The organism is Gemmatimonas sp., assembly GCF_046594945.1.
GTDB lineage: Bacteria > Gemmatimonadota > Gemmatimonadetes > Gemmatimonadales > Gemmatimonadaceae > Gemmatimonas.
Window position 1 is genome coordinate 1 of the sequence record NZ_JBKJRB010000026.1, and the last position, 57,026, is coordinate 57,026.

Annotated in this window: 53 protein-coding genes, 2 pseudogenes and 1 riboswitch (1 of these 56 running past the window's edge); of the genes and pseudogenes, 28 read left to right on the forward strand and 27 right to left on the reverse strand. The window is 64.3% G+C overall.

Annotated features, from left to right (window positions below; translation table 11 throughout):
• Positions 1–581 (reverse strand): annotated as a pseudogene (locus ACLL97_RS03290) (hypothetical protein); the annotation flags it as partial.
• 120 nt (positions 582–701) lie between these two features.
• On the opposite strand from ACLL97_RS03290, the gene ACLL97_RS03295 reads away from it, so the two are divergent.
• From ACLL97_RS03295 to ACLL97_RS03335, 9 genes are all read left to right on the forward strand, one after another.
• Positions 702–1,397 carry a peptidylprolyl isomerase gene (locus tag ACLL97_RS03295; protein ID WP_411279051.1) on the forward strand — a complete coding sequence of 232 codons (696 nt, stop codon included), beginning with the start codon at positions 702–704 and terminating at the stop codon, positions 1,395–1,397.
• Between the two features lie 91 nt (positions 1,398–1,488).
• On the forward strand, positions 1,489–3,861 hold the full coding sequence (locus ACLL97_RS03300; RefSeq protein ID WP_411279052.1) for a bifunctional salicylyl-CoA 5-hydroxylase/oxidoreductase: 2,373 nt from the start codon (positions 1,489–1,491) through the stop codon (positions 3,859–3,861).
• Positions 3,858–4,658, forward strand: coding sequence for an SDR family NAD(P)-dependent oxidoreductase (locus ACLL97_RS03305; RefSeq protein WP_411279053.1), 801 nt, complete (start codon positions 3,858–3,860; stop codon positions 4,656–4,658). Before ACLL97_RS03300 ends, ACLL97_RS03305 begins: the two co-directional genes overlap by 4 nt.
• Positions 4,655–5,110, forward strand: a complete 456-nt coding sequence (locus tag ACLL97_RS03310; protein WP_411279054.1) for a MarR family winged helix-turn-helix transcriptional regulator — start codon at positions 4,655–4,657, stop codon at positions 5,108–5,110. The genes ACLL97_RS03305 and ACLL97_RS03310 overlap by 4 nt, the downstream gene beginning before the upstream one ends.
• On the forward strand, positions 5,107–5,949 hold the full coding sequence (locus ACLL97_RS03315) for an enoyl-CoA hydratase family protein (protein WP_411279055.1): 843 nt from the start codon (positions 5,107–5,109) through the stop codon (positions 5,947–5,949). The genes ACLL97_RS03310 and ACLL97_RS03315 overlap by 4 nt, the downstream gene beginning before the upstream one ends.
• Before the next feature lie 2 nt (positions 5,950–5,951).
• Positions 5,952–7,136: an acyl-CoA dehydrogenase family protein gene (locus tag ACLL97_RS03320; RefSeq protein ID WP_411279056.1), complete on the forward strand. Its 1,185-nt coding sequence runs from the start codon at positions 5,952–5,954 to the stop codon at positions 7,134–7,136.
• Positions 7,137–7,226: 90 nt separating this feature from the next.
• Positions 7,227–8,864, forward strand: coding sequence for an AMP-binding protein (locus tag ACLL97_RS03325; RefSeq protein ID WP_411279102.1), 1,638 nt, complete (start codon positions 7,227–7,229; stop codon positions 8,862–8,864).
• On the forward strand, positions 8,864–9,277 hold the full coding sequence (locus ACLL97_RS03330; RefSeq protein ID WP_411279057.1) for a RidA family protein: 414 nt from the start codon (positions 8,864–8,866) through the stop codon (positions 9,275–9,277). The genes ACLL97_RS03325 and ACLL97_RS03330 overlap by 1 nt, the downstream gene beginning before the upstream one ends.
• The gene (locus ACLL97_RS03335; RefSeq protein ID WP_411279058.1) at positions 9,274–10,062 is read left to right on the forward strand and encodes an enoyl-CoA hydratase-related protein; all 789 of its coding nucleotides are present in this window, start codon (positions 9,274–9,276) and stop codon (positions 10,060–10,062) included. The genes ACLL97_RS03330 and ACLL97_RS03335 overlap by 4 nt, the downstream gene beginning before the upstream one ends.
• Here the strand turns inward: ACLL97_RS03335 and ACLL97_RS03340 are convergent.
• The 5 genes from ACLL97_RS03340 to ACLL97_RS03360 all read right to left on the reverse strand — a co-directional run bounded on the left by ACLL97_RS03340 (position 10,052) and on the right by ACLL97_RS03360 (position 13,017).
• Positions 10,052–10,690 carry an outer membrane protein gene (locus tag ACLL97_RS03340; protein ID WP_411279059.1) on the reverse strand — a complete coding sequence of 213 codons (639 nt, stop codon included), beginning with the start codon at positions 10,688–10,690 and terminating at the stop codon, positions 10,052–10,054. The genes ACLL97_RS03335 and ACLL97_RS03340 overlap by 11 nt on opposite strands.
• A 35-nt stretch (positions 10,691–10,725) precedes the next feature.
• Entirely contained in the window at positions 10,726–11,541 is an 816-nt protein-coding gene (locus ACLL97_RS03345) for a hypothetical protein (protein ID WP_411279060.1), read from the reverse strand.
• A gap of 189 nt (positions 11,542–11,730) precedes the next feature.
• The gene (locus ACLL97_RS03350; protein ID WP_411279061.1) at positions 11,731–11,907 is read right to left on the reverse strand and encodes a hypothetical protein; all 177 of its coding nucleotides are present in this window, start codon (positions 11,905–11,907) and stop codon (positions 11,731–11,733) included.
• The gene (locus ACLL97_RS03355; RefSeq protein ID WP_411279062.1) at positions 11,904–12,563 is read right to left on the reverse strand and encodes a VWA domain-containing protein; all 660 of its coding nucleotides are present in this window, start codon (positions 12,561–12,563) and stop codon (positions 11,904–11,906) included. Before ACLL97_RS03355 ends, ACLL97_RS03350 begins: the two co-directional genes overlap by 4 nt.
• Before the next feature lie 52 nt (positions 12,564–12,615).
• The gene (locus ACLL97_RS03360) at positions 12,616–13,017 is read right to left on the reverse strand and encodes an ion channel (protein ID WP_411279063.1); all 402 of its coding nucleotides are present in this window, start codon (positions 13,015–13,017) and stop codon (positions 12,616–12,618) included.
• A gap of 195 nt (positions 13,018–13,212) precedes the next feature.
• On the opposite strand from ACLL97_RS03360, the gene malQ reads away from it, so the two are divergent.
• Positions 13,213–14,697, forward strand: a complete 1,485-nt coding sequence (gene malQ, locus ACLL97_RS03365) for a 4-alpha-glucanotransferase (protein ID WP_411279064.1) — start codon at positions 13,213–13,215, stop codon at positions 14,695–14,697.
• Here malQ and ACLL97_RS03370 read toward each other — a convergent pair.
• Positions 14,694–14,999 (reverse strand): superinfection immunity protein, encoded by a 306-nt coding sequence (locus ACLL97_RS03370; protein WP_411279065.1) that lies wholly within the window; start codon positions 14,997–14,999, stop codon positions 14,694–14,696. The two genes, malQ and ACLL97_RS03370, sit on opposite strands and share 4 nt — an antisense overlap.
• A 17-nt stretch (positions 15,000–15,016) precedes the next feature.
• Between ACLL97_RS03370 and ACLL97_RS03375 the strand changes: the two genes are divergently transcribed.
• A complete protein-coding gene (locus tag ACLL97_RS03375) occupies positions 15,017–15,832 on the forward strand; it encodes a hypothetical protein (RefSeq protein ID WP_411279066.1) in 816 nt (271 codons plus the stop codon).
• A gap of 26 nt (positions 15,833–15,858) precedes the next feature.
• Here ACLL97_RS03375 and ACLL97_RS03380 read toward each other — a convergent pair whose 3' ends face one another.
• A complete protein-coding gene (locus tag ACLL97_RS03380; RefSeq protein WP_411279067.1) occupies positions 15,859–17,121 on the reverse strand; it encodes a hypothetical protein in 1,263 nt (420 codons plus the stop codon).
• Between the two features lie 198 nt (positions 17,122–17,319).
• Between ACLL97_RS03380 and ACLL97_RS03385 the strand changes: the two genes are divergently transcribed.
• The gene (locus tag ACLL97_RS03385) at positions 17,320–18,027 is read left to right on the forward strand and encodes a hypothetical protein (protein WP_411279068.1); all 708 of its coding nucleotides are present in this window, start codon (positions 17,320–17,322) and stop codon (positions 18,025–18,027) included.
• A 152-nt stretch (positions 18,028–18,179) separates the two neighbouring features.
• Here the strand turns inward: ACLL97_RS03385 and ACLL97_RS03390 are convergent, their stop codons facing one another.
• Together ACLL97_RS03390 and ACLL97_RS03395 are read right to left on the reverse strand one after the other, a co-directional pair.
• Entirely contained in the window at positions 18,180–19,589 is a 1,410-nt protein-coding gene (locus ACLL97_RS03390) for a TldD/PmbA family protein (RefSeq protein ID WP_411279069.1), read from the reverse strand.
• Positions 19,586–21,235, reverse strand: a complete 1,650-nt coding sequence (locus tag ACLL97_RS03395; RefSeq protein ID WP_411279070.1) for a TldD/PmbA family protein — start codon at positions 21,233–21,235, stop codon at positions 19,586–19,588. Before ACLL97_RS03395 ends, ACLL97_RS03390 begins: the two co-directional genes overlap by 4 nt.
• Before the next feature lie 960 nt (positions 21,236–22,195).
• On the opposite strand from ACLL97_RS03395, the gene ACLL97_RS03400 reads away from it, so the two are divergent.
• On the forward strand, positions 22,196–22,879 hold the full coding sequence (locus tag ACLL97_RS03400) for a TolB family protein (RefSeq protein WP_411279071.1): 684 nt from the start codon (positions 22,196–22,198) through the stop codon (positions 22,877–22,879).
• A 119-nt stretch (positions 22,880–22,998) separates the two neighbouring features.
• Here the strand turns inward: ACLL97_RS03400 and ACLL97_RS03405 are convergent, their stop codons facing one another.
• The gene (locus tag ACLL97_RS03405) at positions 22,999–25,572 is read right to left on the reverse strand and encodes a protein kinase domain-containing protein (RefSeq protein ID WP_411279072.1); all 2,574 of its coding nucleotides are present in this window, start codon (positions 25,570–25,572) and stop codon (positions 22,999–23,001) included.
• A 165-nt stretch (positions 25,573–25,737) separates the two neighbouring features.
• Here ACLL97_RS03405 and ACLL97_RS03410 point away from each other — a divergent pair, with 165 nt between their 5' ends.
• Positions 25,738–25,944, forward strand: a complete 207-nt coding sequence (locus tag ACLL97_RS03410; protein WP_411279073.1) for an AbrB/MazE/SpoVT family DNA-binding domain-containing protein — start codon at positions 25,738–25,740, stop codon at positions 25,942–25,944.
• Entirely contained in the window at positions 25,941–26,318 is a 378-nt protein-coding gene (locus ACLL97_RS03415) for a type II toxin-antitoxin system VapC family toxin (protein WP_411279074.1), read from the forward strand. The genes ACLL97_RS03410 and ACLL97_RS03415 overlap by 4 nt, the downstream gene beginning before the upstream one ends.
• 18 nt (positions 26,319–26,336) lie before the next feature.
• On the opposite strand, the gene ACLL97_RS03420 is transcribed toward ACLL97_RS03415, so the two are convergent.
• Genes ACLL97_RS03420 through ACLL97_RS03430 form a run of 3 tightly spaced genes read right to left on the reverse strand, consistent with a single transcriptional unit; the run spans position 26,337 to position 27,530 of the window.
• Entirely contained in the window at positions 26,337–26,816 is a 480-nt protein-coding gene (locus ACLL97_RS03420; protein ID WP_411279075.1) for a hypothetical protein, read from the reverse strand.
• Between the two features lie 7 nt (positions 26,817–26,823).
• Positions 26,824–27,339: a hypothetical protein gene (locus ACLL97_RS03425; RefSeq protein WP_411279076.1), complete on the reverse strand. Its 516-nt coding sequence runs from the start codon at positions 27,337–27,339 to the stop codon at positions 26,824–26,826.
• Between the two features lie 26 nt (positions 27,340–27,365).
• Complete coding sequence (locus ACLL97_RS03430) at positions 27,366–27,530, reverse strand: hypothetical protein (RefSeq protein WP_411279077.1); 165 nt, start codon at positions 27,528–27,530, stop codon at positions 27,366–27,368.
• A 155-nt stretch (positions 27,531–27,685) separates the two neighbouring features.
• On the opposite strand from ACLL97_RS03430, the pseudogene ACLL97_RS03435 reads away from it, so the two are divergent.
• The 5 genes and pseudogenes from ACLL97_RS03435 to ACLL97_RS03455 form a co-directional block, all read left to right on the forward strand.
• A pseudogene (locus ACLL97_RS03435) lies at positions 27,686–28,127 on the forward strand (DUF4143 domain-containing protein); the annotation flags it as partial.
• Between the two features lie 87 nt (positions 28,128–28,214).
• Positions 28,215–28,364, forward strand: a complete 150-nt coding sequence (locus ACLL97_RS03440; RefSeq protein WP_411279104.1) for a hypothetical protein — start codon at positions 28,215–28,217, stop codon at positions 28,362–28,364.
• Between the two features lie 1,202 nt (positions 28,365–29,566).
• Complete coding sequence (locus ACLL97_RS03445) at positions 29,567–29,989, forward strand: helix-turn-helix domain-containing protein (RefSeq protein ID WP_411279078.1); 423 nt, start codon at positions 29,567–29,569, stop codon at positions 29,987–29,989.
• Entirely contained in the window at positions 29,986–30,468 is a 483-nt protein-coding gene (locus tag ACLL97_RS03450; RefSeq protein ID WP_411279079.1) for a hypothetical protein, read from the forward strand. The genes ACLL97_RS03445 and ACLL97_RS03450 overlap by 4 nt, the downstream gene beginning before the upstream one ends.
• 237 nt (positions 30,469–30,705) lie before the next feature.
• Positions 30,706–32,172: a M20/M25/M40 family metallo-hydrolase gene (locus ACLL97_RS03455; RefSeq protein ID WP_411279080.1), complete on the forward strand. Its 1,467-nt coding sequence runs from the start codon at positions 30,706–30,708 to the stop codon at positions 32,170–32,172.
• On the opposite strand, the gene ACLL97_RS03460 is transcribed toward ACLL97_RS03455, so the two are convergent.
• Complete coding sequence (locus tag ACLL97_RS03460; RefSeq protein WP_411279081.1) at positions 32,173–32,775, reverse strand: ANTAR domain-containing response regulator; 603 nt, start codon at positions 32,773–32,775, stop codon at positions 32,173–32,175. It abuts the gene before it with no gap.
• A gap of 4 nt (positions 32,776–32,779) precedes the next feature.
• Complete coding sequence (locus ACLL97_RS03465; RefSeq protein ID WP_411279082.1) at positions 32,780–34,807, reverse strand: ATP-binding protein; 2,028 nt, start codon at positions 34,805–34,807, stop codon at positions 32,780–32,782.
• Positions 34,808–35,113: 306 nt separating this feature from the next.
• Between ACLL97_RS03465 and ACLL97_RS03470 the strand changes: the two genes are divergently transcribed.
• A complete protein-coding gene (locus tag ACLL97_RS03470) occupies positions 35,114–36,799 on the forward strand; it encodes a sodium:solute symporter (RefSeq protein ID WP_411279083.1) in 1,686 nt (561 codons plus the stop codon).
• Between the two features lie 156 nt (positions 36,800–36,955).
• On the opposite strand, the gene ACLL97_RS03475 is transcribed toward ACLL97_RS03470, so the two are convergent.
• From ACLL97_RS03475 to ACLL97_RS03485, 3 genes are all read right to left on the reverse strand, one after another.
• The gene (locus ACLL97_RS03475; RefSeq protein WP_411279084.1) at positions 36,956–39,613 is read right to left on the reverse strand and encodes a PIG-L family deacetylase; all 2,658 of its coding nucleotides are present in this window, start codon (positions 39,611–39,613) and stop codon (positions 36,956–36,958) included.
• Between the two features lie 32 nt (positions 39,614–39,645).
• The gene (locus tag ACLL97_RS03480; RefSeq protein ID WP_411279085.1) at positions 39,646–42,438 is read right to left on the reverse strand and encodes a 2-oxoglutarate dehydrogenase E1 component; all 2,793 of its coding nucleotides are present in this window, start codon (positions 42,436–42,438) and stop codon (positions 39,646–39,648) included.
• An 85-nt stretch (positions 42,439–42,523) separates the two neighbouring features.
• Positions 42,524–43,795, reverse strand: a complete 1,272-nt coding sequence (locus ACLL97_RS03485) for a sensor histidine kinase (protein WP_411279086.1) — start codon at positions 43,793–43,795, stop codon at positions 42,524–42,526.
• Between the two features lie 77 nt (positions 43,796–43,872).
• Here ACLL97_RS03485 and ACLL97_RS03490 point away from each other — a divergent pair, with 77 nt between their 5' ends.
• A complete protein-coding gene (locus ACLL97_RS03490; protein ID WP_411279103.1) occupies positions 43,873–44,019 on the forward strand; it encodes a DUF2256 domain-containing protein in 147 nt (48 codons plus the stop codon).
• A gap of 259 nt (positions 44,020–44,278) precedes the next feature.
• On the opposite strand, the gene ACLL97_RS03495 is transcribed toward ACLL97_RS03490, so the two are convergent.
• From ACLL97_RS03495 to ACLL97_RS03510, 4 genes are all read right to left on the reverse strand, one after another.
• Entirely contained in the window at positions 44,279–45,829 is a 1,551-nt protein-coding gene (locus tag ACLL97_RS03495; RefSeq protein WP_411279087.1) for a M20/M25/M40 family metallo-hydrolase, read from the reverse strand.
• A gap of 105 nt (positions 45,830–45,934) precedes the next feature.
• The gene (locus ACLL97_RS03500; RefSeq protein ID WP_411279088.1) at positions 45,935–46,489 is read right to left on the reverse strand and encodes an anti-sigma factor domain-containing protein; all 555 of its coding nucleotides are present in this window, start codon (positions 46,487–46,489) and stop codon (positions 45,935–45,937) included.
• Positions 46,490–46,805: 316 nt separating this feature from the next.
• Positions 46,806–47,411 (reverse strand): RNA polymerase sigma factor, encoded by a 606-nt coding sequence (locus ACLL97_RS03505; RefSeq protein ID WP_411279089.1) that lies wholly within the window; start codon positions 47,409–47,411, stop codon positions 46,806–46,808.
• Between the two features lie 230 nt (positions 47,412–47,641).
• The gene (locus ACLL97_RS03510; RefSeq protein WP_411279090.1) at positions 47,642–48,013 is read right to left on the reverse strand and encodes a DoxX family protein; all 372 of its coding nucleotides are present in this window, start codon (positions 48,011–48,013) and stop codon (positions 47,642–47,644) included.
• 88 nt (positions 48,014–48,101) lie between these two features.
• Here ACLL97_RS03510 and ACLL97_RS03515 point away from each other — a divergent pair, with 88 nt between their 5' ends.
• From ACLL97_RS03515 to ACLL97_RS03525, 3 genes are read left to right on the forward strand one after another with little or no spacing between them, the layout of a single operon-like run.
• Entirely contained in the window at positions 48,102–48,437 is a 336-nt protein-coding gene (locus ACLL97_RS03515) for a DoxX family protein (RefSeq protein ID WP_411279091.1), read from the forward strand.
• A complete protein-coding gene (locus ACLL97_RS03520; RefSeq protein WP_411279092.1) occupies positions 48,434–48,568 on the forward strand; it encodes a hypothetical protein in 135 nt (44 codons plus the stop codon). The genes ACLL97_RS03515 and ACLL97_RS03520 overlap by 4 nt, the downstream gene beginning before the upstream one ends.
• A 45-nt stretch (positions 48,569–48,613) precedes the next feature.
• On the forward strand, positions 48,614–49,495 hold the full coding sequence (locus ACLL97_RS03525) for a fasciclin domain-containing protein (protein WP_411279093.1): 882 nt from the start codon (positions 48,614–48,616) through the stop codon (positions 49,493–49,495).
• A gap of 53 nt (positions 49,496–49,548) precedes the next feature.
• Here the strand turns inward: ACLL97_RS03525 and ACLL97_RS03530 are convergent, their stop codons facing one another.
• Complete coding sequence (locus ACLL97_RS03530) at positions 49,549–51,660, reverse strand: TonB-dependent receptor (protein ID WP_411279094.1); 2,112 nt, start codon at positions 51,658–51,660, stop codon at positions 49,549–49,551.
• A 36-nt stretch (positions 51,661–51,696) separates the two neighbouring features.
• Positions 51,697–51,800: riboswitch (TPP riboswitch) on the reverse strand.
• A gap of 64 nt (positions 51,801–51,864) precedes the next feature.
• On the opposite strand from ACLL97_RS03530, the gene pnuC reads away from it, so the two are divergent.
• Both pnuC and ACLL97_RS03540 read left to right on the forward strand, forming a co-directional pair.
• Positions 51,865–52,470, forward strand: coding sequence for a nicotinamide riboside transporter PnuC (pnuC, locus tag ACLL97_RS03535; protein WP_411279095.1), 606 nt, complete (start codon positions 51,865–51,867; stop codon positions 52,468–52,470).
• 41 nt (positions 52,471–52,511) lie between these two features.
• On the forward strand, positions 52,512–53,006 hold the full coding sequence (locus tag ACLL97_RS03540) for an AAA family ATPase (protein ID WP_411279096.1): 495 nt from the start codon (positions 52,512–52,514) through the stop codon (positions 53,004–53,006).
• Here ACLL97_RS03540 and ACLL97_RS03545 read toward each other — a convergent pair.
• The 3 genes from ACLL97_RS03545 to ACLL97_RS03555 form a co-directional block, all read right to left on the reverse strand.
• Positions 52,987–53,973, reverse strand: a complete 987-nt coding sequence (locus tag ACLL97_RS03545) for a hypothetical protein (RefSeq protein ID WP_411279097.1) — start codon at positions 53,971–53,973, stop codon at positions 52,987–52,989. The two genes, ACLL97_RS03540 and ACLL97_RS03545, sit on opposite strands and share 20 nt — an antisense overlap.
• Positions 53,970–54,956 (reverse strand): hypothetical protein, encoded by a 987-nt coding sequence (locus tag ACLL97_RS03550; protein ID WP_411279098.1) that lies wholly within the window; start codon positions 54,954–54,956, stop codon positions 53,970–53,972. Before ACLL97_RS03550 ends, ACLL97_RS03545 begins: the two co-directional genes overlap by 4 nt.
• 70 nt (positions 54,957–55,026) lie before the next feature.
• The gene (locus tag ACLL97_RS03555) at positions 55,027–55,461 is read right to left on the reverse strand and encodes an EamA family transporter (protein ID WP_411279099.1); all 435 of its coding nucleotides are present in this window, start codon (positions 55,459–55,461) and stop codon (positions 55,027–55,029) included.
• 96 nt (positions 55,462–55,557) lie between these two features.
• On the opposite strand from ACLL97_RS03555, the gene ACLL97_RS03560 reads away from it, so the two are divergent.
• A protein-coding gene (locus tag ACLL97_RS03560; RefSeq protein ID WP_411279100.1) for a methyltransferase domain-containing protein crosses the window boundary here: on the forward strand, positions 55,558–57,026 show its 5' portion. 574 nt of this gene lie beyond the right edge of the window; only the first 1,469 of its 2,043 coding nucleotides appear in the window; its start codon is at positions 55,558–55,560; its stop codon lies beyond the right edge, outside the window.

Below are 57,026 nucleotides of genomic sequence, written 5' to 3' on the forward strand. Positions count from 1 at the left end.
CCCACCAACACCCCCGCCGTCCCCTTCAACGCCACGCCGCGCACCGCGAAGAAGAACGCGGCCACACTCGCGGCGCCCAGCAACCACCCGGCGCGCTCCAATCGCGACCATCCGTGCATCAGCGACCGCGACCCATCGGTAATCAGCACCGCACGCCACCGCGGCCAGTCCCACGCCAGCAACCACAGGTTCGCCAGCAGCATCGGCACGGTGATTATCGGCGTTCCTTTGAATTCGATGGCGATCGTGAGCACCACCACGTTCACGAGAATCGGCAGGAACATTACCGCGCCATAGAACGCGGTGGCAGGAATCAGCAGCAGCACGCCGGCCAGCACCTGCGAGAGGCCGAGAAAGCGCCAATAGCCGCCAGTCTGATACATCGCTTCGAAGAAGGCGCCCACCGACGTGTTCACCCCCAGTGAGGTGAACCGCTCGCCCATCAGCTTCACACTGCCGGTGGGAATGAATGCCACGGCCAGGAGGATGCGGCACATCAGCGTCAAGCGGGCGGCGGCGGGGTGCTGCATCACGCGGGCGTTCAGCGCGTCGATTGGGCGCAGCGTCTCTTCGGTGGGCATGGATCACTGTACGAGCGCGTCCCCCGGAAGGATTCCTTATGGGCGCGCACGACCTCTCCCTGACGCCCCGCCCCCGCGAGCACTACCATCTCCGTCATGTCGTTCTCCCGCACATCTCTCATGCTTCGTCGCATCACCTCCGTCCTCGCCGGCGTTGTCGCCCTTACGGCCTGCCATCGCGCGCCGAAGGTCGCAATGCCAGCCACCGCGCCCACCGCCGCTCGCGCGCTCCTACTCGATCCCGCCAACGCCGAGTTCACACGCCAGGCTCCGCCGGTCTCGCGTCTCCGTTTCGAGACCAGCAAGGGCGTGTTCGTACTCGAACTCCACCGGGACTGGGGGCCGCTCGGCGCCGACCGGCTCTATAACCTCGCCCGGCTCGGCTACTTCACCGACACCCGCTTCCACCGCGTGCGCGCCGCCTACATCGCCCAGTGGGGACTGCACGGCGACTCGTCCGTAAACGCGGCGTGGAAGGGTCGCTATCTCCGCGACGACCCGCCCCGCTCACGGAATACCCGCGGCACCTTCGCTTTTTCGTACGAGGGTCCCGGTCGCGAGAACACGCGCAACACGCAGATCTATGTGAACCTCGCCGATAATCCGCGCAACGACGCTGAACCGTTCACGATCCTCGGCACGGTCGTCGAAGGGATGGCCGTGCTCGACGGCCTGTTCAGCGGCTACGGCGAAGACGCCGGAAGCGGGGTGCGACAGGGCAAGCAGGGTCCGCTCGAGCGCGGCGGCAATGCCTACATGGATCGCGAGTTTCCCAAGCTCGATCGCATTACCCGCGTTACGATCCAGTCGCCTTAATCGATCTCCAGCAACGGTGATCATCAAATTCCTTGATATTTGAAGTAATTGGTCGTACCGTCGGAGCGTGCCCCCTCAGGGAGAGAACGCGATGAACGTGGTAGTCGTCGGTGGTGGACCGGGCGGACTCTATGCCGCGCTGCTGATGAAGCGGCGTGATCCGCGTGCGCAGATTACGGTTATCGAGCGACATCGCCCCGGCGACACGTTCGGCTGGGGCGTCGTGCTGTCCGACCAGACCGTCGCGAATCTCCGTGCCGCCGACCCTGAAAGCGCCAACGAGATCGCCGCCGCGATGCACCGCTGGGACGACATCGCAATTCACTTCGCCCAACGCACCATGCGCTCGGGCGGACACGGCTTCAGCGGCATCGGTCGCAAGAAGCTGCTCTCCGTTCTTCAGCAGCGCTGCCGCACGCTCGGCGTAGTGTTGCGCTTCGAGACCGACCTACCGCCGGCTCATCTCGAAACAGTGATCGCGGTCGAGCAGGCGGATCTCGTGGTCGTAGCCGACGGCATCAACAGTCGTCTGCGCGAACGCTTTGCCAGCACCTACCGTCCCGACATCGACCTGCGTCGCTGCCGATACGTCTGGCTGGGCACCCCCAAGCGCTTCGATGCCTTCACGTTTGCGTTCAAGGAAACGCCGATCGGCTGGTTTCAGGCGCACGCGTATCAGTTCGACGGCGATACCAGCACGTTCATCGTGGAAACGCCGCAGGAAGTCTGGGAGCAGGCGGGAATCGCCGAGATGTCAAACGGCGAGTCGATCGCCTTTTGCGAGTCGTTGTTCGCCGACGTGCTCACCGGCGAGCCGCTCATGAGCAACGTCGCGCACCTGCGGGGCTCGGCGCAGTGGATCCGCTTCCCGCGCGTCACCTGCGCCGAGTGGGTGCACTGGCTCGACACGGCGCGCGGTCGGGTGCCGCTCGTTCTGCTGGGCGACGCGGCCCATACCGCACACTTCAGCATCGGCTCCGGCAGCAAGCTGGCCCTCGAAGACGCCATCGCGCTCGATACGCAGCTGGCGGCGCATCCGGGTGACGTCGCCTCGGCGCTGGCGCGCTATCAGGCCGAGCGGAGTGTGGAAGTGCTCAAGCTACAGAACGCAGCGCGAAATTCTACGGAATGGTTCGAGCATGTAGACCGTTATGCCTCGCTGGCCCCGGAGCAGTTCGCCTACTCGCTGCTCACACGCTCGCAGCGCATTTCGCACGAGAATCTTCGGGTGCGCGACGCGGCGTATGTGGGTGCGTTCGAGCGATGGTTTGCGCAGCAGGCTGGCCTCAGCATCGCCGCCGATGTCCTCGCACCGCCGGCCATCTTCACCCCGTTCACGGTACGCAGTGTCACGCTGCCGAATCGCATCGTCGTGAGCCCGATGGCCCAGTACTCGGCCACCAACGAGGGCATGCCCACCGACTGGCATCTCGTGCATCTTGGCGCGCGGGCCACCGGTGGCGCAGGACTCGTGATGACCGAGATGACGTGCGTGGCGCCCGATGCGCGCATTACTCCCGTGTGCCCGGGCCTCTGGAACGACGACCAGCGCGACATGTGGGCGCGTATTGTGCGCTTCGTGCACGAGCACTCGCAGTCCAAGATCGGGCTACAGCTCGGCCACGCTGGCGCCAAGGGCGCGACCAAAACCATGTGGGACGGCATCGATCAACCGCTCGAGCGTGGTGAATGGCCGCTGATCGCCGCGTCGGAAACCCAGTATCTCAGCGGCGAATCACAAACGGCGCGCGAGATGACGCGCGAGGACATGCGACGTGTGATCGGCGAGTTTGTCCAAGCGGCACAACGTGGCGCCACGGCCGGCTTCGACTGGTTGGAGCTGCACTCCGCGCACGGCTACCTGATGTCCGGCTTTTTGTCGCCGCTCACCAACCGGCGCACCGACGAGTACGGGGGTGATCTCGCCGCGCGTGCGAAATTCCCGCTTGAAGTGTTCGCCGCCGTGCGCGCGGTCTGGCCGGTCAACCGGCCGATCTCCGTGCGCATCTCCGCGCACGATTGGACGAACGGTGGCAATACCGACGACGATGCCGTGGCGATCGCCAAGCTGTTCCGGAACGTCGGTGCGGATATGATCGACGTGTCCGCTGGTCAGGTCGTGAAGAATGAGCGTCCGGTGTATGGCCGCATGTGGCAGACCCCGTTCGCTGATCGCGTTCGGCAGGAAGCAGGCATCGCGACGATCGCCGTGGGTGCGATCACCGACGCCGATCAGGCCAACGGCATCATTGCGTCGGGACGCGCCGATCTGGTGGCGATCGGTCGTCCGCACCTGACCAATCCGGCGTGGACCTTGATGGAGGCAGCGAAGTACGGCTACAACGGCGCGACCTGGCCAGTGCAGTATCTGGCCGGTAAATCGCAGCTCGATCGTCTCATCGAACGCGAGCGTACCATGCGCGCCGCCCTCGAGGGTGCTCCGCCAACCGGAGAGCTCACATGACTCTGCATACGCGTGATTCACTGCCAGTATTGACCGGTCGTCATGCATTGGTGACTGGTGCGAACCGCGGCATCGGGGCGGCGATTGTGCGCACGCTCTCGGCCGCCGGTGCGCGCGTGTCGCTGCTGGTGCGCAACGCCGCACGCGCGGAAGCCGTGGCGGCGACGTTAGCCGGACCGTACGCCGTGGTCGTCGCCGACGTCACCGATCATGAGGCGCTGGTGGATGCCTGCACGGCCGCCGCCAAAGCGCTGGGGCCGATAGACATTCTGGTGAACAACGCTGGCACCGCCGAGTCGGCGCCGTTTCTCAAGACCGAAACGGCCCTCTTCGATCGCATGATCGCGATGCACCTGATGGCACCCGTGTGGGCGTCGCAGGCGGTGCTCCCTTCCATGATCGAACGGAAATTCGGCCACATCGTGAACGTGGCCAGTGTGGCGGGTCTTATGGGTGCACCGTATGTCACGGCCTACACCGCAGCCAAGCATGCGATGGTCGGACTCACCCGTGCGCTCGCGCTGGAAGTTGCGCCGCGCGGCATTTCGGTGAATGCCGTGTGCCCGGCGTACACCGATACGGATCTGGTAAAGGGTGCCGTTGATCGGATTGTGCAGCGCACGGGGCGTTCAGGCAGCGACGCGTTGCACTCCATTCTCTCCGATGCGGGACAAGCACGAATCGTGACATCGGACGAAGTGGCCAGGGCGGTGTTCGCACTGTGCACTGCACCGGCTGGGTCGCCCGTGGGCCAGGCCATCGTGGTCGACGGGCGGGCGCCCGATGGTGAGCTGTGAGCACGACCGATCAGGAGTTACTGCGCCTCTGGCTGCGCTTGTTCACCACCACCACGCTCGTGGAGCGGCAGCTGGACAGCGCCCTCAAGCGCGAATTCAGCTCAACATTGCCGCGCTTCGACTTGCTGGCACAACTCGAGCGCGCTCCCGACGGCTTACGCATGGGCGAACTGTCCGAGCGCATCCTCACCACCGGCGGCAACGTGACGTGGCTCGTGCGCGCGCTCGAGGCCGAGAAGCTCGTGACACGCCGCGTGTCACCGACCGACAAGCGCGCCGCCATCGTGCGGCTCACGGCGGCCGGCAAACGACACTTCGCGTCGATGGCACAGGCGCACGAACGCTGGATCGCCGACATCTTCGCCACGCTGTCTCCCGACGACCGACGCTCCCTGCACGCGCGGCTCGGTGTCGTGAAAGATCGTGTCCGTTCACCGAGGAGTACCTCATGACCAATCCGATGTCGTCAATGCGCCGATCATTCGCGGCTCTCACCCCGCAGCACTTCACGTGGTCCACCGCGCACGACGCCCGTGTGGGCGTGATTACGCTGAACCGTCCGTCGCGAAAGAATCCGCTCACCTTCGAGTCGTACGCCGAACTGCGCGATCTCTTCCGCGATCTCAGCTACGCCTCGGACCTCCGTGCCATCGTGCTGACCGGTGCCGAGCACAATTTCTGCTCGGGTGGCGACGTGTTCGAGATCATCGAACCGCTCACGCGCATGGCCGTACCCGAGCTGCTGGCGTTCACGCGCATGACGGGTGACCTCGTGAAAGCCATGCGCGCCTGTCCGCAGCCAATCATCGCCGCCGTAGACGGCGTGTGCGCCGGCGCCGGCGCAATTCTCGCCATGGCCTCGGATCTGCGCCTCGCCACTCCGCAGGCGCGCACCGCCTTTCTCTTTTCGCGCGTAGGGCTCGCCGGCTGCGACATGGGCGCCTGTGCGCTACTGCCGCGCATCATCGGACAGGGGCGCGCCGCTGAACTGCTGTACACGGGGCGCGCGATGGATGCGGCCGAGGGTGAACGGTGGGGCTTCTACAACGCACTGGTCGAGCGTGACGCGCTGCTGCCCGAAGCCATTGAGCGGGCCGGCGATCTCGCCAACGGCCCCGCGTTCGCCCACAGCATGACCAAGACGATGCTAGCCCAGGAGTGGAACGTCTCGGTCGATCAGGCCATCGAGATGGAAGCGCAGGCGCAGGCGCTATGCATGGGGACGCAGGATTTCCGTCGCGCGTTCGAGGCCTTCGCGGCCAAGCGGTCCCCCGTGTTCGAGGGCAACTGACGATGCACGCGGCAATCGAGCATCTGGCGTGGCCGTTCTTCGACGAGGCGCATCGCGTGCTGGCGAGGTCGGTCACCGAGTGGACGACCGCGCAGGGCGTAGAGCCAACCGTGAACACAGAGACTGAGGTCGACGACGCCTGCCGGGCGTGGGTGCGCCGACTGGGTGCCGGCGGATTTCTGCGCTATTGCGTACCGGCGCCGTGGGGCGGTGCGCTTCCCACGCTTGACTCACGCGCCCTGTGCGTGTTGCGCGAGGCGCTGGCGGCGCACGATGGACTCGCCGACTTCGCGTTCGCGATGCAGGGGTTGGGCTCTGGAGCGATTACGCTGGGTGGCAGCGACGATCTGCGGGCCGAGTGGTTGCCGCGGGTGGCCGACGGTACGGCGATTGCCGCGTTTGCGCTGTCCGAGCCGGACGCCGGCTCCGACGTGGCGGCGATGCGCATGCAGGCCACGAAGACCGAGGCCGGCTGGCAACTCGATGGCGAGAAGACGTGGATCTCCAACGGCGGCATCGCCGACTTCTATTGCGTCTTCGCGCGCAGCGACGCCGAAGCGAACGGCAGCAAGGGCATCAGCGCCTTCTTCGTACGGGCCGACAACCCGGGGCTTCGCATTGCGGAACGCATTCCCGTGATGTCGCCACATCCGCTGGCGCTCCTGTCGTTCGAGCGGTGCGTCGTTCCGCACGACGCGCTCTTGGGTGTCGAAGGCGAGGGATTCTCACTCGCAATGCGTACGCTCGATATCTTTCGCGTATCGGTAGCCGCCGCCGCCACCGGGTTTGCCCGTCGTGCAATGCACGAGGCACTCCGCCAAGCCGAGTCACGCGCGATGTTCGGCGCGACGCTTGGTGCGCAGCCGTTGGCCCAGGCGATTCTGGGCGATATGGCCACCGATCTCGATGCGGCGGCGCTCATGACCTATCGTGCCGCGTGGCATCGCGATACCCAGAGCACCCGCGGCACCGGCGTCGCCGCCATGGCGAAGCTGGCCGGTACGGAACTGGCGCAACAGGTAATTGATCGCGCGCTGCAACTGCACGGTGGCCGCGGCGTACGCGTGGGTGAAGTGGTGGAGCGACTGTATCGCGACGTGCGCGCGCTGCGCATTTACGAAGGGGCGACCGAAGTGCAGCGCCTGCTCGTCGGCCGCGAGACCTTGAAGGCGTATCGTCAGCGCTGAGGAAAGGCCATGACGACGTCGCCATTCGAGCCTTCCCCATCGGCGCCTACGCCGTCGGCGCCTACGCCGTCGGCGCCTACGCCCGTGCTGCTGCATCCCAGTGGCCACGTCGACGGCTTCGCACGGGCCCAGCTGCCGCCGACCGAACAGTGGCCGGTGATCACGCTGGACGGTGTGTACGCGGCGCCGCCTCTCCTGAACGCCGCGGTGGAGCTGCTCGACCGTGCCCTCGAGGAAGGCCACGGCGACCGGGTGGCCATTCTCGTGCCCGACAACAACGGCGGATGGGAAGTGACCACCTACGCGCAGCTGGCGGCCCAGGTGGATGCGTTGGCGCACGTGCTGGTGAGCGACCTCGGACTGGTGTCCGGCAATCGCGTACTCTGCCGTGGATTCAACGGTCGGTTCATGACCGTGGCCTGGCTCGCGACGCTGAAGGCCGGCATGGTGGCCGTGACCACCATGCCGATGCTGCGCGCCGGTGAGTTGCGCCTGGTCATCGAGCGCGCGGAGTGCAACGCCGCGCTGTGCGATGCGCGGCTATTGGAGGATCTCACCAGTGCCGCCGCGAGCACACCGAGTGTGCGCACCGTGCGCTGCTGGGGCGGCGAGGGGACCGACGCCTTGGAGCATGCGATGGCCCGATACACCACGCCATTCGCCGCGGCGACCACCGCCAGCGATGATGTGGCCCTGATTGCCTTCACGTCGGGTACCACGGGCATTCCAAAGGGGTGCCTGCACTTCCATCGCGACGTGATGGCCATGTGCCGTGGCTTCTCGGAGCAGGTGCTCGGTATCACAGCGAGCGATCGCTGTATCGGAACGCCGCCGATTGCCTTCACCTTCGGACTCGGCGGACTGGTCTGCTTTCCGATGGCTGCCCGCGCCAGCGTGGTGCTGTTGGAGCGGGCGTCACCAGAAAGCTTGCTCGATGCGGTCGCGGCCACCGGGGCGACGATCAGTTTCACGGCGCCGACGTTCTACCGCCATATGGCGATCGCGATTCGTGAGCACCCCGGGCGCTTCGACACGGCCTCACTGCGCGTAACCGTCTCCGCCGGCGAAGCGCTCCCCGATGCCACGCGCACGCTCTGGCGCGACGCCACCGGCGTCGAGATGCTCGACGGTATCGGCGCCACGGAGTTGATCCACGTGTTCATCGGCGCGGCCAGCAGCCACTGGAAGCGCGGTGCGATCGGCCGCGCGGTTCCCGGCTACACCGTGGCCGTGCTCGACGACAACCTGCGCGAGGTCCCGACGGGCGAGGTCGGCAAACTCGCCGTGCGCGGCCCCACCGGCTGTCGCTATCTCGCTGATGCGCGCCAGACGACATACGTGCAGGGCGGCTGGAATCTCACCGGCGATGCCTGCACGATGGACGACGACGGCTATGTGTTCTTCAAGGCGCGCACCGATGATCTCATCATCTCGTCCGGCTACAACATCGGTGCGCCGGAAGTGGAGGGCGCGCTGTTGCAGCATGACGCGGTGGCCGAGTGCGCAGTGGTTGGTATTCCCGATGAAGAGCGCGGACAGGTCGTGTCCGCCTTCGTGGTGCTGCGGGCGGGCGTACACGGAAACGCGGCCCTCGCGCATGCCTTGCAGGAGCATGTAAAGGCCACGATCGCGCCGTACAAGTATCCGCGTCAGGTGCAGTTCGTGAGTGCACTACCCAAAACCAACACGGGAAAGCTCCAGCGTTTCCGTCTCAAGGAGAACAGCTGATGCATCGCACACTTCAGCCAACCGGATGGCCTCGTCCGCGCGGATACACCAATGGCATATCAGCGCGGGGTCGGCAGATTCATGTGGCCGGACAAATCGGTTGGAACGCGCAACAGCAGATCGTGAGTGACGACTTCGTGGAGCAGGCGAAGCAGGCGATGCGGAATATCGTCACGGTGTTGGCCTGCGATGGTGCCTCGCCCGAGCATCTCGTGCGTCTCACCTGGTACGTGACCGACCGCAATCGCTATCTCGCCAGCGGCGCTGCACTCGGTGAAGCGTATCGCGAGATTTTCGGCCGCAACTATCCCGCCATGTCGGCGGTGCAGGTGTGCGCGTTGATGGAAGCCGACGCAGTCGTCGAGATCGAAGCAACGGCCATCGTGCCGGACAACGACGACGGTCTCGCATGACCGCCGAGCGCGATGCTCCGCGTGACGTACTGGTCAGCGAAGGCACCGACGGCGTCGTCATCATCACGATCAACCGCCCTGACGTCCGTAATGCGCTTCGACATCAAACCATGAACGAACTGGCGGCGGCGATTGAAGCCGCCGATCGGGACGACGCCGTGCGCTGCATTGTGCTGGCCGGAAATGCACGCGCATTCGCGGCCGGTGCCGACATTCCCGAAATGCTGGCGCTCGATGGACCGGCGCTGATTGATCATCCGCGCACGATGGCTTGGCAGCGCATCTGGCGCTCAGGATGTCCGATGATCGCCGCCGTGGAAGGCGTAGCGTTCGGCGGCGGCAACGAACTCGTGTTGAGTTGCGACATCGCCATCGCCGGAGCAGCAGCGCGATTCGGCCAGCCGGAAATCACGCTGGGCTGGATGCCGGGCGCGGGCGGCACGCAACGGCTGGCGCGAAGCGCCGGGAAGTCGATGACGATGCAGCTGGTGCTCACCGGCGACCCTATCGACGCACAACAGGCCCAGCAGGCGGGCATCGTTTCGGAGGTCGTGCCGGCCGGCAGCGCGTTAGCCAGAGCCACCGACCTCGCGCATCGCATTGCCTCGCACCCGCGAGCCGCCACGCGATTAGCGAGGCAGGCCGTTCTCAATTCCTACGAGACGCCGCTCGGCGACGGGATCGACGCTGAGCACACGTCGTTCCGCTATCTGGCGTCGAGTGACGAGCGCAACGCGCGCCTGCGCACCTTCCTCGACCGTGCGCGCAATCTCGCTACTTCTTGAACCAGTAGCGCACGCCGATTCGAACGCCAAGCATATCGGACGTCATCTGAGCGAGTGGCTCAGGCCTTCCGTTCCGCTTCCACGTGCTGAAGTTACCGCTGGTATAGGTGCCCGCGCCTTCCACCGACATGGTCTCCGTCTGAAACACCATGACGCCGACGCTGACCGTGGCGCCACCGTTAAAGGCGCTAAAGTCACTGGTTATGCCGGCACTGTCGGCGTACGAGAACGCCAGCCGGCGAAGGGCGAGACCGGCTTCGGCAAACGGACGCACACGAGCGCCGGGCGACTGCATCCAGCGCAAGCCAAGATCACCTTGGAGCATCGCGTAGTCGGTCGACTCCGTGATGATCTCCGATTTCGACGCAAGGCGCGCCAGTCGGCCCACCAGCGACATCCGTGGCGTGGCGCCGTAGGACAGCTCGCCGCCGAAGCCGAAGGCGGCGCTGCCACTGGCACCGGAATAGATGGCGGTATTCATCTTGCCGCCTAGGCCGTGTACTTGCACGCTGATCCCCAGCGTAGACGGTGAGAGCGACTGAGCGCGCGCGAGCGGCGCGACGAGCAACACGGCAACGAACGGAAGTGCGGATCGCCGCACTGCGGCGCGAGAAACGAGAGAGGGCATGCGAGGTTCCGAGTGTACCAGGGGAGAGAACGCGATCATTCAGCGATGTATCGCCACGGCGCGGACGGCGAGGCACGACGCCAGATGGTGAAAAAGGCGGCGCCCGACGCGGGTGCACTGGAATCCTGTGGCACCTTTGGGCGGATCACGCCGAAGGTGATGCCGAGGTCACCACTCGACGCCACAAACGCGGTGTCTGCACTCCACGAAATGGTGGCCGGCTGGTCACCGTTCACGGGCGCCACGGTGCGCGCGATGTTGGCGGCGCCCACCACGAACTGGGGATCGTCGGCACCCATGTTCACGGCATCATCGGTTCCCAGGTCGGTGAAGGCGCGCGACAATCCCACACGCTGCGCGAGCGACGAGAAGCCTGCTTCCGCATTGACCAGGCTGCGGTAGTAGCGCGCGATCCGGTCGCCGGCGGCGGTCGCCTTCACGAGTCGCCGCGGCAATGACGGCGGCTGCGGTTCGGAGGCCAGCGGCGCGGCGCCGATAGGTCGACGCTTCCACGCGGCCACGCGCCAGCCGCGCGGTTCGCGCACCCAGTAGGCCATGTACTTCGAGTGCGCGAGGCGACCATCGGGGTGTTCGGCCGCGAGATAGCCGAAGGTGAAGCCGTGCAGACCATCGGCCGAGACACCACCGCGAATGGGTGCCCACGACAGCTTGGCCACGCTGTCGGGTGATTGCAGCATGGCACGAATGACGGCGACCTTGCCTTTCACGATCTCGCCGCGCTGCCACGGCGCGATGACGCCGTCGGCGAACATCGCGTCGAGGGCCGCCCGCATGGAGAGATCACTGCTCGTCTTTGAGAAGGCGCGATCGATGTCGAGCAGCGTGGTCACGGCCGCCAGTGACGCTGGATCGGCCGCCAGGCGGTCTCTCGCCGGGCGGTCTACTACCGGGCGTTCACCTGCTCGACGGGGCGCTTGCTGCGACTGAGCCGCGAGGCGTGCCCCGCCCTGGTGGGGAGTCACCAACGCCGCTAGAAGCAGCGCTGAAGCAGCGAAAAGTGTCGGGCGCATAGGAGAAATCTACGGCCCGACACTCTTCGTGGTTACGGCTCGCGCCTCAGCACATTGTTCGAGCAACACCGGATTGGGTTCGCTGACGTACAGATCGCCGAGATCGAAGGTGAAGGCGTTGGCGAGTGCCGTGGCGGGCCAGCTGGAATTCGTCGCGAACACGGCGACCGAGTCGTCCCGCGTCATCGTGACCGACGGCCCTTGGGCCGTGACCGACAGCAGATTGCCCAACTCCCGGCGAGCACGTCCTGTGCCTGGTCGGGGCGTTCGACGTACCAGCTGTTGCCCCCGCCGGCATCGGCCATGGCACGGAGCAGGTCGTCGTCGTAGCCCTCGCCAACGCCGATCGTGGTGGTTGTAATCCCCATCGTGCGGGCCGTGCGGGCCAGCTCCACCAGCGTCGAAGGATCGGTGATTCCGGCGTTCGCATGCCCGTCGGTGAGCATCACAATACGGCGGGACGATCCTTCCAACGAGCCGAGCAGACTGAGCGCCTGCTCCATATGCTGTCGACCACGAAGCCAGCCACCGCTGAGATTTGTCCTGCCACCAGTCTCGATCTCGTGCATCTGCTGCACCAGCTGCACCAGCTGCTGGTGGCGGGCGTGCGGGGCCGGCGGCGCAACCGGATCCACCTGATCGTCGAACACAACTACCGAGACTACGTCGTCGGGGTGCAGACGCTCGACGGCGCTGATGGAAGCGGCCTTGGCGGCGTCCGCTGGCGATGCGCCGGCACGTGGCCGGAAATGGTGAGGAGGGCCCGAACCACGACGCCGGCAGGACCGGTGGGCGGGGCGACGGGCTGGTGATCGACGAAAAGCACGGCATCCATCAGACAAACGCCGCGTTGGAGGGTGTCTGTACAGTGCGTGAGGGGACTGACAGTGGCCGCTATTCGTCGGGGGAGTGCTTGATCACACTCTCGATCTTGGGCAGCACCGAGACGATGCGTCCGCGAATCACGATCGTACACGCCACGGCAACCAGCCCCTGCGTCGCCGACACAAAGCGCGCGACCCCGAGCGGCCGAAGGTCGCCAAACCCAATCGTGAGCTGGGTGACGACGCTGAAGTAGATCGCGTCCATCCACCCGTCCGCGCCGGAAAGTTTGTCGAGCATGGAGACGTACACGATCCCGAAGCAAATCAACAGCTCGAGATAGTTGAGAAAGCTGAGCACCAGTGTCCGCACGGCCGACGAGATCACAACGCGCTCGTCGGTACGGAGCTGATCGAACACGCTGAGATGCACCGACGACTGGAAGCTGTCGACAATCTGGATGGTTGCCAGCACTCGCGGAATCCAAAGTGACCAGCCACCTCGATTTCCGCGACGCGCAGCAGCAGCAACTCGATGGCGAACCGGACAACGGACACAGGGAGAGCTCGCACACTCTAGTACGAACGCCGCTGGCGCCCCGGTGATCGCGGCGCGAGCTTGCCTCGCAGCATGTCCCTGCGACGCCACACCGACACGAGCCACGTTCGCATGCTGTTCCCTCGCGCTGCCGGAATCCTGCTGCACCCAACCTCGCTACCGTCTCCCGGCGGTATCGGGGATATGGGGCCCGATGCGTACCGTTTCGTCCGATGGCTGGCCGACGCGGGCATGAAGATCTGGCAGGTCCTTCCACTCGGTCCCACCGGATACGGCGACAGTCCCTATCAGTGCTTCTCGGCCTTCGCCGGCAATCCACTGCTGATTCATGTACCAGAGCAGGCTCGTGCGCGCTTCGGCCACGCTGACGACTCCGCGTCGGCGCCGCAGTGCGATTTCGGCACCGTGATCCCGGCCAAACGCGCGCTGCTCAATGCGTGGCTCGACACCATCGCCTACGACGACGCCGTGCGTGGGTTCGTGCGCGAGCAGGAGCCGTGGCTGCTCGACTTCGCGCTGTTCATGGCGCTCAAGGAGGCACACAGTGGTGCGTCGTGGACGTCATGGGAACCTGGAGCATCGCAGCGCGAGCCCGAGGCGCTGCGCGCATGGCGTGAAAAGCTGAAGCCGGCGATCGAGCGCTGCTACAAGGAACAGTATCTGTTTTTCGGACAGTTCAGCGCGCTCCGCAGTGCATGCGCCGCGCGGAACATCCAGCTTATGGGCGATGTGCCAATCTACGTCGCGCACGATTCCGCTGATGTGTGGGCCAATCGTTCGCTGTTCAAGCTGCACGACGACGGCACACTCATCGTGCAGGCCGGCGTGCCCCCCGACTACTTCAGCGAGACGGGTCAGCTCTGGGGGAATCCGCTCTATGACTGGGATCGCCTGGCGAGTGATGACTATCGCTGGTGGATCGGGCGGATGCGCGCGGCGCTGGCGATGTTCGATGTCGTACGTCTCGATCACTTCCGGGGATTCGAAGCTTTCTGGGAAGTCCCGGCGGAAGACACCACCGCCGTGAACGGGCGTTGGGTACCGGGACCAGGCGCTGCGCTCTTCAACGCGCTGACCGCGGCGCTCGGTCCGATGCCGATTGTGGCCGAGAATCTCGGATTGATCACGCCTGAGGTGGAAGCCCTTCGCACGCAGTTCGGCTATCCCGGTATGGCGATCCTCCAGTTCGCGTTCAGCGATCCGGCGTCTGAATTCATGCCGCATCGCTACGTTCGGGAGGTCGTGGTTTACACCGGGACACACGACAACGACACCACCGTCGGCTGGTGGAAATCGACCGGCGCGGGCGACTCCACGCGGGATCCGGACCGCGTCGAGGAGGAGAAAGCGTTCGCGCGAATGTATCTCGCCGCCGATGGCCACGAGATGCACTGGACGATGATCCGCGCGGCGTTCGCCTCGGTCGCCAACACGGCCCTCGTTCCATTACAAGACGTACTTGGCTTGGGCAGCGACACGCGCATGAATCTCCCTGGCCGTCAGGCGGGCAACTGGAGCTTCCGCTTTACCTGGGATCAGCTGCCGACGTCGCTGACGGCGCGGCTGAGCGATCTCGCGAGGACGTACGGCCGTTAAGCGCGTCGCACGCCGCCTGGTACGTGCTCGACATCCGCTTCACCGTCCGGCGGCGGCTCGTACGCATAGGTAAGCACCATCGACACGATCCAGCCGATCACCGTCCATCCTAAAAACACGTTGATGGCCGTAATCTTCCATCGGCGCGCGCTTCCGCGTTTCCACGCCAGCATCGACGGCAGGATATACACACCGAAGCAGGCGATGACCATCACGAAGCCTTTCGGAATGCCGCCGCCGGTGTACGCGCCAGTGAAGTCGGCCGAGGGCTCGAGCGATTGGAGTAGCAGTACGGACACCATTTCTGAAATATATACCCATGACCCACGACTTTCCGTTCGCTGACCTCGCCCTCGCCCGTCGCATCGAGCGCGCCGAGGGTCACGCCAACGCCGCCTTCGTGCACGCTCGGGCGCTCGTCTCACCGTCGTCTGGCGCGATGTCCCTCGATGTGGGCGGCACCTATGCCCTGTTCGACGGCGTGCACTCGCCGCTCACGCAGACCTTCGGATTGGGGGTCCTCGAGACACCGAGCGCGCCGCTGCTGGAGACGCTCGAAGCCTTCTTCCGCGAGCATGGCGCGACGGTGCTGCACGAAGTGAGTCCGGCGGTCGACCCGTCGGTGTTGGCCCTGCTCTCCTTGCGTGGCTATCACCCGATCGAACTGACGAGTATCCTCTTTCAACCGATCTGGGCAACGCCGGTGACGATCAATTCCGACGTATCCGTGCGTCGTATGCGTGACGACGAGGCGGACCATTGGGCAGAAATCGCGGCCAGTGGGTGGAGCGAATCGCCGGAGATCGTCGACTTCGTACGCAGCATGGGGCAGGTCAGCGCCCGCGCGAAGGATACCTATTCGTTCCTGGCCGAGTCGCAGGGCGCACCGATCGCCACCGGCAGCCTGCACCTGCACGAGGGTGTCGCCCTGCTGGCTGGGGCGAGTACGATTCCGTCTGCACGTCGTCGCGGCGCGCAGAATGCGCTGCTGTCGGCTCGGCTAGCGTTCGCACACGCACATGGCTGCGACCTCGCCGTGATGGGCGCGTTGCCCGGCAGTGCGTCGCAGCGCAATGCCGAGCGAAACGGCTTCCGGATCGCGTACACGCGCACAAAATGGGAGCTGAGCGCGTAGCGCACTCGTCTTACACTGCCGCGTCGTCAGAACTGCTGGCCGCCGCGTCCGCCGCCGAATCGCGGATTGACCACGGTATTGAAGATCGACCCGAAGGTGTAGCTCATACCGAGATTCATGAAGAAACGGTAGTTGGTGGCGAGCGCCTGCTGCCGCGCGATGACCTGATTGTCCGACAGCGCGCCGCGGCGCAGGTACAGCTGATCGTTCACCCGCGAATAGTTGCCGCCCACGTTGATCGCGAGCCCTTTGGCGATGCGCAGATCTGTGAACCCGCTGATCCCGTAGCTGTTGTATCTCACGTTGTGCAGATACTGCGAGCCGTACAGCGACATATTCACTGAACCCCATGGCTGCCGCGCATTCCACGCCACCGTGAGGTTGTGCACGGGACGCGTTTCGGTGGTGCGATCGTAGATCGTAATGTCCTGGTAGCGCATCGACGCCACACCGACGGCGTAGAACGCCGTGAGCTGGCGTCGCGTAAAGTCCTTGTACGGGAAAACATTGTACTCGACGGCCGGCGCCACACGCAAATTCAGATCATAGTTGTTGTAGTCGGAAAACTGCGAGCTGGCCGTGATCCCTGCCGAGAGGTGATCGCTGAGGCTCTTCACGACCAGCGCATTGCCGCCGTAGTTGCGCTGAATATTGGTAAAGGTCTCGCCATCCCCCAATTCGAAGCGACTCTGATCGTACCCGAGATTCGCGCTCAGAGTCACCTTCAGCGATTGCGTCACGCGATTGGCGCTGGTGGTGGCGAAGCCGTTCACGAACGATTGCCGCTTCTCTCCATTCCCGAAACCGTTCACCGATACACGGTAGACCCAGAAATTCCAGGGATCCTTCACCGACTTGGGGCTGGCCGAGGCCGCGCTGGGCGCGGCGTAGCTGAGCGTGATGCGCGAGGCGAGCGGCGTTCGCGCGGCATACGGACCGAGCAGCAACGAGAACGTGCGGGCCAGCTGTCGCCGCACCACATCGTCGGCGTCGTTGGGCGCTAGGAACACCACGGCCGTATCGGCGCGGCCTCGATTGGATGACTGCCCGATGGCCGCGATGGTGTACTCCGACCCGCCGGATCCAGTGCGCAGCGAGGTCACGAGCAACAGCACGTCGGACACCAACCGGTCGCGGACGAAGTTCACCCACCGCATCTGGTCACGGAAGAAATCATAGTCGCAGCGACTGCTCTGACAGTCGAGAAACACACGAACCGCACCAGCCTGTGACGTATCAGGGGCAGTAAGCGGGGCCGGCGACGTTCGCGGCACGATGGGCTGCGCCATTGTCGCTCCGGGGGCAATTGCCAGGAGCAGGATCGTAACGAGAGGAGGGACCAAGCGCATTGAAGGAGGGGAAGGGGGCGGGAAGAACCGCGACGCCGTGACTTTCGCTTGTCCGGACGCCATCATCATTCAGACAGTGCCAGCTACTCAGATCGTTTACACAATGTTTCCCAACCCTCTTTTCTTACAAACTGCCCCATGACCAGCGATCGTCGCATTTTCCTGAAAACGGCCGGACTCAGCGCGGCAGCGCTGGCGTCAGCATCCTCCGTGCTGCACGCCGCTGAACCGGCCACCTCACCGCCGCCCACTGCGGCGCAGGAACTCGAGGCATGGGAGCAGACGCGCGCCGAGTCGTGGGACATCAGTTGGACGAAAAAGGTTACCGGCAAGCACAAAGCGATGTTCGACGTGCCCGAGATCGAGGGCGGCGTGGGCATCTTCCGTGCTGGCATCTGGGGGCGACAGTACACCGAAGTCCTGAAGCTCGCGCCAAGCGACCTGAGCACCGTGATCGTGATTCGTCATGCCGCGATTCCGCTGGCCATGAACAGCGCCTATTGGGCCACCTACGGCGTGGGCAAGGAGCGCAAACTGAAGGACGAGAAGGGCAGGAAATGGGCGATGGCCAACCCGATGCTTTCGACGGCCAGCACGGACATGACGAACTCGTTCTCCGCACTGTTGCTGGATAAGCAAATGGAAAACGGCGCCATCGTACTCGGTTGCGGCATGGCCTTCAATCAGCTGGTTACCACCGTCGCGAAGCAGGACAAGCTGCCGCCCGCTGAGGCCCGCGAAAAGGCCAAGTCATTTCTCATTCCCGGCGTGATTCTGCAACCTTCGGGGATTTTCGCCAACGTGATGGCGGAAGAGGCAGGGTGCGCGTTCGTGAACGCGGTGTAGACCAGTTGTACTCACTGATACTGTGAACGGCCCAATGCGTAGGGGGCAGGGAGGAGGGTATCAGGAGGGAGGGCGCCGGTGGGCATTCCCTGCTTCCTCGTACCCGAGTCCCTCCCCCCTGCCCCCTAAGCCGTTGGCAGTTTCTTTACTGCCTACACCGCATCCGACAACGAGCTGAACGTAAAGTCCCGCACCTTGATAGGCGGCATATAGACCGCGCCGCCGGCGCTGAGGTTCTCCGACGCATTAATGCGAATCGTCGGACCCATCGCTTCCAGATTGTTCAGGAAGAAGATCGGCGACTCGTTGAAACGGAAGTTCTTGATCGGGCGCGTGACTTTGCCGTTCTCGATCAGGAACGTGCCATCTCGTGTGAGTCCCGTATACAAAATCGTGCGCGGATCGACGCCGCGGATGTACCAGAAGCGCGTCACCAAAATACCGCGCTCGGTGTTCTTCACCATGTCAGCGAGGCTCGTGGTGCCGCCCAGCAGGCGCAGCGAACGCGCGCCACCACCACCGCCACCGCCACCACCGCCACCGCCCGCGCGCGTGGGCGGCACGCCCTGCTTCTGCGCCCAGAAGCGGTCGTAGTTCAGATTCTTCACCACGCCGTTCTCGATCCAGGTGACCTTCTCCAGCGGGATGCCGTCGCCGTCGTAGCCGCCGCTCGTGCTCGGCGAATCGGCCGGGTCGGTCACCAGCGTTACCCGCTCGTCAACCACCTTGAGCCCGATCTTGTTGCCACCGCCTTGCTTCGAAAAGAACGAGCGGCCTTCGTCAGCCGAACGCGCCTGCATAGCGCCGGCGATCAGCTGCACGAGATTGCCCACGGCGGTGGGCTCGAGGATCGTGGTGTAGCGACCGGGCTCGATCGCGACCGGGCTGCGCGAGTCCTTGGCCTTTTGTACGGCCGTGGCAGCCACGCGCGCCGGGTCGAGATCGGAGAACGTGTTGCCATCGGTGCAGGCCCAACCCGAACCGGTGCCGTCGGGCGAACGCACGGTGGTCGTCATCGTGACCGAGGAACTCGAGTCGTACGCGAACAACCCCTTCGAGTTGGCGAGCGCCGACGCACCAGCGCGGCATTCGATGAAACCCGTCGCGATCAGCTCGTTCGCACGCGCCAGTTCGGTCACGATCTTCGACGCCGCCGCGCGTTCGGTGGGCGTGGGCAGCGTGATGCTACGCTCGCGCGTCGCCGGATAGCGCTGCGCGCCAAGCTCCGGCATGCGCTCCGGATTGGGCGGCACCAGCTTCGCGATCTCGTACGCCTGCTTCGCGGCCGCCGCGAGCGACGCTTCGTCGAGACGATTGGTGTTCACGCTGGCCGCACGATTGCCGGCGTAGGCCGTGATCGTGACCTGCGTATCCTGATTCTCACCCGACGTGGTGACCTGATTCAACGCGAAGCGCGTGTCCGCGCGCGCCGTACTATTGATCGAAACGCGTGTCTCTTCCGCCGGCGAATTACGCAGCGCGCGCAGCGCGATTTCCTGCGCCTCGGCACGGGTGAGGATTCCCGCAGGCGCGTACAGAGAACGGGGGCCGAAGTCGCTCACGCCCTCCTCCCGGTGTTGATGATGTTGGTCTGCTGAAAGAGCGACGGCACGCAGCCGTGGCTCACGGAGTTCGACTGACCCGGCTGTCCCTTGGCATCGCCGAAGGCGCCGCCCAATTCGTAGCTCTTCTGGCCACCGATCGCCTTGAGCGACTTCCAGAAATCCGGCGTGCGGAACTGATACGCCACGTCCTTGAGCTGACCGATGATCTTGCCACCCTTCACTTCGTAGAAAATCTGACCGGCGAACTGCCCGTTGTAACGCTGCTGATCGATCGAGAACGATCCATCGCCCACGATCGCGATACCCTTGTCCATCGTGCCGATCATGCTCTCGAACGTGTTGTCGTTAGTGCCCGGCACCATGCTCACATTCGGCATGCGCTGGAACTGCACGTCGGCCCAACTCTGCGCGTACGAACAGCCGTAGGAACGCACCGGCTTACCGACGCTCGTGTAGTAGTCAGTCATCATGGTGGCCTGCTCGCGCGTGGTCTGATAATCCACGAACACGCCGTTCTTGATGATGTCGAACTTCACCGGCTTCACCGCTTCGTCGTCCCAGCCGATCGCGCCGAGCGATCCCTTCTGCTCGCGATCACCAACCACGTTCAGCAAATCGGATCCGATGCGCAGCTTGCCGAGCACCTGCGCCGGCGGCGCGATGAAGCTCGTGCCGGCGTAGTTGGCCTCGAAGCCGAGCGCGCGATCGAGCTCGGTAGGGTGCGCGATCACTTCGTGCACCGTGAGCCACAAATTCGACGGGTGCAGCAGCAGGTCATAGCGACCCGGCTCCACCGGCTTCGCACTCAACTTCTGCACCGCCAGCTCCGCCCACTTGGGCGCGCGTTCGGCCATCTTCGAGTTGATCACCCACTCGTAGCCCAGACCCATCGGGGCGATCTCACTGCTCTGCACCGTCTGGAAGTCGGAGAAGTCGGCCGACACCGCCGTGATCGACATGCTTGGCGACGTGCGATAGATCGTCTGCACGACAAACGATCCGTCGCTCGTCATCAGTGATTTCTCTTCGCGCAGGAAGAACATGCTCGACGTGACGTTGCGTACACCCTTCACCGCCAGCGCCGACTCGTTGGCCGCGAGTAGCAGAGCCACCTTGTCGGTGATCGGCACCGTGAACGGATCGGTTTCGATCGGACTCTTCCACTCGCCGTTCTGATTGCCGGGCGTGGGGGCGAGCTGCACGGGGCGCAGCTGACTGGCGCGATTCGCGCGGGCCTGTTCGAGCGCCGCGCGGGTGGCGGTGGCCACCGAATCCTTGTCGAGACGGCTGGTGGCGGCAAAGCCCCACGCGCCGTCCACCAAGGTGCGTACGCCGAGCCCGAAGGTGTCGGTGTCGCTCACCCCCTGCACGATGCGATCACGCGTGTTCACGTTCTGTTGGCGGCGGGCCGCCACACGCACGTCGGCATACGAGGCCCCGCCCGACTTGGCGACGTCGAGTGCCGCCTGCATGAGGGCCTTGACGGCCGGATCGTCGGCCGATGGCAGGTCGGACGAGAGGAGGCCGGGGGCGGCGATCAGCGTGCCGGAGGGGGCCATGGCGGAGGCCGATCGCGAAGCGACCAGACCACCGGCGGCCACAGCGGCGCTGGCCTTGAGGAACTCGCGGCGGGAGCGTGTCATGAGCAGTTCATGAGCAGGGCGGGAGGAGACGCGGACAGACCACGGGCGTGTCTGGCATGGACCAACAGTCGATGCAACTTACGCGGGCGACCGCGGTCGTGTTGAGCGTGGCGGGTCCGAATTCCCTTTGGGGAGACACGGCCGGGCGCCGGGCAGGACTTGGCCGAACCACCCCAGAGTCGTCAGCACGCGAGCGGCTGACGACAGGTGATTGTGCTCGCCTGCGCAGGGATATCCCAGTTCAGGTCCCCCCACGGTTCGACTGGTCTTGCCCTTTTCGCCCTACGGCTTACGGATTGCGTACGTCACGGATCGCAAACTCATGCGCGTGTCGAGCGCCGGCGGTGTTCCCGAGATGGTTGCCACGAGCCCGAGTGGGCTATACCGTGCGTCGTGGGACGACCACGGCAACATTGTCTTCTCGGACGAGGGCTTCCGCTTTCTCCCCGTCCGCGCGACTGGCGGCAGTCCCGACATGATCATGCGGACAGACACGGTGAAGACTGGCGGTGTCGTTGCGATCGCTCCGCACGTGCTGCCAGGGAACGAACATTTGCTATTCACCTCTGGTCGACTTTTTACCGGAACGGACAGCAGCGACGTTCTCGCCCTCGACATCAAGACTGGGACCACGCGCCGTGTGCTCGCCGACGCTGCCGTGGTAAGTGGACAACCCGTCGGTGTGGTAGACGGCGTTATGCAGACGATCAACATGCCGAATTCGCGATGCAACTACGCGCTCGGCCAGTTTGCGCTCTCCGCAGCGGGACAGCTCGTGTACGTCGCAGGCGGAGTGTTCACCGTACCACCATCCGCGATCCAACGCGTTTCCAAAAGTGGCACGACGGTACCGCTGGGGTCGAAGCGCCAAGCATCGTCTTCGTCAGCGCATCACCGCAGGGTGATCGCGTTGCCTTCAAAGCGAGGGTCTCACCGCGCTCCACGCAGCGGAGCATCTTCGTGCGGGATGTCGCGAGAGGGATCACGTTGCAGCTGACGATTCAAGCCCAAGAGGGTGCAGCTCCAATCTGGAGCCCGGATGGACGAACTGTTGCCGTCAGCGCCGAGGGGCCCGACCACATCGCGAACGTGTACACGTTGCCGGCGGACGGAAGTGGCGCGCCGCAGCGGGTGGCTCCGGCGTCGAGCCGTCAGCTCATGATGTCGTGGTCCGCCGCCGCTGATAGCGTGGAGTCGCACGCCACGTTCTCCCCGGATGGCCGCTGGATCGCCTACGCATCGAATCAAACCGGCCGTCCAGAAGTCTATATCCGTCCGTATCCGGGTGCGGAACCAGCCATACAAGTCTCTGGAAACGGCGGAGATTCACCGGCGTGGTCCCGCGACGGGAAGCGGCTCTTCCTTTCCACGAACAGAGGGGATCGCGAGCGGAATGATTTGATGGTCGCAGACGTAACCCTTGGCGACGCCGTGCGGGTGGCACGCGCCGAGCCCTTCATCACTCCGTGGCCTTACGAGTCCACCGTGTATCTGCGCAGCTACGACGTGCTGGCTGACGGATCGTTTCTCGCCGTGGCCTCCGTCGGCGACTCCACATCGCTTCCCTGCCGCACGCGCTACCGCGTGAGCGACATGCACGTGGTGCTCAACTTCGCCGAAGCGCTCGAGGCGCGGGTGAAGTAGCCGCCCGCTTCGAAGCGATCAGCGCCTCGAGCGTCAATGAGCCGATCAATCGCGCCCATCGTACACGTGAGTGTAGGGAGCGGCGGCGTACGGTCATGAGCCAGATCCTTGATTGCGATCTACTTCAATTTTTCCGCGAGAAAGCGCGGAAAGTTGGTCAGCACATTGATCCGCGTGGTGCGTACGAGCGGCGGGCCTTGCAGCACCATGATGCGATCTTGTACATCCAACGCCCAGCTCGCCTCGGCCTGATTGAAGAATCGCGAGAAGAGCAGACGTGGCGCCGACATCGGCCTGCCGGATTTGTCGATCGCCACGTCATACCAGCGGTCGCCGTCCCGGAATATCAGACCACGGCCGCTACCGGTCCATCGCGGCTCGTCACCGAACGAGGCAACGCGTACGACGTTCGCCGCGCTCAAGGTGGCCGTGGGCGCGACGAAGATGCCCTCCTCCCCTTTGACCGCCACGTGTGATCCGTCGTCTGAGAAGCGACACTGCCTCGCGCCCGGGCGCAGCTGCACGGCATCTCCCTCCTTGTCGGTGTACCACACCGTCCCGCGATAGCAGCGTAACCGACCATCAACGGACTGCTCGGAGAACGGCCGCGGCATCGTCATTACCTCCGGCTTGTTTCCAGCCAGTCGTAACACCCGTTGAAAGCCGGATCCGGCTGAGATCAGCAAATCGCCTGTACGGCCGGTCAATGACCACGGGAGTAGCTGCTCATCGATTGCGTAGCTCTCGAGCACTCGTCTCGCGATGTCGTACAAAAGGATCTTGGTCCCGGGAGCCGGCGGCACGGACCACGCGACCTTGTTGCCGTCGCGGCTCACCGCGAAGCTGGTGGCAACCGTGGCCGGAAGCGGCAAGGTATCGATGATGGTGCCGTCGAGCCGCACGCGGACGAAGTGGGCCATCGCAGCATCTCCACCGCCAACCCAGACGAGCGTGCCGTCGGCCGAGAGCACGAGGTGTGCTTGTCTCGGAAAATGTTCCTGCCTCACTCCGGTCAGTAGGACACGAGGAGGGCTCGCGAGACGCCGCGATTTCAGGTCGATAGGCGCACCGAAGAGCGTGCTGTCGCGCACGAACACGAGATAGCGCCCGTCTACCAAAATTGGGTTATCGCCAGCCACGGCGCTGCTGTCGTTTCCACTGTCCATTGGTGGCAGGACCGGCATCCCCTTGCCACTGCCGTTCGGCACCAACGTCAGGCGCCCGCTGACTGAGATCGGCACGGGGAGCGTCGCTAACTGATGGCCCGGCGTCACGACCGCCGGACACCCGGCCGCAGAGTCGATGCGTACAACACCGCCGTTCTCCGGAACGGAGCTCAAGCAGCTGGTATACTCGCTGCCATACACGCGGCCGTCACGCCCCCACATGAGCGACCCGAACACGCGAACCGCGCCCAAGGTCATCGAACCCGTCCCGTCAATCTCGATTCGCCGAATCAGCGAGTCTTGCATGAAGGCGATGGACCGTCCGTCTGCCGAGAACGCGGGCAGATTGCCTCGCAGGGTATTGGCAATCACCGACGTGGCGCCGCTTTCGAGATTCACCGCGACGATGCGGGTGCTGTCACCGCTGCCAGTGGTATACGCCACCGTACTTCCGTCGTCACTCACGTCGAGCGAGCGAAGAGGCGTTCCGAATTTGTCGCGACCCGGCACCAAGGGCAGGCTCTCGGGGAGCGCGATGCTGTAAAATCGCGGTGCGCGGGCGGGCGCCGTGACCGCTGAACGCGGCACCACCAGCGCGGTCGCGATGCCCACCGTGCCGAAGGCGCCAATCACCAGTGCGCGCCGCTTCCACGGTCCCTCGTGCGCCCCGGAAGCGGCCGCGCGATACCCAGACGACCCTTCCGCTGACAGCGCGCTGGCGAAGTGCGCCACCGTCTCGTGCCGATCCGCCGGCACCTTTTCCAATGCGCGCGCGAGGGCGTCGGCAATCGCGGCGGGCACGGCTGGGCGCACCACGTCTACCCGACGCGGGACTTCGGTCATCAGACGGCTCATCACCGCCGCGACACTGGCTCCGGTGAATGGCGGCTCGCCCGCGAGCAGCTCGTACAGCACACTCGCCAGCGAGTACTGATCGCTGCGTCCATCAAGCTGCCGTTCGGCGGCGGCCTGCTCAGGACTCATGTACGCCGGCGTGCCCACACTGAGTCCCGTTTGCGTAATGCGCGTACCACCCGCGTTGCTGACGGCCAGCGCGATGCCAAAGTCCGCCACAATCGGCTGACCATCCTGCAGCAGGATGTTCTCCGGTTTGATGTCGCGATGCACGACGCCTTGCCGATGCGCATAATCGAGTGCGGCCGCCACACCACGCGCCAGGCGCACCGACTCATTCACCGACAGCTGTCCTTCGCGCACGAGTTTGTCGCGTAACGTCTCCCCGGTGACATAGGGCATGACGTAGAACACGAGCCCCGCTGCCGCGCCGGAATCGAAGAGCGGCAAGATGTTGGGATGCTGCAGATTCGCCGTCGTGCGGATCTCACTCAGAAAGCGTTCGGCGCCGAGCACCGCGCCGAGTTCCGGGTGCAACACTTTGAGCGCCACGAGTCGGTCGTGGCGGATATCGCGCGCCAGATACACAGTGGCCATGCCGCCGCGACCGAGTTCACGGTCGAGGGTATACCGGTCCGCAATAGCGGCGGCGAGCGGAGCAGTCTCAGTCATTCGACGAAACGTACAGCTGAGCCGACGAGAGACCAGCGATAGCACCCGGACTCGGTCTTCGCACCGCATCACCGCGATACACGCGAGAGGGTCGAACCGCCGCCCGCTGGCGTCGACCAATCGATCGCGCTATCGTTGCACAGGGCGCTTATCGATGAGGCGCTCATGGCAGTCGTGACGGTGTCCCCCAAATTCCAAGTCGTCATTCCACGGGAAATCCGAGGGGCACTGCGGCTGGAGCCCGGGCAGAAAGTGCAGGTGCTCCAGTATCAGAACCGGGTTGAGTTTATTCCCGTGCAAAGCAGGCGAAAAATGCGTGGCTTCCTGCAGGGCATAGACACCACGATCTCGCGCGACGAGGATCGCGTGTGAACCTCATCGATGCATCGGTGTGGCTCGAGTACTTCGCGGGAGGGCCACAGGCCGGGCAGTTCGCGTCGGTGATCGAGCAGGTGGACGCGCTCCTCGTGCCCACGATCGTGTTGCTCGAGGTCACCCGGCGCGTGATGCAGCAACGTGATGAAGACGCGGCGCTGCAGATCGCGGCCATGTTGCACCAACGTAAGGTCGTCCCGTTGGACGCCGGCATCGCCTTGAGCGCGGCGCAGCTCGGTGTGGCGCACACACTCCCGCTGGTCGACCGCATCATCTACGCCACGGCCAAACAGTATCAGGCGACCGTGTGGACGATGGATGCGCATTTCGCCGCGTTGGCCGGCGTGCGGTACATCCCGAAACGCGGGTGACGTAGCCAGCTGCGCCTGCTACCGATCTTCGCGCCGCAATGCGAGAATCGCCTCGAGTTCGATTAAGTGCTCAATGTCTTTCTTGCGACGGACCGCCTGTTTCGACGCGATCAGCGCCTCGAGTGTCAATGCGCGGAACTCGACCGCGCCGATCTGCACCAGCTCCGACTTGGCAACCGCCGCCCGATAGTCGCCCACCCCTGGCACCTGATCGAGTAGATCAAGCGCGCCCATGATAGACGTGAGGGTGAGGAGCGGTGTCGTACGAAAGGTGCGCGCGTCGAGTATGAACGGGAGGCCAGGCTCAACGCCGCGTAAATACGCCTTCCATTGCGTCAATAGCACGACCAAACGCTCGACATTGTCCGGTGCCGCGTCATAGCAGATATCGAGATCATTGGTGAACCGTGCCGACCCATGCACCGTTGCGGCCACGCCTCCGACAAGCACGAAGCGGATGTGGGCTTCCACCAACGCCCCCAGCATGGTCTCGAACATGGCTACCTCAGGGAGAAGTCGTCCGTTTACCGGCGCGACGAACCGTTCGTGAGAAGTGCCCCATGGCATCGAGCTGCCGCACCCGTTCCGCCGGAGACTTCCGGAGGTTGTCGCGCATCAGCGAAAGGTCGAGCCCCCACGCTTCCGCCTCGTGACGGGCACTCCTGTTGCGCGTCCGGGGCCGACCGCGTGCACGCGGCGCAAAGGACGCACGCAGATGGGCGAGACGCGTGTAGAACGAGGACAGCAGACGATACACGTCGACCGTCATTGCTACGTCAGCGTCCTCCATGCCCGGCACCGGTGCCGGAGACGCCGCCGTGTACGATGCGCGAAGTGCCAGGCGCGCAACGGCCAGCGATTCCGCCATCGGGACCGCCGTCGCCTCGTGCACCGCGCGGGCAACGAACAGTTGGCGCGCCATGTCGACCGTGTAGCGGCCATCGGCGTTCACCGCACGCAGTGTGTTCAACACCCACTTGGGGTGGGCACCGAGCAGATGGGAAAATTCCGCGAGGGTCATAATATAAGTCTACTATATAGACATCATTACGCCAACGAGCGCTTGATTTCCCGTTGAACATCCACCGCGAGCGGCTCGACACCAGGCAACCTACCGAGGGGATGCTTCGTGGTGATTTTCCAGGCTGAGGCAGCGCTGATGCCGCCGCCCAGCGTGGTGACGAGGCGCTCTTGGAAGTCGAGCATTACCATGAAAAACGAACTTGCACCAGTTGTTTTTCATGATATTGTAATAAATGATCGTCGCCGAATTCTCCATCAAGGAGTTGGGCGTGGATGCGTCCTCTAGTCTCTGGCTTCGTGGCGGATTCCCTCGCTCCTGTCTCGCCCGAAGCGACGCGGCGAGCATGGCATGGCGCAAGCAGTTCGTCCTGTCGCTGTTGGAGCGAGATCTGCCGCAGTGGGGCGTACAGGTCCCTGCCATCCCGCTGCTCCGCTTTTGGACCATGCTCGCCCACTACTACGGGCAGACATGGAATGCCGCTGAGGCGGCCAAGGCACTCGGTGTGAGTCCAACCACGAGCCGACGATACATCGACCTGCTGACTGACGCTCTCATGGTGCGGCAGCTTCAGCCTTGGCATGCGAACCTCAAGCAGCGACAGGTGAAATCGCCGAAGGTATACGTACGAGACGGCGGCCTCCTGCATCACCTCCTTAGGCATCGCGCACGAAAAGGCGCTGCTGACGCATCCCAAGATTGGTGCATCTTGGGACGGCTTGGTCATCGAACAGGTCTTGCGCACGCAATCGCATGACGAGGCGTGGTTCTGGGGAACCCACCAGGGCGCCGAGATCGACCTGGTGCTTCGCCGCGACGATCGCCTATACGGCGTCGAATGCAAGCGCACGGACGCTCCCCGTCGAACCCCGTCCATGCAGAGTGCCCTGAAGGATCTCGAACTCGAGCGCATCATCGTCATCTATCCTGGGGCACTACGCAATGCTCTGGATGATCGCATCGAAGCGGTGCCGCTGGCGGCACTGGCTCCGGATGCCGACCTGTTCGGCTCGCATCTCGATTGAGTGCAGAGCACCATGGGCTCCTGCATGCGAGTAGGGGCACCGTGCTTACGCACGAAGCAGGCTCGACGGCGCACGGCTCTGCATGCACGTTGCATTGGTGAACTCCATTACTCAAGAGTGCCGAGTTCTCGCCCGTTTTTTGCGCGGCCTCACCCTGCCATTCGCGAGCATCGATCCACGGCTCGGTAAGCTGATCGAGTGCGTCGAGGTGGTGCTGCGAGGAGTTCGGTGGACCGCATTCCCTGTCGAGTCATGCGGTCAGATGGGTGCCGAGTCCTGTTCTTCGCGTGTTACCCTGTGCTCTCTGCGCCTCCGCGTCCTCCGCGTGATCGGTATGAGTCGCGTTCTGGCGGGTGTTGGTGCGCGTGCTGTTCCCGCGCTCCGCATCAACCCGTTGGTGACCGGTTGCCTCGGCGGCACGGCTGAACTGATCACACAGAGAAAAAGAGACACAGAGAAAAGGAGAACAGGGACCTCTGTGTTCTCCTTTTCTCTTTGACTCTGTGTGATCAGTTCGACGGTGCCCACCCGATCGTCGCGTGGAGGGAGGGACATGAACGCGCCGTCCTTCAGAGAGGGATCGGTCAATGGGGACAGTCTTTTCATGGAGGCGCCGAAGGGGGTATTTTCATAGGGGAAAGGCGATCGTTTATGGCCAAGACATGCGAACGCCCCGCGAGCGGATTTTCTCGTGAATACGCGCGAAACCCATTCCCTCGCGACATGCATCGTCGAACGACAGGACCCAGACACCTTCGACATGTTCCGCCTGGCGTCATAGCGCAAAAATCAACGCAGAACTCGGCACTCTTGAGAGTCAGTAGCATCCCAACGTTTTGGCATTGGAACGGCGTCAGTTGCTGATGCACTTGGGGAACGGGGTCGTTAGGTCTGGTCGGCGAGGCGCGACCTGTCGCTCGTTTGCGCGGATGCGCGCGGGACCGTCACGCCCGCGAAGAACAGCAACAGCAGGAGTGGTGGTTCGGCGCGCCCCCGTGCGCCGACTTCTCTTCCGCCGCCAGAAGCCACCGCAGATCATTCAGCCCCTGTTCCACGAGACGCACGTGCCGTACGCCGCATGACGGCACCACGCACTCATTGGCGGCCTCGTCAGTAACCGAACAGCATTGGGTGCGATCCCGCTTTTCGCGCCGCAAAGGAGGTGGGTTGAATGATGATAGTGTATAGAGTATCTTGATACTATGTACGATATACGCTCGCTCCATCGCCTCGTGCACGATGCGCGCTTGAACGCGCACCTCTCGCAGCGCGATTTCGCGGACCGTGTGGGCACCTCGCAATCCGCGATTGCAAAACTCGAGCAGGGCGACGCGAACCCCACGATCGATACGCTCGCTCGGTGTGCCGAAGCAGCAGGCTTGGCGCTGCAGTTCACGCTCGTCCCGCTACCCGTCGCCGACGCCGTTGTTGAGCGGTACAAGCGCGACGTCGATCGCACGCTCTTGCGCGAGAACCTGCGCAGATCCACACACGAGCGACTGCGGTCGCTCGGCGAGTGGCAAGGCGATCTCAAGGCGATACAGTATGCCGTGAAGCACGCGCGCCCGAAGAAAGTCGCCGAAGCGCCGCCCAAGCCGGCCGCTCGCAACCGGCGGCGCCCATGACACAACTCGAACGACTGCTCACCGCACTACACGAAGGGAACGTCGAGTTCATCATCGTGGGCGGGGTCGCGGCGCGTGCGCACGGGTCATCACGACTCACCGACGACCTCGACGTGTCATATGCCCGCTCACCGGCGAATCTGGCGCGGCTCGTCAAGGCACTCGCGCCGTTCGAGCCGTACCTACGCGGCGCACCGCCCGGCTTGCCATTCGATTGGTCCGCGGCAACGCTCCGTGCTGGACTCAACTTCACGCTCACCACCAACTCGGGCGCCATCGACCTGCTCGGCGAGATCACCGGCGGTGGTGCGTACGACGCGTTGCTGCCGCATACGATCGCCATCACCGCGTTCGGTCTCGAGTTACGACTCCTCGACCTGCCGTGGCTTATTCATGTCAAACGCGCCGTCGGCCGGCCGAAAGACCTCGAAGTGATCGCCGAACTCGAGGCGTTGCAGGAAGAGATCGACCGGATGTAGCTCACGGCGTGTGCGAAGCAACCGCCTGCCGACGTTGGCCGCCTCGTGCATACATCTGGTGCTGCGGCGCTTCTCCTCGAGTCGGCTCGCCGAATCAAGGCGGCCGATCAGGCGGCTTATCGTTCTGTCGGAGCGGCGGCTCACCTCATCAGCGCCGCACTAGCTTTCCCCGAAGCGGCCCGCGCCATCGCGGTCCATGCCGTCCCTCACGTTTTCGCCGTTGGAGCCTTCCCAACTATGTCCCTGCTCCGTCGTCTCTCGCTGGCCGTCGCGCTCGCCGTCGCCGTGCCGCTGGCCTTCCCCCTCGCCCTCCCCGCCCAGATCCTCCAGAAAGCGCCGGGCGCGCCCACCACCCTCACGCCGGCGCAACAAGACGCCCGCGCGATCTACCAGGAGATGGTCGAGATCAACACGGTCGACTCCGTGGGATCGGTCACGAAGGCCGCCCAGGCCGTGGCGGCCCGCTTCAAGGCTGCGGGCTTCCCGGCCGGCGATATTCACCTGGTGGGCCCCGCCAGCGCTCCTGCCAAGCAGAATCTGGTCGTGCGCTACCGCGGCAAGGGGCGCGGCAAGCCCATTCTGCTACTGGCCCACCTCGACGTGGTGGCCGCGGTCCGCAGCGACTGGCCGCGCGATCCGTTCACGATGACGGAACAGGACGGCTACTTCCTGGGGCGCGGGGTGGCCGACGACAAGTCGATGGCGGCCATCCTCACCGCCAACCTGCTGCGCTACAAGAAGGAAGGCTGGGTGCCGGAGCGCGATCTCATTCTCGCGCTCACCGCCGATGAAGAAGGCGGCGGGGACAACGGTGTGAGCTGGTTGATCGCCAATCGTCGCGCGCTGATCGACGCCGAGTACGCGATCAACGAGGGGGGCGGCGGCACACTGCAAGACGACCAGCCGCTCTTCCACTCGATTCAGGCGGCGGAGAAGGTGTACACCGACTACACACTGACCGTACTCAACACCGGCGGCCATTCCAGCGTGCCGCGCAAGGACAACGCGATCTACTCGCTGGCGTCGGCCCTCACGCGCATTCAGCAGTACACGTTCCCGGTTGAACTCAACGACATTACGCGTCCGTTCTTCGGCCAGACGGCGAAGGTGGAAATGCCGTCGATCGCCGCCGCCATGACGGCCTTGGTCGCCAATCCGGCCGACACGGCGGCGGCGCGTATCATCTCCACCGACCCGCGCTACGCGTCGATGCTGCGCACCACGTGCGTGGCCACGCGACTGTTTGCCGGACACGCCAACAATGCGTTGCCCCAGACGGCCACCGCCAACGTGAATTGCCGAATCGCCCCCACGAGCACCGGCTCACAGGTGAAGGCCACGCTGGAGCGCCTGATCGGCGACGCGACGGTGAAGGTCACGCGTTCGGGCGAGGATCGCCAAGACGGCGCCCCCGCTGCGATCAACGCCACGCTGCTGCAGGCCACCACGCAGCTCACGAACAAGATGTTCGGCGGCGTGCCCGTGATTCCGACGATGAGCACCGGAGCCACCGATGGCTATCGGCTGCGCGCCGTGGGCATCCCCACCTACGGCGTCAGTGGCATCTTCTCGTCGCCCGGCGAAACCAACGCGCATGGGCGCGACGAGAAGTTGCGTGTGAAGAGCTTTTACGATGGACTCGCCTTCCTGTACGAACTGGTAAAGCAGGTGGCCGGCCCCAACGCGGGCAAGCCGATTTCCTAACTACACCTTCATGCCCGGTTCGCTCTCGATGACGGCGCGCGCGATATCGACCATGCGTACGGAGCGATCCTGGCTGCTGCGTTGCATGATCCGATAGGCTTCCTGTTCGCTGCTGCCGGTGCGGCGCATGAGAATGCCCTTCGCGCGTTCGATCAGCTTCCGTGCTTCGAGCGCTTGTTTGGCTTCGGCCGCCTCCCGACGGGCCGACAGCAGCTCACGCGCTCGCGTCACCGCCATGCGCAATGTGGCATCGAGCGTGGTGGGCGGGGTCGGCTTGGACAGGAGGGCTACCGCCGTGCTGCGCAGCACGTCGGCCGAGCTCAAGGTCAGGGACAGATCGCCGGTGATCAGCACCACCGCAGTACCCGGCAGCGCCGCCGCAATTTCTTCAGCGGCCTGCACGCCACTGGCGCCGGGCATGTGCATATCGAGGAGCACAGCATCGGGGGTGAATTGCTGCGCCTTTTCGATGGCCTCGGTCCCGCTCTCGACTTCAGCGACCACCATGTGGCCAAGCGCGCCAAGAAGGTCGACCAGCGTGGACCGCTCGAGAGCGTTGTCTTCGGCCACCAGCACGCGAATCGTCGACGGCAGATCCGACATATTCTTACTCGGTTGTAGAGGCGGGAGTAGAACCTCCCGCAATGTGAGCCTGCAATTCGGCGGCGCGCAACGGTTTGCGGAGGACAAATTCCGCACCGTGCGACTCACCGGTATCCGCAATGGGTTCCCAGCCCGTAATAACACCAACCCGGACGTCGGGCACCGTTCGACCCACATGCCGCACCAGGTCCCAGCCGCTGCCGTCGGGTAAGCCGACATCGGTGAGCATGAGATCGTACGGGATGGCCGCGCTGGACGCGAGCTTTTCGCGCGCTTCGGCGCAAGTTCCTACCGCGTCCACGTGGTGGCCATCCGCTTGGAGGATACGCCGCAGGAACTCGCGACCGTCCTCATGGTCTTCGACCACGAGGATGTGCTTCGGCATCACCACCGGTGGCACGGCCACCGGGGCCGCCCCGGCCGGCTCGACGTACACCGCGCGCGGCAGCCGCAGGGTGACTTCGGTGCCACGTCCCGGCACCGAAGAAATGGTTGCCGTGCCTCGGTGTCGACGGGCAATACCGTACACCTCGGCCAACCCCAGTCCCGATCCATTCGACCCTTTCGTGGTGAAGAACGGCTCGAAGGCCCGCTCCCGCACATCGGCACTCATCCCCACCCCGGTGTCGCGGATCGCGACACCGGCCTCGGCCCCCTCCTCGAAGGTGCGCACGGTGAGCGTCCCCCCTTCGGGCATCGCGTCGACGGCGTTCTGCACGAGATTGAGCAGCGCTTCACGGATTTCGCCGGGCAGCCCGCGCGTGCCAACCGTGGGCGCCAGTTGGCGCACGATGCGGATCGCTCCGCTCTCGCTCGAACGACGCAACCGCATCGGCTCGGTCACGTCGAGCACCTCCTCGGCCAGCGCCGACAGATCGAGCGCATCGTCGCCGCCGGCATGCAGCGGCTCCTGACGGATGAAGCGACCCACCCGCGACGCCGTTGCCGCCCCGATCTCAACCGCCTTCTGAATACGATCGGCATAGTCGCGTACGGCATCGGGCGACTCGGCGTGATGCCGCAGCAGATACGCCGCCGCCATGATCGGGTTGAGCGCGTTGTTCACATCGTGCATCACGCCGGCCGCCAGTTGCCCGACGGCAGTCAGGCGACGCTCGCGCAGACGATCTTCCTGCGACGCGAGCAGCGCGCGCGATCGCTCGTCGACCAACTGCTCGAGATGCTCGCGCTCGTGCGTGACCTGCCGATGCAGGGCGGCCTCGTGGGCTTCGCGCTCTTGCAACTGGCGCTCGACCTGTTCGCGATCGGTGACGTCACGATCGATCAGCACCACGCCGGTCACGTCCTGCCGTTCGTTGCGGATCGGCGAGGCGTACGACTCGATCACCCGCTGCGCACCGCGTCGCCGTACTTCGAGCAGTTGCCGACGCACCACGTGGCCCGAGAGCGCACGCATGGCCGTCGACTCGAGAAACGACTGCGGACGATTGTTGGCGATATCGTGCGGCGCATCGAATTCCCACAACTCGCGCACGGTCGTCGGCGGTGGCGTGGGATGCTCGAGGTCGGCCACACCATTCGTCTGTACGATGCGCCCCGCGACATCGGTAATGCGCACCGAGGACGGCGTGAGTGCCAGCAGCGTCGTGAGCTCGCGGTCGGCCCGCGTCGACTCGGTGCGCTGTCCGTCGCGCGCCGTGGCATCGGTCGCCGTGAGCAGCAGCAACTCGTGGTCGAACGGTACGGCGCGCACATCGACCATGACCCCTTCGCGACCGAGCGGAGCGTACTGCGTGGACGGCGCTTCGCCCGCCGCGACGCGGCTCAGCAGCGCGGCACCAGCCGATCCCAACGGCAGGAGCACAACTTTCCATGACTGCGATGAGAGCGGCGCGCGGGAATCGACCACAAACCGTTCGCGCCCCAGCGTGTTGACGGCGTACAGCATCCCCGAACGCAGAAAGAACGCCGCCGCCGACGGCAGCGCCTCCAGCAATGCCGTCGCACGCGCCACATCGGGCGCGTCCGACACGGGGGGGGTCACCTGCTCCGTTGAACTGAGTTCAGCCATCCTCTCACGGCTCAGGTGCCGGCGCGACCCACCCGCGACAGCGTTGTCGCATTTCGGGGCGCCCCACCTTTCTGGAATTTCGGGCATCCTGCTCTCTCAACACTAGCGACGATTGCTCCCAACGGGCAAACGTGGCAGCCGCAGGCGGCGGCAGCCTGCAGCGTGATTCCCGTCCGACCAGTAGTTTGGTGCCATGTCTCCCTCGTTCCGCTCCACACTCCAGCGGGTCTTGCTCGTGCAGGCCGTCACGCTGGCACTGCTCTGGTACCTTCAGGCGCGATACACCCTGATAACGCTCTAAGCCCCATGCATTGGATCAACTGGGTCATCGTCGGGGTGTACCTGACCGTCGTCGTCTTCGACGGCCTGCGCCGCACGCGCGGCACCACCAACATCGAAGGGTACTTTCTGGCCAACCGCAGCCTGCCCTGGTGGGCGGTCGGCCTCTCGGTCATGGCGACGCAGCTGTCGGCCATTACGCTGATTGGCACCACGGGACAGGGCGCGACCGATGGCCTGCGCTTCATACAGTTCTACTTCGGACTGCCGATCGCGATGGTGATTCTCGGGGTCACCATCGTGCCGTTCCTGCACGGGGCCAAGGTCTACACGGCATATGAGTTCCTCGAGAAGCGCTTCGACGCGAAGACACGCTCACTCACGAGCTTCCTGTTTCTGCTTTCGCGCGGCATGTCCTGCGGCACCATCATGGCCGCCCCCAGCGTCGTGCTGTCCGCGATCTTCGGTTGGGATATTACCTGGTGCGTGGCCCTGATCGGCATTCCCACCGTCGTTTACACCGTGCTGGGCGGCGTGCAGGCCGTGACGTGGGCCGACGTCAAGCAGATGTTCGTGATCGTCGGCGCGCTGATCGCGATTGTTGTTATGCTCGTTGTGCGCATGCCCGTTCCGCTCGACAACGCGCTCGAGATTGCTGGCGCCACCGGCCGACTGCGCGTCTTCGATTTCTCGTTCAATCTCTCGGAAACCTACACGTTCTGGTCAGGCATCCTCGGCGGCACGTTCCTCATGCTGTCGTACTTCGGCACCGACCAGAGTCAGGTGCAGCGCTATCTGGCCGCCAAGTCGGTCGACGAGGCCCGCAGTTCGCTGCTGATGAGCGCCTACTGGAAGATCCCGTTGCAGGCGCTGATCCTGCTGATCGGCGTACTGGTGTTCCTGTTCTACACGTTCACGCCGGCGCCGATGCTCTTCAATCCGCAGCACAGCGCCCAAGTGCAGCAGAAAGAGCCGGCCACGTTCGCCGCGCTCGAGGCGCGCTACTCCACCGCCATCACCCAACGCGCCGCCGCCGCGCGCCAGGCGTCAGCCGATATCGACCACGGCGCCGACGCCGCGACGACCAGCGCGCTGTTCGCCTTCCGAAGTGCCGACTCGTCGGTGAACCTGATCCGCAAAGACGCACTCGCCGCGGCCGGACGCGTGACCGGCGAAGCATCGCGTGACGTGAACTACATCATTCCGCGCTTCGTGCTCGACCATCTGCCGCTTGGCTTCGCCGGCATCTTCCTCGCCGCCGTGCTCGCCGCGGCGATGTCGAGCATCGCCGCCGAGCTGAACTCGCTCTCCACCGCAACCGTTGTAGACTTTTATCAGCGATGGTTCAGGAAGGAAGGCAGCGACGCGCACTTTTTGTTCGTGTCAAAGGCCGCCACCGCCATATGGGGCGTGTTTGCCTGCGTCGTGGCCGTTTACGCCGCCAACCTCGGCTCACTGATCGAAGTCGTGAACCGCTTCGGGTCGTTCTTCTACGGCTCGATTCTCGGCGTGTTCATCCTCGCCATGCTTCCGCGCACGAATGCGCTTGGTGCGTTCGTCGGGTTGTTGAGCGGTATGGCCGCCGTTGCTGCGGTGTCGTTCGGGGTGCCCAGTGTGAGCTTTCTGTGGCACAACGTGATTGGGGCGGTGGTGGTGGTGGCGGTTGGTACGCTCTTGAGTGTTGGTGGGGATAGAAAACTGCCAACGGCCTAGGAAGCAGGATGCAGGATGCAGGATGCAGGATGCAGGATGCAGGATGCAGGATGCAGGATGCAGGATGCAGGGGGGAAACCTTGCGCGGTTGCTGCGTCCTGCCGCCTTTCGCCTTCTCCCTGCACACTAAGCCGTTGGCCGTTCGCCGTGCCGAGCCTACAATTTCGGCTTCACCACCACCGGCGCCCCGTTCACCAGATTCGCCAGTATCCGCGCCGCGCCCGGCACGCCGTTAGGCAGCTGTCGGAAGAGTGCCAGCGTGACGTACACGTAGCGTCCCTTGCCCAATGGTGCCACGAGTAGGCCTCCCTGCTGCACGGGCTCGTTCGGATCGTTCATGGCCAACAGCGGTGTGTAGCGCTTGTCGAACGTGCTCGGCATATACGTGGCGCGTTCCTGTACCCAGTCGGCCCAGTCGGCCGTACCGATGCGATTCGGGCCTACCAGCAACGGGTGCGTGGGCTGTAGCACGGTTACCGGTGCCTGCTCCATCGTGACGCGTGCGGCCGGACGCCCCCATTGCATGGGATACGGCACCACACTCGGGAATCGGTTCATGTCCTGCGCGCCGTACTGCACGATGAGCGTGCCACCCTTGTTGGCGTAGTCGAGCAGGCGCCCGTTGTTGCGCACCAGCACGTCGCTCGCTTCATACGCGCGCGGTCCCACCACGATGCTCGTGAAGCGCGACAGGTCCGTGCTGGCCAGCATCGACGGTTCGATCTTTTCGACCGCCATATCGAGCTGCTCGAGTGCTTCGAGTCCAGTGTCACCGACACCCTTCACGTAGCCCACGCGACCGCGCGGCGGCAGCTTCACGGAAACGGCCGACAAATACATGCCACTGCCGCCGTACAAGCGCATTGGCGTGATATGGTCGTACTGGATATTGAACACGCTGCTCGTGCTCATCGCGCCGTCGTGTAGCGCCAGCGCCACCAACTCCAAGCGGCCTTCCTTGACCATTCCGCGCACACGGAACGTGAGAATCGTGACGCCGTCGGGACCCAGCGTGCGCGTGCGCTCCACCGAGTCGGCCTTGAGTCCCGCGGGCAGCTCCAGCTTCACCAGCACCTTCGTGTCGTGCGGATACGACGACTGAATGCGTACCGGCACGAAGCGTTCAACGGGCACCCCAGCGCGGATGTACTCCATCGTGCTCCCGAGATTCACGGTAATCCCGGGGACGGCCGACACCGGCACTTGCTGATCCCCCTTGATCGGATCGGCGAAACGATACACCACCGGTTCGTTCACCGTCACGGCCTGACCGGCAATGGTGAGACGCGCCTGCACCATGGTGGCGAGCTGCTCTTGTTGCTGCGCTTCGGTGCGCGCGTCGATCGGCGCCTGAAACCAGTCCTGTTGCTGGCGTCCAAACGCGCGCCACCATGGCGAGTTCGCCTGGAACGCCACGGCCCAGCGGTTGAGTACCGCCGCACTATCGGGGCTGATCGCGACGTCGCCCGCTTCGCCGGGCCGCAGGCCAAGGCCCGCCACCGACGCGTTCATCAGTTGTACCGGCACGCGCCCACGATTGAACACCGTGATCGTAACCGGCAAGGAATCGTTCACCGCCAGCTTCACCGACTCACGTACCGGGAACGTCGCGCGCGGCGCGGTGGCTTCCACCGCTACACCGGCCGCCAACACGAGGGCGCGTTCAGCGCGATCAATCGTGGTGACCAGCGCATCCCACAACGCCGGCGGCGCCTCTCCGGGTGCGCGGTGTGACAAACTCGAAGCCGAGCCGGGACGACCGGCAATCAGGATGCCCGGGCCGCTGCCACTCGCGTTGCGCACGGCCCGAAGCTGCCGCAGTGCTTGCGCCAGCGGGGCAACGATCGACGACGGATCATCAGCGCGGTACGCAAGGCGCGCCGCCGCGATCGTGCGCAGCGCCGAATCGAGAACCGGCTGCGCCGTGGCAGGAAGCGTTGCCCGCAGTGCCGTCCAGGCCGTATCGACACCGTCGAACAACGACTGCTCGCGGCGCGCATTCTCCGGCCCGACTCGCGCGGCCTCACGTGACAGATAGCCTAGAATCATGCCTTTCCGCTGCAGCACACCAAAGCCCTGCGACTTGTGCTGCGACCGACTCTCGGCCGCGATCTCGTAGTAGCTGCGTCCGAGCAGCGCGTCGTACTCGCCCACGTTCACTCGCAGCGTGGCCGAATCAGGAGTCTGTCGGGCACTGCGGTAGAACTTCTGTGGCGTCCACGGGAGTCCGAACCCCCGTACCGGGAAACGCACCGTGTCGGCGGCCAGATCATACGCTTCACGTGCCAGGAGCCCCGACACCTGATGATGCCCGTGCCCATCACGCGGCGTGCCACTGAAGAATGCCACCATCACGTGCGGGCGAAACGCGCGCACGACGCGCACGACATCACCGAGAATCGAATCCTTTGGCCAGTGCGTGTACGTCTCTTCGGCATTCTTGCTGAAGCCGAAGTCGTAGGCGCGCGTGAAGTACTGACGGCCGCCATCGATTCGGCGCGCCGACAGCAACTCCTGCGTACGGATCGCGCCGAGAGCGTCGCCAAGTTCGTTGCCGAGCAGATTCTGTCCGCCGTCACCGCGGGTGAGCGACAGGTACGCGGTCTCTACGTGACGGCCTTTGGTCAACCACGCGATGAGCGGCGTGTCTTCGTCGTCGGGGTGTGCAGCCACCGTGAGCACGCGCCCGGTGGTACCAAGCCCCGCGAGGGTGGAACCCAACGCCGCGGCGCCGCGATCAAGCGTCACGTTCTGCGCGGACAGGGCGCGGCCACCAGCGACAAGCGCCGCGGCAATAGCCGCGGCGCGCATCATTATCGGGTGAATTCGGATGCGCCGAAGCGCCGTCACTGCCCCACCTGCATCGCCGAACGCTCCACGGCCACTTCGCCGGTATCCATGACCATCGCAATGATACGGGCTTGCTCGGCCTGATGCGCATCCATGTAGCCTTCGGCCGGGCTCGCGCGCTCCGGACGTCCCACGTAGCGCACACCGACCGACGCACCGGCCGATGCGCGCAGGCGCGGCTGCACGTACGTCCACGCGCCCTGGTTCTTTGGCTCTTCTTGCGCCCACACGACCTGCTCGATCGCCGGATAGAGATCCATGATGCGCACGATCTCCTCGTGCGGCCACGGATAGAGCTCTTCCACACGCACGAGCGCGACATTCGGATTGCGCGTGGCCGCCAGCGACATGTCGTAATACAGCTTGCCGGTGCAGAACACGATGCGCCGCACATCGTCGCGACGCTGCGACGCGAGGGGATCATCGATCACTGACTGGAAGCCGCCCTGTGACAAGTCGTCGAGCTTCGACGCCGCCTGTGGCAGGCGCAGCAGAGACTTCGGCTGCATGCAAATAAGCGGACGGCGCGACTTCCGCAGCGCCTGACGACGCAGCAGGTGGAAATACTGCGCCGGCGTGCTGCAGTACGCCACGGTAAGGTTGCCTTCGGCGGAGAGCTGCAGGAACCGCTCGAGACGCGCGCTTGAATGCTCCGGACCCTGACCCTCGTACCCGTGTGGCAGCAGCAGCACGACGCCGCTGTCCTGTCCCCACTTCGCGCGGTCGGCCACGATGAACTGGTCGATGATCGGCTGCGCTACGTTCACGAAGTCTCCGAACTGCGCTTCCCACACCGTGAGCGTATCGGTGGCCACTGTGCTGAAACCGTATTCGAACGCCAGCACGGCCGTTTCGGAGAGCGCCGAGTTGAAGATCTCGAATGCGCCCTTCGCGCCCGGGAGATTCGCCAGCGGCGCGTATTTGCGTCCGTTCACGCTGTCAGCGAGCACGGCATGGCGATGCGAAAAGGTGCCGCGCTCGGCGTCCTGCCCCGTGAGGCGCACCGACATGCCGTCGATGAGCAACGTACCGAACGCCAAAGCCTCGGCGTGGCCCCACTCGATACCACCCTGCTCGCCCATGGTCTCTCGACGACGCTCCAGCTGCTTGGCCAGACGCGGGTTAGGCGTGAGATCGGCCGGCCACGTGAGCAGTGCTTCGTTCACGTATTGCAGCTTCTCTGCAGCCACGTTGGTCGCCACCGGCTTGAGCGCGGCCACCGGTTCGGCGGGCCACGGCGCATGCGTCTCGCTGCCCAGCAACGACTGCTTGAAGCGGGCATGAAGGTCGGCATAGTTCTGCGACACCGCCTGCTCGACGGCAGCAGCTTCCGCGTCGGTGAGCACACCTTCGCTCACGAGACGTGCCGCCCAGACCTGCGGCACCGTGGGGTGCTGACGGATCTGGGCCGTGCGCATGGGCTGCGTGTACATCGGCTCGTCGCCTTCGTTGTGCCCATGACGACGGTAGCCCACAAGGTCGATCAATACGTCCTTCCGGAACGTCGCGCGGTACGCGCACGCCAGACGCACCGCGGTGATGCACCCCTGCGCATCGTCGGCGTTCACGTGGAAGATCGGCATTTCGAAACCCTTCGCCAGGTCCGACGAATAGTGCGTGGAGCGCGCATCGGTCGGGTCGGTGGTGAAGCCGACCTGATTGTTCACGATGATGTGAATCGTGCCACCGGTGCGGTACGCGTTCAGGGTCGAGATGTTGAGCGTTTCGGCGACGATGCCTTCGCCCGGAAATGCCGCGTCACCGTGAATGGCCACTGGTACCACGGCGAGCTCGTTGCGCTCGCCCAGCTGGCCCGGCACGCGCTGCAAGGCACGCACCACGCCTTCGATGACCGGATTCACCACTTCGAGATGCGATGGATTCGGGGCGAGGCGCAGCGTCACCGCTTTGCCGTCCACATCGCGCGAGCCAAGGAAGCCCATGTGGTACTTCACGTCGCCGGTCGCGTTCTCGTCGGCATGATCGTGACGGCCTTCGAACTCGGCAAACAAACTCTCGAACGGCTTGCCCATCACGTTGGTGAGCACGTTCAGTCTGCCGCGATGCGCCATGCCGATCACGATCTCGTGCGCACCCGAGCGCCCCGACTCGCGAATCACTTCGTCGAGCATCGGGATCAGCGTGTCGGTGCCTTCCACCGAGAATCGCTTGTAGCCCTGATATACCCGCCCGATGAAGCGCTCGAGCCCGTCCACCTGATTCAGCCGACGTAGCGTGTCCTTCTTCTCGTCCGCGGTGAGATCGCGCGTCAGCACGCCATCACGGAACGCCCGCTGGAACCAATTGCGCTCTTCGTCGACCTCGAGATGCCACACTTCGTAGCCCACGCGCCCCGCATACACCTGCCGCTTCCGGGCGATAGCGTCGGCCGCTGTGTCGAAGCGATCGTCACCAAGCGCCGCCCCGGGAATCGCCTGTAAATCCGCTTCGGTGAGCCCCCAGAATTCCGGGCTCAGATCCTCGGCGCCCGGAGGCGGCGACCCGAGCGGATCGAGCTGCACCGCATAGTGACCGTAGTTGCGGATGGCCTGCTGCATCGACGCGGCAGCCGCCACTTTCCTGAGGAACGCGACGTCGTAGGTCGCGCCACCGGCCGGAGCCGATCCCGGAGCAGCTGCCGTCGTGGCCGACGCCTGCCCGAACAGCGACTCGGCGATGCGGAAGTACTGGCGCCACGTCTCGTCCACGCTGGCGGGGTCGCGACGATAACGCTCGAATTGTTCGGCAATAATGCCGTCGTTGAAAACGCTCGTGATGGCAGCGGTCATAATGTTCGAATGTAATGTCGGGGTACCGAAGACACAGGTCGGCAGCGCCCGCGGTCTATCGATTCGCGTGCGAAGCCGATGACGGTCAGTGCGTGACGGGAACCACAAGTGTGAAGGCCGACCCCTCGCCGGGGCGAGAGACCACTTCAATGCGGCCGCCCAACATGGTCGCCAGTCGCCGCGCGATGTAGAGCCCCAGTCCGGTGCCCCGGTGCCGACCGGTCGACACATTCTCGATCTGTGAGAATGGGCGAAACAGACGCTGCATGTCGGTCGGTTCGATTCCCACGCCGGTGTCGCGCACGGCAAACCGAACGGTGGCGCCTCCGTCGGCCAGTGGGGATCCGCGCGTTACCCGCACGGACACCGCGCCCTCGTCGGTGAACTTGACGGCATTTTGGCAAAGGTTCAGCAAAATCTGCCGCACCCGCGCCTCGTCGGTGTGCAGCGACGGGAGCCCCGATTCGAGGTCCATCGAAAACTCGATTCCTTTTTCGCGCGCCAACGGCTCCATGAACGGGTGCAGCGAATCGAGCAGCTCGGGCACGCCAACGGTGGCGTTGCGCGCCGTGAGCCGGTCGGCTTCGAGCGAGGCGTAGGTGAGAATGTCCTCGATGAGGGCGCCAAGATGCCTGCCCACCGTGCGCAGACGCATCACCACGTCCTGCTGTTCCGGCGACAGCGGACCGAGGATTTGGTCCTCTAAAAGCTCGCTGTACCCCTCTAGTGCCGTTAAAGGGGTGCGGAGCTCGTGCGATAGTGTCGCTAAAAGGCTCGTTTTTGCGGCATCGGCGGATCTGGCGTCTTCCAACAGTCTCGCCTTCCAAAGCGCCAACGCCGCCAAGTCCGCCATGACGCCGAGTCGCTCTTCGTCCTGATCGTCGAACTGCGGGTGGCCGGTGTCGCGAGAGATCGAAAGGACGCCAAAGAGCTGGCCGTTCGCGAGCAGCGGCAGCAGCAAGATCGGCCCGATACCCAGCCGCGGCAGGAGCTCGGCGAAAAACGGTGAGCTCACCTCGGGCGACATGATCGTAATGGCGCGGAGCTCGCTGGCCACCCGCCCCGTGATCGTCCCTTCGAGCGGGAAGGTCATCGAGAGCAGATCGTTCGTTCGACCGGAACAGGCTACATACACGCCATTATCACCGCTTAATTCGGCCACTGCAGCGCCACTTGCCCGTCCGCGCACCATGGATAGCTGACAGAGGGTCTGTAGCACACTCTGCGAGTTCGTCTCGGCGGCCAAAGCGCGGGCCACCTGACGGAGCGTCCCGAGCTCCTCCGCTTTCCGATAATCGGAATAGAGCAGATCTTCCGTGCTGGCCGGAAAATCGGCCGGATTGTGCGGACTGTGCATCTGGGAACTCTGCACCGCCGCACGTCGCTTGGGGAGCGATGCCTTCAAGAGAATCCAAACGCCCGCGCGACGGCGGCGTGCGCGGCCAGGGGGTGAATGGCCACCCCGACAAGCTCTGCGCCCGCTGCGGCCGGCCGTTCAGTTGGCGCAAGAAGTGGGAGCGCGACTGGGACAACGTGCGCTACTGCAGCGACCGGTGCCGGATGGGAAAAGGCGCGGGGTGAGCGGGAACGCGCGAATTGGCGGGACGCCCGATTCGCGAGCGGTCGCGCGCACGATGCTGCCGGCGACCGGCAGCGTGTACTCAAGTCCAAGTGATGCGGCTCGCTGCGCCAACGCTGAAGCCGCTCCCTCACGCTCCGCGGGATCACCACTTGGTACTTGGGAGCAATCGTGACCACGTCTACAGACACCCCGGTATGATGATCGATCGGCATCTCGTTGGATGAATTGCCGGTCGATAGGGTTGAGCGGGCAACCGTCCTACTTCAGCACCGGCGTCGCCCCGCCCGGCCACAGCGGTCCCAGCCCCGCCATCAGTTCGGCCATTACGCCGATACCGTCCCACAGGTTGCCGATGCGCAGGTTCTCGTTGGGCGCGTGCTGACTGTTGTCGGCGTTGACAGTGGGCACGGTGATCACCGTGGCACCGAGCTGCTCCACGAAGTGAAAAAGGGGCAACGACCCGCCCAGCATCGGCATCACGAACGGCTCGCGCCCATACGCTCGGCCCATGAGCGTTTTCACCGCGCGCACCGACGGCAACGACGACGCCACGCTCACGCTGGTGTAGCCACCGCCGCAGCCGAGGTACGCCAGATGGGCGCGATCCGTGCTGCGGGCAGCCGCGTTGGCGTCGGTCGCCACGGTATACCCAAGCGATACGAGATGACGAGTGACCAGCTCACAGATGCGTTTGGGTTGCTGGTCGGGCACCAGCCTGAAATCGATGGACACACTGGCACTCGTGGGCACCGCGTTGGCGGCACCACCGCCCACTTCACCCGCACGAATACCGCGGATGTTGAGCGCTGGGAGCATGATGCGCTCGCCGAGTGCGGCGTTGTTCGCCTCGGTGCGGGCCAAGCCCAATGATGCGCGCAGCGAATCGTCAGTGGCCGATAACGCCTTACCTAACGCGCGATCGCTCTCCGAAATGGGTGGCACGTCGTCGTAGAACCCGGCAATTTTTATTCGGCCATCCAGGTCGCGTACGCTCGCAATGAAGTGCGCCACCGCCACGCCGGGGTTGGGCGCCCAGTTGCCATAGTGTCCGCTGTGCATCGCGCGATTCGGACCGTAGAATGTGACGTCCACACCCATCACGCCGCGGACGCCGAGTACGAGCTGTGGCAAACCACTTACGTGGATCGGCCCATCAAAGAACAGCCAGGCGTCGGCGGCAAGTACCGATTTGTGGGCCTTCAGCAGATCGCCGAGGTGCGCCGAGCCTGCTTCCTCCTCACCTTCGAGGAAGAACTTCACGTTCACCGTTGGCGCCTTCTTCGCGGCTTTGAGCGCATCGAGCGCGGCGAGCATCGCGATGATCGGGCCCTTGTCGTCGCTGGCCGATCGCGCGCGAATGCGCACCGCAGGGTCGATCGTATCCCCCTTGGCCGGCAACGCCACGGCGTCGGTCGCCACGCTGTTCTGGTAGCGACGGAGTTCCGGGGTAAACGGATCGCCGTTCCATCCACCCCCGGCCACCGGCTGTCCGTCGTAGTGCGCGTACATCACGATCGTACGCGTGGCCCCAGGCGTCTTGATCTCGCCAAACAACGCGGGACTGCCGCCGGTCGGCGCCACCAGCGGCCGCATCACCACACCGCGCTTGGCAAATGCCGCTGTAAGGAAGGCGATGTTTCGCCGGATATTCGCGCTGTCGGCCGCCACGTTGGGAATGGCCATCAGCGCAAATGCTTCGTCGAGAATCTCCCGCTCGTGGGCACGACGCCAGGCGTCGACGGCGGGGCGAAGCGACTGGGCCGACAGCGGCGCAGTGGTGCCAGCGGTGAAGGCGACCACGGAGAGCACGGAAGCGACGACCGCACGACGGAGAGGACGCAGTAGGAAGACCATCCCGAAAGCTGGGATCGGAATGGCCTGCGCGCTACGACATCAGCGACATCGCTTCGGCAACTACAATGCGGCCAGCAGCGCCACTCGTTCGCGCGTGCTGACCACCACACCGCCCGGCGCTTCGACCGTCACGGCGAACATGACCGCATCACCCACCGGCACACGGGCGTTTATCGGCACGAACACCTCGGTGACACCGGCGGGCACATTGAACACACCGCCATCGACCGGATACCGTTGATCCCGCGACTTGTCGAAAATCCACAACTGATACTGCCATCGACGGGCGTCGTTGGTCTTGAGACCGATCAAACGCATGACGCCGCGTTGCGCGCGAGTGCTCCAGACCACGTCGCCACCAGCGCCGAGCGCGGTGGAATCGGTGGACGGGGCCCAGGCGATGCGCGTGACCGCGAGGTCAGCCGCCATGAGCGAGTCGCGCACCCACGAAGTAGCAGCCGATGCGACCGCCGAGGCAGCCGCTATCGATGCCGTCCGCTCGGGCAGGCCACCGGGGGAGGTTGTCGCGCCGCTCGGGCCGCCAAGCCAGACGGCTAGCAGCGCCGCCGCCGCAAGCCAACCGCTCCAGGCCAGAAACGCACGGCGCGGGCGCACGGCCGCGCGACACCAGGGGCGCCGAGCGATGCGACAGGCGCTGCGACAGGCGCTGCGACAGGCGGTGCGACAGGCGGTGCGACAGGCGCTGCGACAGGCGCTGCGACAGGCGGCGACGGTACGACAACCGCGTCATACGAGACGACATTCGCCTTGAGCGGCCCAATCACCTCGCCCGCCGCAATCGCCCGCGCCGCAATCGCCGTCGGCAGGGCATCCTGTACCGTCATCGATTCCGCGGCGAGCGCGGCAGTAAGCTCGCCGATCAGTAATTCCTGTTTCGGCACGTCGTCCGGCACCAGATCCTCCTTTATAGTCATGAGCCTTGCTCCTCAGGCGCCACGTCCGACGCCTTCTGCGACGCGTCGCCTGGCTGCAAAAGCGCCCGCGCACGCTGCACGCCGCGGCGGATATGAGATTTCACGGTGCCCAATGGCGTGTTCGTGGCCTTCGCAATTTCATCGTGCGTGCGCCCGTGCAGCAGCGCGAGCTCGAGCACGGTGCGTTGCGCCTCAGGGAGCGCCTGTAGCGCGGCGCGGGCGCGCTCCACGCGGTCGTCGCGCGCCTCGTCAGTCTGCGTGTCGTCGGCCAGATCGAAATCATCCGGAAGCGGCTCGAGTTCCACCGCCCGTTGACGGCGGCGAAGGCGGTCGATGAGCCGTCGTCGCGTCACCATGGCGACCCAGCCGGCTTCGGTAGCGCGGGTGATTTCGCAGCGGGCGGCGCTGCGCCACAGATCGACGAACACCTCCTGCACGGCGTCTTCGGCGTCGCGCGCATCGGGCGACCAGCGCCGTACCAGCGACCAGATCAGCGCTCCGTAGCGCTCGACACATTCGCGCACGGCGAGCTCATCGCCGACCGCGATCCGCGGCAGCAACGGCGCCGGACTCGACATGACGGGCGTGATGGACCGCGTCACGAGTGACAGAGGCACGCGCTCCGGCAGCGATGATTCGGCGTTGTCCATGCCTGGGAGAACTTGACTGACTCGGTGGTGTGTTCCGAAATGCACGAGTGCTCCGACGAGGTTCGTTGGAGCATTCGCCTGGCGAATCACATTGGATGCACGCAGAGGGCCGAAGGTTGGAACGGGCTGCAGGTCGCGACGGCAATTGAAACCGCGGCGGTGATCAGGTGGCTCGCCCCGGCCTAACCTCGGGCAACGAGCACGAGGCACAGCACGAGCATGATGACGGCGGGCACGGATTTCATGACTGGGTCTTTGATCCTGATATGCATCATGATCGCTCCCACCATCAGCACGACAACCGCCCCCGCCGCCGCGCGCACGGGCAGCGGCCACCACAGCCCAGCCAGCATTACCACACCGGCAATGACCTTGACGGCACCAACCAAGTAGAAAGCCGCATCCGGCAAGCGATACGCCGCAAACTCCTCACGCAGCGTTTGCGCGCCACCGCCGCGGTAGGCGGTGCCTCGAGCCGACCGCACCACCCACACGTTCAGCAGCCCAATGCCCACGATCAGTTGAAGCACGGCGTTCAGCGTCAGTGGTGGCATGGGCGATTTCCTTGGTGGAGTGAAGAGGCGGTACAGGCGGTCGTGCGATGACCACGAGCGCTCCATGAGGCTGGCCTACAACATATCGATGGTTCTATCGATCACATTGTTCCTGGCATACGGAAGTGCCTGCCTGTTCGCCAACGGCATGGTGGCGGAGTTCGAACGGTTCGGGCTCAGTCGATTTCGCCGCCTGACCGGCAGCCTGGAGGTGCTGGGCGCCCTTGGCTTGCTCGTTGGGTACACGCTTCCCGGCATTCAGCTTTTCAGTGCGATAGGTCTTGCGATGCTCATGCTGCTGGGCGTCATGGCGCGGCTGCGCGTGCGCGATTCATTGCGTGAGACAGCGCCTGCGACGGTCTTGCTGCTCGTGAATGCCTACATCGCGTGGTATGTCTGGCAGACCCGACTGTCCGTAGCGTGAACGTCGTCCGTGATGCCGAGCGCGTGAGCGTGCGCGTAAGCGCGCCATACGCCGTGACGTACGCGCATTCGGTCGCCCTGAGTGCGCTCGGCTACCGCCTGCATCCAACGCCCCGACGTCGTGCGAACTGAATGGCATCACCGCGCCGTTCCCCTCACGATATCAAGAGCCGTTCCATGCGTGCTTTGCGTTCCGCGTTCATGAACACCACCGGTCTCAATCGGGCACACGCCGCCGCCCTATTCGCCGCCGCCCTGAGCGTGACGCCAATCGCGTCGCCGTTCATTGCGACGGCCGCTGCCCAGCATCCATCCCGCAGCTCGCCCACGATCCCACAAGTTGCCAAAACCGCCGGTCAGTTCACGACGCTTCTTGCCGCCGTCGATGCCGCTGGCCTTACGCCAACACTGCTGGGCCGCGAACCCTTCACCTTGTTCGCTCCCACGGATGACGCGTTCAAACGACTCCCGAACGGTACGGTCGCCGAGTTGCTGAAGCCGAAGAATCGAGAGAAGCTGCGCACGATTCTTACGTATCACGTCATCGCCGGTCGAGTCACGGCCGCCCAAGCGCGCGGCGTGCGCTCCGCGGAAACGGTAGCCGACCTTGATGTGCGGATCACCGACGTGAACGGCGAGCTCCGCATCAACGACGCCACGGTGCGCATCGCCGATATCCCGGCCAGCAACGGGATCATCCACGTGGTCGACCGCGTGCTGCTGCCACCCGATGTCCGCTCGGGTGAATCGACACGTGAGAGCGCGACCGGCAACGCCAGCGGCAACGCCAGCGGCAACGCCGGCGGCAACGCCACATCGCTGATCGACTTTGCCATCGATCGCGGCGCACCGTTGTACAACGACGGCCAGCCCGCTTCAACGGTCGCGATTTACGAAGTCGCCGCGAATGCGCTCCTCGCATTCAATGAGCGCGACGTGTCCGACGATGCGAAGCGCGGCCTACGTACGGCGCTGCGCGACACCCGCGGCACCCCTCGTGACCGCGCCGTGTCGCTGCGGAGGGCGCTGGACTCGGCCCGTCAGATGATCACGAGATAGCGCCCGCCTTCGCTTCCAAGAACGGCAACAACCACCTGCATTCCTGTCCTCGATCAAAAATCCGCGCTGATCGTCGCGAACACCGCGCGCGCCGGGAGCACGAAGTAGCGAACGCGCCCGGACCCCGATACGGCACCGCTCGCGAACTTCTGCGTATCGCCAAGATTCGCACCGCGCACGGTGAGCGCGTAGCGTCCGAGCGTGGCGCGGGCCGAGGCGTCGAGCGTGTAGTAGTCGGGCAGTACACGGTCCGCGCTGCTCGTGTTGTCGAGAAACGCCTTCGACTGATAGCGGCCTTCGAGGCTCACCATGAAGCGATTCGTCGGCGACACTTCAATACGATGTGACGAGATGAAGGTCGGCGTGAGCAGTGGCGTCACGTTACGTCGCACCACCGGTGTGCCACGTGAGGAATCCGTGAACTGCGCAATGCGGTTCTGACTCCAGGTCGCGTTGCCGGCCAGCACCACCCGCGAGATGCCGCGATACGCGGCGTCGACCTCGATGCCGCGGCGGTAGCTGTTGCCTACGTTCCGGCGCAGGATCGATCCCGACGCCGTCGGCGCACCGATGCGCGCAATGTCGTTGCGGAAATCCATGCTGTACAGATTGGCCGACACGTCCATCGCGGCGCGCGACAGCGTGATGCCCAGCTCGGCGTCACGCACCGACTCGGGCTTCACACGCGTGAAGTCACCGTAGTCGGCCACGTTGCCGCTGTTCAAGTCATCATCGCCGGCGAACAGATCGTTGCGGGCCGGCTCACGGCTCGTGACACCATACGACGCATAGGTCGACAGACCGGCAGCGAGTTGGTACGTGACACCGGCCTTCGGATTGAAGAACATCCAGTCGATGCTCCGCTCGTCGATGCCGGCGTTGGCGTCGGGCGCGTAGCGGAACTTGGCGTAACGTCCTTGCAGGTCGGCGAACCAGCGGGCCCGGCCCGCGTCGAGCGACAGCTTGGCGAAGGCGCTCGCGTCCTGCTTGTGGCCCGTGTTGTCGTACAACGACGTCCCTTCGTCTGGGCGCAGCCAGGCGCGATGCGCGCGCTCGTACGTGTTGGCGTTGATGCCGGCATTGAGCGTGAGATTGCCGGCCTCATGATTCATCGCGCTGGTGACACCGTACCACTGATGCGCGAGCCCGAAGATGTATTGATCGCTGCCATCGAAGTAGTCGTACTTGCCACTCGCGGAATTGCGATACACCGTCGTATTCAGTGACGTCGCACCATTCACGATGCGGGTGTACGACAGCGCCACCATCTGCTGCCCGAACTTGTCGCGCTCATTCATACCGAGCGGATTGTAACGACGATTCTTCGCCAGCTCCGCGACCGTCGCGCCGGTGTACGCAAGCGTGTCCGCCATCAGCCCAACCAGCGTCGTCAGCTTGACGATGTCTTTTGCACCGAACCATCCGGCGCCCAGAAATCCCGATCGTCCTTCGACACCACTGTGATCGCGATACCCGCTCGTCTGCAGTGCACTCATGCGACCGTACACGGCAAATTTTCCGTTCACGAGTCCGGAGCGAAATGCAGCACTCAGACGACGCGAGTTGAACGTGCCGAGTTGCAGCTGCACATCACCGCCGGCCTCGCGCAGCGCAATGGGTGTCGTTTCAAAATTGACGGAGCCCGCATACGATGCGGTGCCCGCTGTACTGGTGCCCACGCCGCGCTGCACCTGCACCGACTGCACACTCGACATCAGATCAGGCAGATCGGAGAAATACAGCACCTGATCTTCCATGTCATTCAACGGTACGCCGTCGAGCGTGATGTTGATGCGCGTCTGATCCATCCCGCGCAGACGCAGGTAGCTGTACCCTGACGTGGTTCCAGTCTCGGTGTGCGCCGTGATCGACGGTGACGCACCCTGCAGCAGCAACGGTACATCCTGGCCGAAGTTGCGCTGTGTGATCACGGCTCGATCGATCGTCTTCTGCGCGATCGGCGCCACATCGGATGCACGAATGGCGCGCACCAGCACGCGCTCGATACGATGGGCCTCGACACGATGGCCGCTGTCGGCAGCTGTGCGCGCGCTGTCCTTCGATTGTGCGCCCACCGGCGTCGCAACTGCCGACAGCGCAGAAGTGGCCGCGAGGATCGCGATCGATGTCGCGATAGAGCAAAGAGCGGATGAATGCGTTGACACGCACCTCCGCGGACGCGCCGTGCGCGCCCGGGTCAGGCTGAACTTCATAGGACTCCCTACGCCGGTACGAGCCGGATCAGGTTCTACGGGACTCTCTCAGCCGACGCTCACTGGCGGCGCCGGCACCCCGGTCATGTGCATCAAGCATAACCACGCGGCGCGATCGTGTGTAGCGGTTGTATTGCGGTTGTATACTTTCCGCGGATGAACGCACTGACCGATTGGCTTACCGCGCACGGAAGCTCCGGCACCGAATTGCTGGGCTTCATCACGGGTGTGCTCAACGTGTATCTCGTCACACGCGAAAACATCTGGAGCTGGCCACTCGGCGTGCTCAACGCACTGCTGTACATCGTTGTGTTCGCGCGTTCAGGACTTTACTCAGACACCGGATTGCAGGTCGTGTACTTCGTCCTGTCGTTTTACGGTTGGTGGCACTGGCTGCGCGGCGGGCCGAAGCATGCGTCTGTCGTCGTTACGCGCACGAGTGCAAAACTGGCGCTGACACTCGCCACATTGGGGTTTGTCTGCTGGATGCTCGTGTTCACCATCACGTCGCGTATTCCAGGATCGAAACTACCGTTGCTCGACGCCGCGCTCGCCGTGAGCAGCCTCATCGCACAATGGATGATGACGCGCAAACTGCTCGAGAACTGGGCGATCTGGATTGTGCTCGATGTCGTCTACGTCGGCGTGTTTCTGGTGCGTGATCTGCGACTCACGGCGCTGCTCTACGCCGTCTTCCTCATTCTTGCCGTCATCGGTCATATCGAATGGAAGCGATCGTACGCCCGAACCTCGCTCGCGTAGTTCTCACGGGCTCCGAGTCCGTCGGCAAAACGACACTCGCAGTGCAGCTCGCATCGCACTTCGGCGTGCTGTGCGTGCCCGAGTTCGTGCGCGAGTATGCGGCGACGCTCGATCGTCCCCTCGATTTTCGCGATCACGGGCCGATTGCAGTTGGTCAGACCGCGCGCGAAGACGAGATCATTGCGCGCGCGTCCAGGCTGCTGATTCAGGACACCGATCTGCTCAGCACGGTCGTGTACTGCCACCACTATTTCGGCCGGTGCCCTGCCTTCATCGAAGAGGCCGCGATCCTGCGTCGTCCAGCGCTGTATCTGCTGCTCGACATCGACGTACCGTGGGTTGCCGACGACGTACGCGATCGGGGTGACCGACGCGAAGAGGTCCAACAACTGTTCGAATCGACATTGCACCGCTTCGGAGCCACCTTCACACGCATTCACGGCGATTGGTCAACACGATTCACACGCGCGACAGAAGCAATTGATCAACTGCTGCTGACGCGCGTGCCCGACGGCCTCAAAACAGGTACGGAATGAATTGCACCTGTCGTGTCACGAGCACTGAACCTTTGCGCCCGGAGATGTAACCGACTTTCACCTCACCCCACCCGACGAACACACCGGTCCGCGTGCGCCCATCCCACGGCCACGACAGGGCACCGTTCTTGTCGCCTGCTACGAGTGCGCCAAGCGACCAGTACGCAGGCTTGAGAATGCCTTCCCTGCCCGTCTTGCCCCAGTTGTCGCCAAAGAGATAACCGCGTACGCCAAACTCCGACGCCGACACGGCCACCGCCTTCTTGTCGACACCGCTGGCATAACTCGGCACGTAGTTCGCAATCAACTCGAGTGGCGACGGTCCGCGCGTTGGTGACGCGGCAAAGCCCGGGAGCCAGCGCTGCGCGCTGTAGTTGAGCAGCACTTCCACGCCGTTCAACTGTGGTGCCTGCAGCCCGAGTTTGCGTTCATAGTTGGCCAGGCGGTGCAGCGCATTGTCACGCGATTCTTCCGTGAGCACGATCTGCGCGGCATCGGCAACATCAGCAAACGCTTTCGCGGTGGAATCGCCCGACGTTGCCCGTATGACCGCGAGTACGTCGGGCCGACGGAGACGACCACGGATGTCGCGTATCGCGCCGCCGAGTGGCGCGGCCGACGCATCGCGGTACGCAGCCTGACGCAGGCGTGCGACAGCAGAAAAAGAAGCCGGCTTGTCGGCCGCGAGTGCACGAAGCGACAACGCCGCGACCGTGGGATTGCAGATCGTTTTCGTTCGGGACTCCACCACTTCCAACGCAATCGGCGAGAGCGCGCGCCGCACTGAATCCTGCGTGAGTATGCCGGTCACCAGTCCACAATACTCACCGACGGTGTGCGACCCCGCGCGGGCAGACACCGACGACTCGGCCGGCGCCTGTGCGGTTGCAATCGACGTCGCGCACGCCAGTGCGACGCTGGCCGCTGCGACATAACGCGCGCGTTGTGACCACGTTTGCGCGTTCATGTGACGAGTCCTTTCGTGAGCAAGTCTGTCAACAACTCCGACTGGCCGGATACGTAGTCGCTCCACGAATGCGGGTCCTTCACCAGCGAGGCGACCGCGCCGACCTTGGTAGCCCCCTCCAGCAATGCTGCCTTGAGACTGGTCACCGGATCTCCCGCCACAAGCGACTGATTCACCAGCAGCGTTCGTTGCCCCTTGATGTTCATGAATGCCCAATCGTTGAGCTTCCCGAGCAAGTGGCCGCCGACCGGATCCTGCGTGCCCGTTACCGAAACAAACTGCCGCGCGGCAAGAATCCGTTCTCCATCCATGATCTCCGCCGGAAGCGAAAGCCCATCAGAATTGAGGATTGCAAGCTCCGACGGACTTGGAATAAGCTTTTTGATGCCCGACGCTATCGTGCGCATCAGCTGCACTGGCGACGCCATCAGAACCACGCTTTCCAACTGTGTCAGATCGGTTCCCGGCTGCAAGTTGAACTGCGGATCGGTGCACGCCGTGTGCAGCGCCTCGAACGTGTGATAGCAGCCGAGACTGTGCGCGATGATACTCACCTTGGCCGTTGCAGGATCTTCGCCGCGCGCTGCCATCGAGTTGATGCAGTCAACCATGATTTGATCGAGCTGCGCCAGATACGCGTCATGGATGGCCAATCGCGTTTCACGATGCAACACTGGCCAGAGCAGGTCGCCGCAGTATTCGGCCAACGTCGCCGACAATTCTGCGTTGTCGTAGTGGTCGGCGATCGCCTTGCCGAGTGCATCGATTGCCGAGCCGAGTTGCAGCTTTCGCGCCGCCCAATCGTTGATGAAATCGTAGTTCAGCGTGTAGATCGCAATCTTCGTGGCGTCCGCACCGATCGCCGCTTTCAGTTCTGTCAGCGGAAATGCCGCTTCGCCGTTTCCACTGGCGTTGCCGATGCCGTGCACGAGCAATACCGCGCGATCGGTCGGCCATTTCTTGACCTGCGGAACGAATGCCATTCAAAACGCTCCAGAACGGGGTTTCCGATTGTATCGCCATTTGCCCAACTTCGCAGCGACGAATCGCACCTTATCGCTTGAAGCTCAGCACAAGCACGCCGACTGCCACCAGTGCAATGCCCAACCACTCACGGCCGCCTGGCCGTTCACCCAGAAAGACGACGGCAAAGACGGCAACGAGTACGACGCTCAACTTGTCGACCGGCGCAACCTTGGATGCCTCGCCGATCTTGAGTGCGCGGAAGTAGCAGACCCATGACGCGCCGGTGGCAAGTGCTGAGAGGACGAGAAAGGTCGTGGACTTGACGGGAAGTGTCATCGGATCGCGCCATTTCCCGGCCAGCGCGACGAATGCACCGAGCACGACCACGATGACGATGGTGCGAAGCAGCGTCGCGTAATCGGAATCGACTCCTTCGAGTCCGAGTTTTGCGAAAATGGCGGTGAGCGCAGCGAAGCACGCCGAGCCCAGCGCCCATGGAAGCCACGTCTGAGGAGAGATCATGTCGGTATCTAGCCCGTCGTTCGACCGACGGCGAGCTTGCCGGCAACGCACGGGCCGCACGATGTCGCTTCGTCCACGATCCCCGAGGTATGCCCTGTGAGTACAACTGCCTCGCTGTTGCAGGCGGCGCTCATGAACCACCAAGCCGGCCGACTCGACGCTGCCGAACTCGGGTACGTGCAGCTGTTGCAAATCGATCCCGACCACTCCGATGCCTTGTACCTGCTTGGCCTGGTCGCCCATCAATCGCGTCGGCACGCGGACGCCGTGGCACTCGTGCAGCGTGCGATCGAGTTGCAGCCACACGCGTGGACTTTTCACAACACCCTCGGCGACGCCTACCGACTGCTCGGTCGTCCGGACGAAGCGGAACGTGCGTTGCGTCGTGCGCATGAGCTTGCGCCGAACGCACGGGATGTGACAATCAATCTCGCGCTCGTACTGCATGCGCAGGGACAGCTTATGGATGCGTTGCCAGTCGCCATGAACGCGTTGGCATCGTTCGCATCGCAAGAACCGTGGCCCCCAACGCTCCGGACGATTGCCGTCGATGCTATTCGACGGGGCGCACGTGTGGATGCCACCCCTGACGCGCACGCCGTGCTACTGCGGATGTGCAACGACACGGAAGTCGCGACTTCTGCGATCTCGGACGCGGTGCTCAGTCTCATTCGTCAGTCGCCGGCATTCGCCGAGTTCGAGCGATCAGAGCTCGAGAATGCGCGTTCGCGTGGCGAAGTCGCTGGCACGAGCACCTTCACGGATGCGATCGCGGCGCTTGTAGTGAATCCGCTGTTGTTGGCGATTCTGCCGCGCATCGCCATCGCCGATGAACAGTTCGAGCGCGTGCTTATCACCCTCCGCCGCGCTCTGCTGCAGGCCGCCGTGCGCCACGGTTCCGTCGCCGTATCGAGGAGCACTGGCGCCGTGCCGTTTGCAGCAGCTCTCGCACAACAGTGCTTCAACACCGAGTACGCGTGGACGGTGAGCGATGAAGAACGGGAAGCGCTGTCGCAGGTAACGCGACCGTTCGCTCCAGAGTCCGAGCTGAACGACGCGACCGGTGCCGCGCGTGAACTCTCGCTTTCAATCATGGCGAGCTACGCACCGCTTGCCGATTGTGCCGACGCAAATCAGATCGTCGCGCAGTCGATCGGTACCTGGAGCGTCTCATTCCGGCCTGTTGTGACGCAACAGCTCGTTGAGCCCGCTATCGAAGCGGAACTCGCAGCAGCCTTGCCGTCGCTCACACTAGTCTCCGATTCGGTATCGCAGGTGGTGCGCGATATGTACGAACACAATCCGTATCCTCGTTGGATTGATCTCGAACGACCGGGCGTAGTCGACGCCGAACAATTCATCGAGACGCTGACCGGTCGTGCGCTTCAACGCACTTCCACTCGTCGATCAATTCTTGTTGCGGGCTGCGGTACCGGTCGGCAGCCTATTCAAGTCGCACTCCAATTCGCCGACAGCGACGTTCTTGCCATTGACCTGAGTCGGGCAAGCCTCGGCTACGCCGCACGTGAGGCGTTCGAATATCAAGTCCTCAACCTCACGTTCGC

What these genes read in the sequence shown, in the direction of transcription:
- ACLL97_RS03295 (WP_411279051.1), top strand. Translation starts at nt 702, where the DNA reads ATGCTTCGTCGCATCACCTCCGTCCTCGCCGGCGTTGTCGCCCTTACG.
- ACLL97_RS03300 (WP_411279052.1), top strand. Translation starts at nt 1,489, where the DNA reads ATGAACGTGGTAGTCGTCGGTGGTGGACCGGGCGGACTCTATGCCGCG.
- ACLL97_RS03305 (WP_411279053.1), top strand. Translation starts at nt 3,858, where the DNA reads ATGACTCTGCATACGCGTGATTCACTGCCAGTATTGACCGGTCGTCAT.
- ACLL97_RS03315 (WP_411279055.1), top strand. Translation starts at nt 5,107, where the DNA reads ATGACCAATCCGATGTCGTCAATGCGCCGATCATTCGCGGCTCTCACC.
- ACLL97_RS03320 (WP_411279056.1), top strand. Translation starts at nt 5,952, where the DNA reads ATGCACGCGGCAATCGAGCATCTGGCGTGGCCGTTCTTCGACGAGGCG.
- ACLL97_RS03330 (WP_411279057.1), top strand. Translation starts at nt 8,864, where the DNA reads ATGCATCGCACACTTCAGCCAACCGGATGGCCTCGTCCGCGCGGATAC.
- ACLL97_RS03335 (WP_411279058.1), top strand. Translation starts at nt 9,274, where the DNA reads ATGACCGCCGAGCGCGATGCTCCGCGTGACGTACTGGTCAGCGAAGGC.
- ACLL97_RS03340 (WP_411279059.1), bottom strand. Translation starts at nt 10,690, where the DNA reads ATGCCCTCTCTCGTTTCTCGCGCCGCAGTGCGGCGATCCGCACTTCCG.
- ACLL97_RS03350 (WP_411279061.1), bottom strand. Translation starts at nt 11,907, where the DNA reads ATGACGCGGGACGACTCGGTCGCCGTGTTCGCGACGAATTCCAGCTGG.
- malQ (WP_411279064.1), top strand. Translation starts at nt 13,213, where the DNA reads ATGCTGTTCCCTCGCGCTGCCGGAATCCTGCTGCACCCAACCTCGCTA.
- ACLL97_RS03370 (WP_411279065.1), bottom strand. Translation starts at nt 14,999, where the DNA reads ATGGTGTCCGTACTGCTACTCCAATCGCTCGAGCCCTCGGCCGACTTC.
- ACLL97_RS03375 (WP_411279066.1), top strand. Translation starts at nt 15,017, where the DNA reads ATGACCCACGACTTTCCGTTCGCTGACCTCGCCCTCGCCCGTCGCATC.
- ACLL97_RS03380 (WP_411279067.1), bottom strand. Translation starts at nt 17,121, where the DNA reads ATGGCGCAGCCCATCGTGCCGCGAACGTCGCCGGCCCCGCTTACTGCC.
- ACLL97_RS03385 (WP_411279068.1), top strand. Translation starts at nt 17,320, where the DNA reads ATGACCAGCGATCGTCGCATTTTCCTGAAAACGGCCGGACTCAGCGCG.
- ACLL97_RS03395 (WP_411279070.1), bottom strand. Translation starts at nt 21,235, where the DNA reads ATGACACGCTCCCGCCGCGAGTTCCTCAAGGCCAGCGCCGCTGTGGCC.
- ACLL97_RS03405 (WP_411279072.1), bottom strand. Translation starts at nt 25,572, where the DNA reads ATGACTGAGACTGCTCCGCTCGCCGCCGCTATTGCGGACCGGTATACC.
- ACLL97_RS03410 (WP_411279073.1), top strand. Translation starts at nt 25,738, where the DNA reads ATGGCAGTCGTGACGGTGTCCCCCAAATTCCAAGTCGTCATTCCACGG.
- ACLL97_RS03420 (WP_411279075.1), bottom strand. Translation starts at nt 26,816, where the DNA reads ATGTTCGAGACCATGCTGGGGGCGTTGGTGGAAGCCCACATCCGCTTC.
- ACLL97_RS03425 (WP_411279076.1), bottom strand. Translation starts at nt 27,339, where the DNA reads ATGACCCTCGCGGAATTTTCCCATCTGCTCGGTGCCCACCCCAAGTGG.
- ACLL97_RS03430 (WP_411279077.1), bottom strand. Translation starts at nt 27,530, where the DNA reads ATGGTAATGCTCGACTTCCAAGAGCGCCTCGTCACCACGCTGGGCGGC.
- ACLL97_RS03440 (WP_411279104.1), top strand. Translation starts at nt 28,215, where the DNA reads ATGCAGAGTGCCCTGAAGGATCTCGAACTCGAGCGCATCATCGTCATC.
- ACLL97_RS03445 (WP_411279078.1), top strand. Translation starts at nt 29,567, where the DNA reads ATGTACGATATACGCTCGCTCCATCGCCTCGTGCACGATGCGCGCTTG.
- ACLL97_RS03450 (WP_411279079.1), top strand. Translation starts at nt 29,986, where the DNA reads ATGACACAACTCGAACGACTGCTCACCGCACTACACGAAGGGAACGTC.
- ACLL97_RS03455 (WP_411279080.1), top strand. Translation starts at nt 30,706, where the DNA reads ATGTCCCTGCTCCGTCGTCTCTCGCTGGCCGTCGCGCTCGCCGTCGCC.
- ACLL97_RS03460 (WP_411279081.1), bottom strand. Translation starts at nt 32,775, where the DNA reads ATGTCGGATCTGCCGTCGACGATTCGCGTGCTGGTGGCCGAAGACAAC.
- ACLL97_RS03465 (WP_411279082.1), bottom strand. Translation starts at nt 34,807, where the DNA reads ATGGCTGAACTCAGTTCAACGGAGCAGGTGACCCCCCCCGTGTCGGAC.
- ACLL97_RS03470 (WP_411279083.1), top strand. Translation starts at nt 35,114, where the DNA reads ATGCATTGGATCAACTGGGTCATCGTCGGGGTGTACCTGACCGTCGTC.
- ACLL97_RS03475 (WP_411279084.1), bottom strand. Translation starts at nt 39,613, where the DNA reads ATGATGCGCGCCGCGGCTATTGCCGCGGCGCTTGTCGCTGGTGGCCGC.
- ACLL97_RS03480 (WP_411279085.1), bottom strand. Translation starts at nt 42,438, where the DNA reads ATGACCGCTGCCATCACGAGCGTTTTCAACGACGGCATTATTGCCGAA.
- ACLL97_RS03485 (WP_411279086.1), bottom strand. Translation starts at nt 43,795, where the DNA reads ATGCACAGTCCGCACAATCCGGCCGATTTTCCGGCCAGCACGGAAGAT.
- ACLL97_RS03510 (WP_411279090.1), bottom strand. Translation starts at nt 48,013, where the DNA reads ATGCCACCACTGACGCTGAACGCCGTGCTTCAACTGATCGTGGGCATT.
- ACLL97_RS03515 (WP_411279091.1), top strand. Translation starts at nt 48,102, where the DNA reads ATGGTTCTATCGATCACATTGTTCCTGGCATACGGAAGTGCCTGCCTG.
- ACLL97_RS03525 (WP_411279093.1), top strand. Translation starts at nt 48,614, where the DNA reads ATGCGTGCTTTGCGTTCCGCGTTCATGAACACCACCGGTCTCAATCGG.
- pnuC (WP_411279095.1), top strand. Translation starts at nt 51,865, where the DNA reads ATGAACGCACTGACCGATTGGCTTACCGCGCACGGAAGCTCCGGCACC.
- ACLL97_RS03545 (WP_411279097.1), bottom strand. Translation starts at nt 53,973, where the DNA reads ATGAACGCGCAAACGTGGTCACAACGCGCGCGTTATGTCGCAGCGGCC.
- ACLL97_RS03550 (WP_411279098.1), bottom strand. Translation starts at nt 54,956, where the DNA reads ATGGCATTCGTTCCGCAGGTCAAGAAATGGCCGACCGATCGCGCGGTA.
- ACLL97_RS03555 (WP_411279099.1), bottom strand. Translation starts at nt 55,461, where the DNA reads ATGATCTCTCCTCAGACGTGGCTTCCATGGGCGCTGGGCTCGGCGTGC.